This is a genomic window from Sediminitomix flava, assembly GCF_003149185.1.
Classification (GTDB): Bacteria; Bacteroidota; Bacteroidia; order Cytophagales; family Flammeovirgaceae; genus Sediminitomix; species Sediminitomix flava.
This window is the reverse complement of the sequence record NZ_QGDO01000002.1, coordinates 634,387-692,057: the sequence shown is the minus strand read 5'-3', so window position 1 is coordinate 692,057 and position 57,671 is coordinate 634,387. Positions and strand designations below refer to the sequence as shown.

Below are 57,671 nucleotides of genomic sequence, written 5' to 3'. Positions count from 1 at the left end.
GGATACGGGAGAAATCAAATTGATCACATCTTACGACGAAGAAAATGAGCTTGTAAAAATAGGTTTTAGGGATAATGGAGGAGGAATTCCTGAGCCAATCATCAATAAAATATTTGACCCGTTTTTTACCACAAAAGAAATTGGACAAGGAAAAGGTCTAGGACTATCAATTTCTTACGGTATAATTGAACAGCATGGGGGCGAGATTCAAGTAAAAAGTAAGGAAGGAGAAGACTCATTTACTTGTTTTACTGTAGTTCTCCCAATTGTGCAATCCAAATTAGCTGAAAAGGAATAGAAAGATTTGTGTCTTTCTATTCCTTTTCTTTAAGGATGTAAATCGTTTCACCTTCTGCTTGATACAAGTATTTTTCCCTCGCTAATTTTTCAAGGGCTTCTGGATTTTTCTCAAGAGCTTCAATTTCTTTTTCAAGCTCTTTGATTTCATTCTTGTAAAACTCAGCTTCACTTTCTAGTTGTTTAAACTGATTGTTAAGCTTATGTCTATTAAGTAGGCTATTACTATCAAAAAAAAGAACCCAAATGAAGGCTGTGGTAGTCAATAATACATACCTATTTTTCAGAATGGTTTGACCTAGGTTAAATAAAAGTTCTTTTAGTTTATTATACATAAAAATGTGATTTTCTAAGTTCGCAATTTAATGAAATCTCATTTTCGAGACATGAACTTTGGATAAAAAATGAAGCAAGATTTATTCTTGGTCAAGGCTTAAAATTTCACGGTACCTTCTTAATTCTTCCCAACCTTCTTTAAAACTCATGTATTCGACACCGTTCTTATGATTTTCTGCACTTATTTTTCCTAGAATATTCCAATGCTTAAAAAGTGTTTTATAGGCTTTATTTATCGGGAAATTTGGATGGTAAATATGAGCAGGTTCAGCTTTTGCACCATTCAATTCCATAATCTTGATGTTTTTTCCTGCATATAAATCTTCCCAAGAAGTGCATCTCAAGTCAAAACGCCCATAATAAAAACCATCAATTTGCTGTGCTATGTGGTCAATTGAGTTTTCTAATTCAGTTGTGATAAAATCATTCCCATTTATGAATTTTGTTCCTCGACAATGATTCCCAATACTTTCAAGTACTTTCTGTTCGCCCCTTTCTAATACAAGATTTAGCTCCTCAGCATATTTATATTTTAAAGTTTCCCATTGAAGAAATGCTCTAGGAGAATCTAAAATTAATTCTTGTAGTGTACTTTTTCCATCTCCTTGAACTGAAAGCAGCTCTTTTACTACAATTGAACTTACAGAACCTTTAGTTGCTGAAGGAAATCTGTAATAGAAAATACCAACTTCAAGTGGATAGTCGATGTATTCTTGAATTAGAAATGGAATTTGAATCTGTTGAAGATAATCTGAAAGTTCTTTTTCATTTTCAATCTTTTCAACCCACCTTCCTCTTTCACCAACATCGGGTTTTGCAATAAGAGGATAGAATAAGTTTTCTTTCTCCAAAGATTCGGTAATTGTGTGAAGTTGAATCTCTGAAGGAAATAAGAGCGTTTTTGGAATGAAATCTTGTGGAATCAACTTTAGGATAGCTGATTTTGATTCACCTAATAAACCACCATTTTGAATACCTGGATTAGTTGCAGAAAAGAAGAAAGCCGATCTAGCTTTTATGGCGAGCCAAGTTCCATAAATGAAGATAGGTGCATAAACAACTTGCCAAGGCCAGTATTCCCAAGCTTTTATTTTAATAATAAAACTACGCATACTATAAAGTGATGTTTATACTTCTATCAATTGAACACTTTCATGCAGTTTGGCTTCATATTTAGCATTGCTAAGTAAATCTTCATAAAGCATGAAATGTTGATTCTCAGTTTTGAGAATAGAAGTGATACTGACTGTCTTAAGTTGAATTTCGGTTTTTTCCATTTTTAGAACCTCAGAATGATGCCCTTCACCACCAAAATGATGAAAATCTCTGATTTGATCTAATTCATAAAAACCATTTTGTTCTGTATGCCATTCTTGAAACCAAATTTGTCTCTTAAGCCTTATGTCTTCCTTATAAAGTGTAGATGAAGACCAAATATAATGGCTATTAGACTCCAACTGATTAAAGCTTATTTTTTTACTATCCCACACAAAAGAATACAATTCATTCTTGCGTATAGCAACAATAGTAAAGGGTTCAATATCTTGAAAATTATAAGAACTAATAAATTTTTTGATGTGAGGATTACAAAGTAAGTCTAAGACTACAAGCCCTCTACTTTGGCGGTACGGCGGATTGGGAATGTGCCCTTGATGCCCTCCATTTAGTAAAACGACGGCATCCCAATGATCAGAATAGCCAATCCAAGAACCTAAACCTTTAGGGTCTTTAGGGAAAAGAAGCTGTTCTGATTTATATGATTCAATAGCTGGTGTTAGTGCTTTTGGGCGAATGATAGATTCGTCTCTATTACTTGTTAAGATAAAGCCATCTTTATACGGCAAATACGTAACGGTACACATAAGTGTCAGTGCTAATCAATTTCTTAATATAATTCTTCTAACGTTCTACTGTTCGCTTTGTTGAGAATCTTGATAACGAATTGTAGAACTCGCAATTCCAAAACTATCATCTAACTTAAAATTAGGCTTGAGATACCTTAAAGCAATTCTTACGATAGCCATGTGATGAACGGAATGTTCAATGTTTGCGATCAGTTCTCTCTCTAAGCTACTTTTTACTTTAAAACAATTCAAATCGCTAGTATTGCCATACTGCCCTTCAAGTGTAATAGGATTTGAAAATTCTACTTTTTCTAACTTTTCCTTCAATGTCTCAATAAACATATTTGCAACTACAGGGCTGTTTTCAATTTTTAGTAGCCGCTTACGCTGATCGTAGTTTACAAACCCACTGTGTTTAGCATCGATTAAGCATTCATAGAACGATAAAATATGTCGGCAATGCTGTCCAATAGAACTATTTCCTAATATATCAATTTCTTGGCTGTATGTTTGCTCATCTAAGTTTGAAATTGCACTCTGAAGTTGGTTAAGTAAGTTTGTGGTGATTTTTTTCAGCATGGCGAAATTAATTAGAGGTCAAAAAGTGGTTTGTAATTTAAAGAAGAATTTTTCCCATTTAACTTATAGGTACTTGTGCAACTTAAGGTTTTTTCAAAAAAAAAAGGTGTTCAAGTTTAAATATTCTATGTTTTTCTTGAAATCAAACGTATTCTTAAACGTTCTATAATTTTATATCTTTGTAATATCAATATTTCCATTGTAATTAAATCAAACCAAATACTTTTAGTTACTTTTTACAAACTGTACAGCTTTTAAACTTATTTTCCCATGTGTGGTATAACTGGAATTTTTGCATTTAATGAGTTAGGTCGGCTTCATGCTATTCACCTTCCTGAAGCTACAAATAGTCTTCACCATAGAGGCCCAGATATGGGAAGCACTTTTACTGATTATCATGTAGGACTCGGACACAGACGACTTTCTATATTAGATTTATCTGAAGGAGCTTCTCAACCAATGACTGATGAGAGTGGACGATATACGATTGTATTCAATGGTGAAATCTATAATTTTAATGAATTAAAGCAAGAGCTAGCAGGACAGGGAATACAGTTTAAAACTACCTCTGATACCGAAGTCTTACTATACCTATATATCACTGAAAAAGAAAAGTGTGTAGAACGACTTAATGGCTTCTTTGCTTTTGCTGTTTATGATAAGGAAGAAGAATCGTTATTCATAGCAAGGGATCGATTTGGTATAAAGCCATTGCTTTATTTTCTAGATGAAGATAAACTCATTTTTGCTTCAGAAATGGCTACTTTACTCAAGTACCATATTCCTAAAGAGCTAGATGAGGAATCAATGTACCATTATTTCTGCCTTAGCTATATTCCTGCTCCACACACTATTTTTAAGAATATTTTTAAGCTAGAGCCAGGACATTATTTAGAGGTTAAGAAAGGACAGGTTCAGAAAAAGGCATATTATGCAATAGCTGAAAGAGAGGAAAAGAAACGCGCTGAAATGCGTGGAATGAGTTATGAAGATGCTCAAAAAGAATTATTAGAGCGTTTGGAGAAGTCAGTAGCTGATAGATTGATTTCAGATGTTCCGATTGGGGCATTCTTGAGTGGAGGAATAGACTCTTCAGCTATCGTAGCTTTGGCATCGAGGCAAACTGAACATTTGAATACTTTTTCGATTGGTTTCAAAGATCAACCAATGTTTGATGAAACCAAGTATGCTCAAATGGTTGCAGACAAATACAAAACAAATCATACAGCTTTTAGCCTTACTACGGATGATTTGTTTACGCACCTTTTTGAACTTATGGATTTCTTTGGAGAACCATTCGCTGATGCTTCTTCAATTCCTTTTTATATTCTAAGCCAAGAAACACGAAAACATGTTACAGTAGCACTCTCAGGTGATGGTGCCGATGAAATATTTGCAGGTTATAATAAGTACCAAGCTGAGTATAAAATGCGAGAGAATAGCTTAAAAGCTAGACTTTTGATGAATGCTTTGCCTTTGCTCAAGCCACTTCCAAAGAGTAGGCATACTTATCTGACGAATAAGTTTAGACAACTGCATAAGTTTTCTGAAGCAATGCATATGCTTCCTGCAGAGAGGTATTGGTATTTATGTTGTTGGACAAGTGAGAATCAAGTTGATCAGCTATTATCTAAAAGTGTCAGAAGTCGATTAGAACAAAGTATACTAGGACGAAGAAAAAGTGATTTCACATCATTAGTCCAAGGAAATGCTTTTAATGAAGTTCTATTGGCAGATATGAATTTATTATTGCCAAATGATATGCTTCAAAAAGCTGACTCTATGTCTATGGGAAATGCACTTGAGGTTCGTGTGCCATTCTTAGATCATAATGTAGTCGAATTTGCTTTTGGCTTACCTGATCATTACAAGCTTAATGGTAGTCAGAAGAAGAGAGTTTTAAGAGATGCCGTCAAGCCTTTATTACCTCCTGAGTTGTATAATAGACCAAAGCATGGTTTTGAAGTGCCATTAAAAGATGCTTATAAAAAACAACTTAGACACTGGATTGAACACGAAGCCTTAAATGATGGTTTTATAGAAGAACAAGGAATTTTCTCTGTTGAATATATCCGAAATGTAAAAAATCAAATATTCCATCAAAAGTATTTTGACCACAACCAAGTATGGGCTATTCTAGCCTTTCAATATTGGTGGAAAGGTACATTTGGATGATTAAAGGATTTTTGAGCATTCCATGACCAAATTATTTAGTTTAAAGAGTTCTAGTTTAAAAATAAATATTTTTTTTTCTAGAATTAATAACTGAGTTTTTGTTCAAGAGAATGTAAGTTAAATTCGGATTATTTAATGAGTGTTTTGTTGATGAAAATAGAGCTAAGTTGAATAGTTTTAATGACACTTAAGTCATTGAAATAAATGTAAATATACTAGGAGGTTGCTGTATTTACGGTTAAATTAAGTATGGATTAACTTGTATTTTATGAAAACTTACGAGGAAATTCAACAATTTAACTTTTTATAATTGAGATTATGTAGCGATACACAATTTTTAGGTTAAATTTGCAAGACTATTTTCAAGCGCATTTAGCGAGTAAATCAACAAACATACATTAAGAGGAGTACTTCATATAATCAATAAAAACTCTTAATGTAAACGGCGATCTATACAGTGACACGATATAGCTGTGTGGTGGTGCTTAATTATAAATTTCTGAGGTTATTATTATTCACTTACTTAATTTTTTAGGGAGTTGAGGATTAGAGTTATTTTTAGTCTTAAAAACAAGGGAGCTGTTTTGCCATTTCATCACCAAAAACTGATTGGCTCTCTGATCAAGGATGTTCTAGGTAATGAATATCCAGAAGATGAGGTGCTATACAGTTATTCTGGTTTGAAAGGTCAGACAAAAGTGGGTAGAGAAGGATTGCATTACTTCTCTAAACGAGTGACTATTGTATTTACAGCACTAAGCGAAGATTTCCTACAACTATTGATCAAGAAGTTCTTCTCTCAGCCATATTGGACACTAGGTAACTTGATCTTATTGCCAGAGCGTGTTGAGAAGGAAGGAGTTCCTAGTTTTAGTGAAGCCGTTAAATTCCTATGTATTTCTCCATTGGTAATTTTAGATACGCCAAGTAATACTAGAAATAAAGAATTTATTTATCCTACGCTAGATGAATTCTCAGATTATCTATACGAATCAACTATGCATCGTATGGAGAGGTCTGGTAAGTTCACAGCGGAAGAGATTTCATCTTTCTATAGATTCCAAATAGTTCCAGATAAAGGGTATCTTGAGCGTATTGCTCGTCAAGAGAAGAAGTTCGCTCGTATATATACTCTAATTATTGATGGCAGCATCAAGGAAGTAAGAGGATATACATTCCCATTTGAGTTATATGCAGACCCTAGAGTACAAGAATTTATCTTTACTTGTGGATTTGGGGAGTTAACTCACAAAGGTTTTGGAATGCTTGACGTTCCGGAGTCTTTATCTACAGAGCGAGAAGTAATCTATGAAGATAAAAATATTGATAGTTAAGCTTTTACTCTATCAAATAAGAACCGAATTGTAAATCACAATTCGGTTTTTTTATTTCTGAATTTTCTTACCGTTCTTTGAATAGAACTATTGAAACAGGATAAATCACATGAAAGTATATACTAAAACAGGAGATAAAGGACAGACTTCTTTATTTGGAGGGAAAAGAGTTTCTAAGTCACATATAAGAATTGATGCTTATGGGACAGTTGATGAACTTAATTCATACATAGGGTTACTCAGTGACTTTCCGGTTAATACTGACAGAAAGGCTTTTCTTAAAGAAGTTCAGGATAGACTTTTTACTTTGGGAAGTGAATTAGCGGCTGATCCTGATAAACCAAAATTAAAGAAACCAGACTTATTAGTAGAGGATATAGAGCTTTTAGAGACTGAAATAGATAAGATGGATGAAAATCTTGAGCCATTAAAATATTTTGTACTTCCAGGAGGTCATCAACACGTTTCTTTTTGCCATATAGCACGAACGGTTTGTAGAAGAGCAGAAAGACTTTGTATTGGAGTTGAAGAAGTGGAAGGTAATTTAGAGCCTTTAATTTTTCAATATTTAAATAGACTTTCTGATTATCTATTTGTGCTTTCAAGAGCAATGGGGAAAGAATTGAAAGCAGACGAAATTTATTGGGTACCTAGAGGGAATTAATAAAAAAGCTTCAGACTATTTGATAAAGTCTGAAGCTTTTTCTTTTTACTTTTTATTTTTCAATCTGACACTAGGTTCAGATGGAAGCTTAAATAAAGGAATAAAGCGGTCAAATCCTGTAAGTGTGAGTAGAAGTATGCTCATAACAGCTATCATTGCCATGAAGTTATATTTAATGATATCTAAAGCAGTGAATTCGTAGAGTGGATAAACAGCACTTGCAATACCAATATAAAAACCAATGTATACATGCCAAGGTATTAGCTGGGAGCCAAAAACACCCAATGCATCATTGAAAGTGGCATTTCTAAGCCTAAGTTTATAGAGGCTTTGTTCATCTCCTTCTACATTTTTATCCACAATATCTTTAAGAATTGGACCTATAGTTACAATTTGTGCCATTTCATCGGCTAATGCTGCATTACCTAAAATAGAAAGTGTTCCATTGTAAAACATTAGTTGACGTACACTTCTTGATGCTTTAATTACAAGTTTTGCTATTGGCTCAAATGCATTCATTTTTAGCATAATTCCACCAAAAGCACCGATCCACATCATCATTACAATTACCCAAGAACCTGCACTAGAGAAACCATTGTACATCAATTCTAAGAATGAATTTACATCTGAAACAGTGCCTTGTAGTAAGCCAAAACATAAAGAAGATATAATTCCTAAAAATAAGCATAGTAGGGTGGACATTCCTCTGAATGCGGCTACAAGTACAATAATAAGTGGGAGAGACATATAATATGGCATACCTTCTTTTACTTGTTCCAAAAGAGTGACAGCTGATGCTCTTTTTTCTTGTAAACTAACCCAAGCTTCATCAGGTATTGAGCTTATTGCACTGTGAGCATCACCAGGCTGTGATGGTAGATCCATTGTGAAACCTGCGATATAAAATGCAATAACACCAAATAATAATACAAGTGCAGACCATACACCTTGGTGTCTGATTCTATCTATTACTTCTACTTTTTGAATACCAGAGCTAACAACGGTTGTGTCTGAAATTAGTCCAATGTTATCACCAAAGCATGAACCACCTGCAATTGCCGCAATAGTGAGTATCACATCGCCGCCAAGAATATGACTTAGCCACAAGAAGACAGGGGCACAAGCAGCGAATGTTCCCCAACTAGTTCCTGTCGCTATTGAAAGAAGAGAGGTCACGACTAACCCGACTACCGCAACGGATCTTCCTGTGATTCCGAGGTCTAGAGAGATATTTATGATAGAAGCGCCAACGCCAGTTGCCATAAAAGCTTCTGCCATTACATAAGCACACATTAAAATGAAAAACACAATCTGCATTTCTTTGACATTATCAACAGCTGCATTTATAATAGTTTGTGTGTTCAGCTTTTCAGTAAAAGCAGCTACAAATGCTGCATAAATTGTAGCAAGAGGTGCAGCAATTAAAATATCAAATCCAGATAAGATAAATCCCGCTAAAACTAAAATGGGGCTAATCTTTAAAAGAGCTTTCATTAAAGGTGTATTTTCTTTGAAACGTTCAATTTTTTGAATGGAGTGCAAATGAACGCTTTATAAAAGTGGAAGAAAAATAATATGTTGTATCTAACATTAATCTAACCAAATGTTGTTTTTATAACAAAAAACCAATTCAAAAAGACTTAAGTCATGTTTGAATTGGTGAATGTTATATTTTAAAATGTGATGTTATCTAAACTTTAGCTATTGGTTTCCTTTATATTATTCAATTCATTTGAATGGCGTTGAGTGTCTGAATCAGTGTTTCTAGTGAAGGCAATTAACTTTTTAAATACATTCTCAAAAGGAAGAAGCAGGATTGCTAAACTAGCTTCTATTCCGAAATCGAGTAACGGATCAGGTTCTAAGTTAATATAATATTGAGCTACCGTTTCTAAGAAGGCAAAAACCATGATTAGGGTAAGGTAAGTTAGTACTTTACTGATCCATATATTTACCCTTTTTGATTGATTTAATTTAAATGAGAAAACAAGAAGGAAACTAAAGAACAGAAGTTCTAAAGCATAGAACCAAGTTTTTTTCCAGTATGGAAGTGCAATATTGAAATCAAGTGAATATGAAGAATAAATAGAGCCATTTCCATTTCCAGATTCTACTTTTAATGCATATTTACCACTATTCAACAAGTGAAATGGAATATGACTTTCTTTTGTCCATGAAGACCAAGGGTTGTCATTCAGTTTAAATCGATATAAGATTTCTTTATCAATTTCATACTGAGGTTGACTGAAGGAAAAGAGAAAATTATTATTTCGGTAAGAGAAGTCAAGATCATTGATCGGGATTTTTTGACCTTTCATATCTTTCAATGTTGCAAGATTTAGGTCATAGTGCTTGTTGTCTATTTGACTCTCCGTGTATTCGTAACAGAAAAGTTGATTCCCCTTAGTAATCACCCATAGTTTTTCGGGGTCTTCAGAAGGTAAAATAGCTCTGATTTGAGGTATTTGATTTAAGTGATAGAAAGTTGGCTCATCACTCAAATGGCGTCCATTCAAAAGTGGTGTCCAACCTGTTTTAAGGTAGCTCCATACAATCCCATCATGCCCTTGTAAAACTCTGAATTGATCAGAGCTTTTCAGTTTTTGCTTTAGTGATACATTTTCAAGAGTTCCTAAATCTTTGTTGAATGTATAAATTCCGTTGTGTAAAATGAAGTGAGTCTCTGAAGAGTCTTTATCCCAAATACCAATATCATCACCAAATGGATTGTTTACATTGACGCTACTAACCAAGTCACGTTTGTTGTCCGTATGTGTAGAGAAACAATGAATCATTTCGTGATTGACTAACCATAGTAAATCTTGTTGATCAATGTAAATTGTATTTATACTGCTTAGTTGCGCATTATGTACACCATCTATGTTTACCCAGATACCACCTTTTGTTAGCCTTTTTGCCCAGATATCACCATTTTCATCTGCGACAATAAGTTCATTGGTTTTTTCTGAAACATGTAAAGTTTGAACATTGAATTGATTTAGCCATTGCAGATCACCATTAGGGCTGATCAAAGCCGTTCCTTTGTTGGAGCCGACTACTAAAAAAGTATCTATTTTCTGAAGGATTCTACATTTGGCTTCAATCTCTGGTATAACTTTATATTTATATTTAGTAGACTGAAGAATGAGTTCTTTGTCTTTTTTTACTTCGTAATAATATTCATACTTCCTAACAGGCTTTTTGACTACAGCAGTTTTTTTCTTGATGGTAGCAATAGTGGTAGAATTCATTTTCTCTTTTCGAGCTAATGCTTCCTTTTCAAACAACTCCTCTTGTTCTTTTTTCCACTTATCAACATCTAAATCTTTATTCTCTTTTTTAGCTTCTTTTAGCTTTTTTCGTTGCTCCTTACGCCATTTTCTTCTTAGCTTCTTTTCATCTTTTTCAAAGTCTTTAATCGCATCTTCTTCTTCCTCTTCAACTTCTTTGATCTGTTTTTTTAGTTCTTTCTCACTAAGTTTTGCTAATTCTTTCTCTTTTGCCTGATAAGCGATAAAGTCTTTGCTTTTACGTCGCTTTCTTAGTTTTACAACTTTATCTACCTCTTTGAATTTGTCAATTTTCGCAAGTTCATACAGTCCTTCACTAGTTCCTGTGAATAGTCTCCCATCAAATTCAATGGCAGAAAGTATGTTTCCTTCCAATCCCTCGTAAAGTGCATAGTTCCTTAAAGGCGTTAGGTGATTTGTACGACTGAAACCATATTCGTGAGCAAACCAAATTCCCCCATATTTATCTTTTCCAATCCCTTTAATTTCACTGTCGGGAAGACCTGTTGTATAATTTAGGTAGAAATCAATATCACCGCTAAATAAATTATAGATAACCGCTCCACCTTTTTCAGTAGCGATGATATTTAATGAGTCATTAAGAGAAATAATTTGATGAGGAGCACTTTCTTTTAACCATTTTTTATTTTGGTTTTTTAATGTGTCTAGCGCCAAACCATCAAACTGAAACCAAGTACCACTGCTATCTCCAATTACTACTTTATTATTATAATCCGCTACAAATTGTATTGAAGTAGAGTCGGGTAATTTTATATCTGCAACCTCAGCTTCTTGTTCTTTAAGGAGGTAAATATTCTGTTCTTCATCAATGAAATAAGGCTCATTCATTGCTGTGAATAGGTGTTGAGCTATATGTTCATAATATTCACCAATGATTTTCTTTGCATTTAGGTCTATGATGAAAACCTCACCATCAGCTAAAATATAGGCTTTATTTTTTACGATTGATATTTTACTGACTAGTCCTATAATATGATCTTCACTTAACGAAAAGTATTGATCATCCCCATAAATATCTTTTTGAATATAGCCCAAACTATTCCGTCCCCCTACTAATAAATAGTTCTGTTTTTCAGCATATGCAAGGCTAAATACAGAGGAAGGTGTTTCAAGTAAATTCCAGTCTTTACCATTGTATTTTAATACTCCTTTTCGGTTTGAGAAGTACATAACCCCCTCATTATCTTGTACTGTTTGTACACGCTGTTCCTCAAAATCTATGAAAGATGGCGCATAATGAGTAAGGTAATAATGTCCGTTTTGGGCAAACGAAAAATATGACAGAAGATAAAAAAGAATGAGTAAGAAATAAGCTTTCATGCTGGTAGTTGGTATTTAGTCAGATAGTGAGCAATATATCAAAGTACAAAGTGATATTATATAGTGTATTCACTTAAAAGTTATGAAGGTACTAAAGTTTCTTTCAATTATACCAATACAGAGTGCAAGGTATTTAAGTATCAGTCGAATATGATTCCATCAAGTTTTTTTATCAAAAGATGACAGATAAGTAAAGAAACTTTTTGCGATATTCGCTTGTAAACTACTTTAGCGGAATTGTTTTCGGATCAAACAGATTTCTATGAAACTTGAAGAACTCTTTGAAATTGAGAAGTTAGAAAGGGAATATTTAAATGCCACACATGAATCTACAGAGGAATTAATCTTTAGTGATGAAGAATTTTCTTTGTTAGAAGCGGTATATGAAGCCCACTCCAATGAGAATATAAAAATTTCTGGAGTTTATTATGACGATGAGACACTTACAAAGCTCAAAGATACTTTTGAAACGATCGCACTTGGAGAAACTGTAGATGTACCAAGCTTTTTGTCTGAAGAACAAAAAAAGTTGGTTGAACTACTTTTTGAAAAATTGAATGCGGCGGAAGAAGTTTGGGAATATGAAGATGAGAACAATTGGGAGTTTCACCCTGCAATCAATTCTGTAGGTGTACTTTTTATGCTAAATGAGATTGATAGAGATTTTGAAGGTGAAAAAGATCAGGTAGAACATCATGTACTAACTGAGGAAGAATTTAAGTTTTTATCAGCAGTTTTTGATGAAAAGTACTCGGAAGAAGGCTTAGAATTAGGTGACTTTACCTTTAATTTTGAAGAGTTAGATTATATCCGTTCTGTATTTTCTGAAGCAGACCTACTTTCATTTGTAGAATTAGGAGATGAGAAGAAAGCATTTATTATTCAAATTTTGGATAAAGCTTCTGCTCTATCAGACGAGGAACAAGCAGAGTTAAAAACCTTAGAACAATTATTTGAAAGCAGTCTTGATGAAGAAGGCCTATCTAATGTTTTCTCAGAACAAGAGTCTCTTTTATTAAGTGTCGTGTTTAATAAAAAAGAAGGGCAAGATGGTATTCAAATAAATAAAAGCACTTTCACGCCGGCTCAAATAAATTATTTAGAAAGAGTTTTCAAACAGAAAGAAGCTTGGGATCCTGCAGGAACTTCCTTGAACTTTGATGAAGAACAAGAAGAAATGGTGGTTCATATTCTCGATATATTTGATGAATACCTTTATGAACCATTCGATGAATCTCAAATAGAACGAGATCTAGAGATTCTCTTTATCATGGATCAGTTTGAGAGAGATGAAATGCAGGCTAAAGGTGAACAAGATGGAGACCTTCTCTTTAATAATAGTCAATTCGAGTTGCTAAAAGCGATTTATACTGAAAATTCTCCAAGCGAATTAGTTTTAGAACTTGAAAAACTTGTTTTCAATAAAGAAGAGCTTATTTCACTGGAACATATTTTTTCAGAAGAAAACCCTTTGGAGCATCTTTATAACTTGGAAGGAAATAAAAGAATGTTTGTTCAAAGTCTATTAGAAACCGCTATTAGATTTTGGGACGAACAAGAAAGTTAAGCAAGAAATAAAATAAACAAATTTTTTCAAGTGCTAGCTCAAAATAAAGAAGCAGTGTCTTGAAAAAAAATAGTATTTTTGTGGCATGGATAAAATGAAGAACATCAGAAATTTCTGCATCATTGCTCACATTGATCATGGAAAGAGTACTTTGGCTGACCGTCTTCTAGAAAAAACACAAACGGTTACCCAAAGAGAGATGCAGTCGCAGCTGTTGGATAATATGGATTTGGAAAGAGAGCGTGGGATTACGATTAAGTCTCATGCTATCCAAATGAACTATAAATATAATAATGAAGAATTTACGTTGAACCTGATTGACACTCCGGGTCACGTTGACTTTTCTTATGAAGTTTCTCGTTCTATTGCAGCTTGCGAAGGAGCATTATTAGTGGTAGATGCTTCTCAAGGTATTGAGGCACAGACAATCTCAAACTTATACTTGGCTATGGAGCAAGATCTTGAGATCATCCCTGTGATGAACAAGATTGACCTTCCGCATGCAAGACCTGAAGAGGTAGCCGATGAAATCATGGATATGATTGGCTGTGATAGAGAAGATATTATTGAAGCAAGTGCCAAAGCAGGTATTGGTATTGAAAATATTCTTGAGGCAATTGTTGAGCGTATTCCTTCTCCAGAAGGTGATCCTGAAAAACCGCTTCAAGCTTTGATTTTTGACTCTGTATATAATCCATTCCGTGGGGTAGAAGTATACTTCCGTGTAATTAATGGAGAGATCAAAAAAGGCGATCTTGTACAGTTTGTCAATACAGGTAAAACCTATAATGCCGATGAGATTGGGGTGCTGAGATTAACCCAAGAACCTCGAAAATCTATTTCAGCAGGTAATGTGGGCTATCTGATTTCTGGTATTAAAGAAGCAAAAGAAGTTAAGGTTGGTGATACCATTACACATAAAGACAATCCTTGTAAAGATATTATTCAAGGTTTTGAAGATGTGAAACCAATGGTATTCGCGGGTATTTATCCTGTAGACACAACCGAATTTGAAGAGTTGAGAGCTTCAATGGAAAAGCTTCAGTTGAACGATGCTTCATTGGTTTGGGAGCCTGAGACTTCTGCCGCACTTGGTTTTGGTTTCCGTTGTGGATTCTTAGGAATGCTTCACTTGGAAATTGTACAAGAGCGCTTGGAGCGTGAGTTTGATATGACAGTAATTACTACAGCACCTTCGGTAGAGTATCATGCATACTTGAAAAAGGATGAAGAGAAAGTAATTGTAAATGCGCCATCAGACCTTCCAGATCCAAACTTCTTGGATAGAATTGAAGAGCCATATATCAAAGCAAATATCATTACGAAGGCAGATTACGTAGGACCAGTGATTGGACTATGTATGGAGAAGCGCGGTGAGTTGATGAACCAAGTTTATCTGACTACTGATCGTGTAGAATTGATCTTCGAAATTCCTCTTTCTGAAATCGTATTTGACTTCTTTGATAAGCTGAAAACAATCTCTAAAGGATATGCTTCTTTGGATTATGAATTGATTGGTTTCAGAGCATCTAAATTGGTGAAACTTGATATTCTATTGAATAACGAAGCTGTGGATGCATTCTCAGCAGTTGTTCACAGAGATAAAGCTTACGATAGAGGTAAGAAAGTTTGTGAGAAGTTGAGAGCCGTTATTTCAAGACAGCAATTTGAAATTCCAATTCAAGCTGCAATTGGTACAAAAATTATTGCTAGAGAAACAATCAAAGCGCTTCGTAAAAACGTAATCGCGAAATGTTACGGTGGTGATATTTCTCGTAAACGTAAACTTCTTGAAAAACAGAAAAAAGGTAAGAAACGTATGCGTCAAGTAGGTAAAGTGGAAGTAACGCAAGAAGCTTTCATGTCTGTACTGCAAGTTGACTAATACAGCTGATATAACACTATACAACCCCAAGTTCTAAATAGAATTTGGGGTTGTTTTTTATAGTTAAGTATCCATTTTGAAGATTTACAGAACTATTTTATGGATTAACCATCTTCTCCGTGATCTTCAGAAATATTAGATTCAATAGCACTCCAATACTCTTCAAAGTCTTCAGGAATATTGATTGGGGTTTCCTCATTTTTATACTTCCAGAAATTGACATTTGGTAATCGTTTTTTTTGATAATCAGTCAATTTGTTGAATTCTGAAAAGTCTTCCGAACTCCCCTTCATTGCTAATAAGGCTTTATAAATATCTTTACTTTCCATCTTCTGATCAAAGTTATATAAGGGAGGAAACTTAGATTATTTCCTCAATTCTCTGCATTATTTTCAGAAATAAGGCTTGCTTCAAAAGTACAAAATATATATTTTTCTAGAACCGTTGAGAGTGTGCAGAAGTATTTTTTACGCATTTTTTAGGCAAAATCTTTCGTTGAAGAACTCTCACCGAAGAAATGGGTTAATTAAGAGGTGTATAGGTATGGTGTACAGAGGTGAAAAACTAAATAAAAATAAATTGAGACTAGCTTCTATTGATATCGGTTCAAATGCCATTCGTCTTCAAGTCATCAAAGTATTAGGAGAGGGAAAAGATTCAAGTATCAAAAAAGTTGAATTTCTTCGATTTCCGCTACGACTAGGTAATGATGTATTTAGTAGAGGAAGGATAACAAGACCTACTGAAGAGAAATTTGTGAAATTGATGCATACATTTCAAAACTTGATGGACTTGTATGAGGTAACTGATTACAGAGCTTATGCCACATCAGCAATGCGAGAAGCTGAAAATGGAGAAGACATTGTCCAAAGAGTTTATTACCAATTAGGTTTAATGATCAATATCATAGATGGGAAAAAGGAAGCTGAGATCATCAACTTATCTATTGATCCTTACTTAAACGATGAAGACAACTTTATCCATATTGATGTTGGAGGGGGGAGTACTGAGTTGAATCTTTATCGTGGGAAGAAAAAATTGGCTAGTAAATCTTATCGTATGGGTGGTGTTCGTCGTTTGGACAAAGCTGCCGAGACGAAGGTTTATGAAAAAATGGATGAATGGATTAAGGAGTACTTGCCTAAAAATACACCGATTAAAGCTGTAGGTACTGGAGGAAATATCAATAAGCTCTTCAAATTGTCAAAAGACTGTGAAAGAGAAGACAAGGTCACAAGTCTTGATGAACTGATTAGACTCAGAAACTACATTCGTGAGTTCTCGATGGTAGAACGAATTAATACCCTTAGATTGAATAAAGATCGTGCAGATGTCATTATTCCTGCCTCAAGAATCTACACAACGGTTATGGAGTTGAGTGGGGCAGAAGAGATCATTGTTCCAAGTGTAGGTCTGAAAGATGGAATTATTTTAGAAATGTTGGAGGACATGGAAAATGCTCAAAAGTTTGCTGATTCAGAGTAGCAATAAATAACATTTAGAAAGGAGGATATACAGTTTATGTATATCCTTTTTTATTTTCTGAGCTTTATGTGTAATGATCTAATAATATTTTTAGTTAACAGCTTCAGTTCTTTATCAATTTTTATAAATCTAAAGATCATCTTTTCGTAACTTTATGGCACTTTAAAGAGTTTTACCTCTAAAATTTCACGCAATTAGAACTAGCTTTAATATATAGGAACGAGATGATTGATACACTGAGTGGTAATTTAGGTCATTTTTTAATGATCGTAGCTTTTGTCTTTGCCATCGCTTCTGCAGTCTACTACGGATTGGTTGAATTAGGCGTTTTGGATAAAGGGATTGGTAAAAAATATGGACGACTAGCATTTTATGTACATGGTTTATCTGTAATAGGTGTAGTCGCGATTCTTTTTAGCATAATTTATCAACATAAGTACGAGTATTATTATGCTTGGAGTCATTCTTCTAACAATCTGCCTGTACACTTTATGATTTCCTGTTTTTGGGAAGGTCAAGAAGGAAGTTTTCTACTTTGGATATTCTGGCATGTAATCCTCGGATTTTTTGTCATCAGAACAGCTAAAAAGTGGGAAAACAGTGCAATGTTGATTTTTTCACTCGTTCAAGCCTTTTTGGTTTCAATGATTTTGGGTATTGACCTTTGGGGAATGAAATTGGGTAGCTCTCCTTTTATCTTGTTGAGAGATGCGGTAGCAGCACCAATTTTTGAGATGAACCCGAATTATATTCCTACAGATGGAAACGGATTGAACCCACTTCTTCAAAACTATTGGATGGTTATTCACCCTCCAACCCTTTTCTTAGGCTTTGCAGCAACACTTGTTCCATTTGCATTCTTAATGGCTGGTTTGGTTAAAAGAGATTATACAGGCTGGATTAAACCTGCTTTAGGATGGACTGTATTTGGTGTGTTTATCCTTGGTTTAGGGATTATGATGGGGGCTTATTGGGCCTATGAAACATTGAACTTTGGTGGTTATTGGAACTGGGACCCTGTAGAAAATGCAGTGTATATCCCTTGGTTAGTAATGGTAGGAGCATTGCACCTTATGCTAGTGTATCGTAAAAACGGAACAGCATTGGTTTCAGCAATGATCTTAACAATGGCATCTTTCCTACTTGTTCTTTATGCTACATTCCTTACAAGAAGTGGTGTATTGGGAGAAGCTTCGGTACACTCATTTACTGACTTAGGTCTTTCTGGTCAGTTGGTGGTTTACTTATTGTTCTTCGTAGTTATTGCAATTGGTTTGTTAGCTTATCGTTGGAAAGAACTTCCTAAAAAAGACAATGAGGTCACAGCGTATTCAAGAGAATTCTGGATTTTCATGGGAGCAACTATTCTTTGTATTGCTTCATTCCAAGTATTCTTGCCAACGTCAATTCCAGCGTTCAACTCATTCTTAGGCTTCTTTGGGGTAAACTCAAATTGGGCACCACCAGCAGATGCAGTTACGTTCTACACAACATATCAAAAGTGGTTTGCGGTAATTATCGCTATTCTTTCGGGTACAGGGCAGTATTTCTACTGGCAAAAGCTTGACTCGAGAGCGAAGGTTTGGGATAAGATGATGATTCCTGTAATCGTAACAATGGTTGCTACAACAGCGGTATTGTTGGCAGGGAAAGTAGATGATTTATCATATATCATTTTACTTACAGCTTCAATGTACAGTGTGATCTCAAATGCATTTGTATTGATCAAATTGTTTTCTACTAAAAATGCAAACCTTTCGGGAGGAGCTATTTCACACATTGGTATTGCACTGATGCTGATCGGTATTATGTTTTCTTCAGGATATTCAAATACGATTTCTTTGAATATGTCGGGACGTCAGTATAGTTCTCAATTCTCGGAGGAGATGAATAAGGAGAACCTGCTTCTTTTCAGAAATGAATCAAAGCAGATGCGTGACTATATGCTGACTTATAAAGGTCCTCGTATGGAATCTGAAGATATTCCGGGTTACATTGAAAGAGAGAGTTTAATGTTCTTTGAAGACCCTTATAAAGCAATCTTGAAAGAAGATATTGTTCAGAAAGGAGAAACTTACGGACACAAAGGCGATACCATTCAGATTTACAACGAAAATATTTACTACGAAGTAGAATACAGAAGAAAATCTAGTAAGGATGGAAAAGAAGAAGTATTCTCACTTTATCCAAGAGTTCAACATAATGAACAAATGGGAGTAGTTCCTTCTCCTGGTATTGTAAACTATCCAGATAGAGATATTTATACGCACATTACTCAAATGGCTGTAGATGACGAAGAGGTAGAATGGAGTGAGCCAATGCAAAAAGAAGTTGCTGTTGGTGATACAATCATTGTACATGACTTCTTCATGGTATTTGATGGTGTGGTAAGAGAAAGTGTGATGCCAGGTGTAGAACTTGGTGAAGGAGATGTAGCGTTAAGAGCTAATCTTCGTGTATTGGGGAACAGACAAGACCATGATATTCGTCCATTCTTTGTAATCAAAGGAGGACAAGTAGGTTTGGTACCCGATACAAAAAGAGATTTAGGCTTGAAAGTTCAGTTAGATGAAATCAATCCTAAAGACGAGAAGTTCAAGTTTACAATGCAGACAACGCAGCGTGATTGGATTATCTTGAAAGCTGTAGAAAAACCGTTGATTAACCTTCTATGGATTGGTACAATTGTACTTTGTATTGGTACTTGTATTTCTATGTCAAGACGCTTCAAAGACTATGCGAATGACAAGAAAGAAGTAGAAGATAAAGCTGAAGAAAAAGAAGAAATTCTAGCATAAAAGATCTTTCTAATTTCTTATTATAAATAAATAGAAAGAACCTAAATTTTGAAAATCCCCTTTCAGAGAAGAACTTTGTAGTTCAGAATTATCTTTGAAAGGGTTTTTCTTTGAGGTGTTTGAGCCTCCAGAACTTGAGAATATGAGAAAAGAAGACTGTTACGAATTAGGATATATCACAAGACCACACGCCCTAGCTGGCGAAGTGGCAGTAATGCTTGATGTTGATAGCCCAGAAGATTATGCAGAGTTAGATTCTGTATTTTTGGAGGTGAACAGACAACTTGTTCCTTATTTTGTAGAAACACTGACATTTCACCGAAATCGTTTTATCATCAAATTTGAAGATGTAGAAACGATTGAAGATGCAGAAAAATTGAGAGGCTGTAAGCTTTACCTTCCTTTGGATGTATTGCCAGAGTTAGAAGAAGGTCAGTTCTATTATCACGAAATCACAGGTTTCACTTGTATAGATGAAAAAGAAGGCGAAATAGGAACTGTAAAAGCAGTTTACACAGGCGGACCACAAGATATTTTGGCAATAGATCATAATGGAGTAGAGGTTCTTGTACCTATCCATGATGACTTGGTAAAAGGAATTGAGCGTGAAAAGAATGAAATCTATGTCAGTTTACCTGAAGGTTTGATTGATTTGTATAAAGACGCATAGAATTTATAATAGTAGTTTGTTAATAAACACTAAAGCGATGAATCTTTTGAAGAAGATTCATCGCTTTTTTTTTGCTCAATAGTCCTTCTAAGTGTATTCTGGACGGTTTTGCTGATAATCGTGATGTTCGTCACCTTTTTGCTCTATAAAGGTCACTGTTAGAAAGTGTGTCATGAAAGATATTTGCTATACAAACAAACAACGAACAATATCACAAACAAACTTTTATTACAATTATGAATAAGATTATCCACGTAATTTCACTCATGATATTAACAGCGAGCTTAGCAATGGCTCAAGCAACTGTTCAAATTTCCAATGAAAATACAAAAGTAGTAGTAAAAGGAACATCTTCAGTTCATGACTGGGAGTGTGTATCTGAGAAAGCAAACTTCTCTGCAGAAGTAGAAGTTGCAGATAACGCTCTTCAAAACCTTACAGCTCTTTCTTTCAACGTAGAAGCGGAAAGCTTAAAAAGCGGTAAGGGTTCAATGGACAAGAATGTTTACTCTGCTCTTAAAACTAAGAAAAACAAAGAAATCGTATTCCATATGACATCTCTTGAAGGAATTCAAGGAAATGAAGTGACTGTAAATGGTCAGTTGACTATTGCAGGAGCTACTAAGGATGTTGTCTTGAAAGCCACTGCTGACGTATCGGGTGAGGAAGTGACTTTTAAAGGTGAATACACTCTGAATATGACTCAATATGAAGTGGAGCCGCCTACAGCGATGTTCGGTGCAATCACAACAGGAGAGGAAGTAACAATTGTTTACGAATTCACAGCTAAATAATACCAATTAAGCATTTACACTACCACTACAAACAAACAAATAACATGAAAAAATTATTTATCACTGCCTTGGCAGCGGGCTTATCATTATCAGCATTTGCTCAAAATATTTCAGAAGAAGAAAAAGAGCAAATCAAAAAAGAAATTAAAGAGGAAAGAAAAGAAGAAAATAGAAAAGCTTTCTCTGGCTTGAGAGAAAACAATCAAAACGGAATCAACGTTTTTGAAGCACCAAAGTCAGACCTTTCTGAGTTTGATGGAATTAAAGTTCGTGTAGGAGGTAACTTCAACATGATGTTCCAAGGAATGACTCAAGAAAACTACTATAATGGAGTACAAACAGAAACTGGAGCACCAGCTCAGTATTCTTTAACTCCTCTTGGACAAGACTTTAACTTACCTCAAGCTAATTTCAATATTGATGTAGCTTTCGCTCCTGGTGTGACAATGAAATTGGAAACTTACCTTTCTACTCGTCACCATGTTGAGGCAAACGTAAAAGGTGGTTACTTACAATTAGATGCACTTCCATTCTTGAACTCGCCAATGCTTGATAACATTATGAAAAATGTTACAATTAAAGCAGGTTTGATGGAAATCAACTATGGTGATTCTCACTTCAGAAGATCAGATGGTGGTAATGCAATTTACAACCCATTCGTTGGTAACTATTTGATGGATGCCTTCACTACTGAGCTAGGTATGGAGATCCTTTATAGACACGAAACAGGTGCATTAGCAATGATTGGTGTTTCAAATGGTAAATTGAATCAAACAACTATGGAGTTGGAAGGTGCTGCGCCTTCATTGTATGGTAAAGCTGGTTTCGACAAGCAAATCAATGAAGACTTGAGAGTTCGTTTAACAGGATCTGTTTATCACTCATTTGGTGATGCAAGAGCTTACCTTTATTCAGGTGATAGAGCAGGTGGTCGTTACTACAGTGTAATGTCTTATTACAATGAAGATGGTGGAGTTCAAGGCGGTGGAGACTGGTCAGGTCGTATGAACCACTCTTTCTATGAATTGACAGCTGTTACAATTAACCCATTCGTTAAATATAAAGGTCTTGAGTTCTTCGGTACTTACGACAGACAATGGTCTAGAGAAACTGAAGGTAAATTATTAGGTGGACGTCAAGTTGAAAACGGTGGTGCACTAAGCCAATTCGGAGCTGATTTACTTTACCGTTTCGGACAAAATGAGAAGTTCTATGTAGGTGCTCGTTACAACACTGTGACTGGTAACTTGAACGAAGATTCTGCTGACATCAATATCCAAAGAGTGAACGTTGGTGGTGGTTGGTTCATGACTAAAAATATTTTGGTGAAAGCTGAATATGTTAACCAACAGTACAAAGATGAGACTTACAAAGCTTTGGGTGAGCAATTCAATGCTGCGAAGTTCAACGGCGTAAACGTAGAGGCAGTTATCGCATTCTAAGGAATCACAAATCACTTAAATAAAGTGAATAATATATAGAAAAAGGCTAGGGAAGAAACTCTTCTTCTAGCCTTTTCCTTTTATAGCTTGTCAGATCATTAAAAAAGGAATATATGAAAAAGTATCATCTTATTCTTATAACCTTATTATTAAGCTATTCATCATATCTGTTCGCGCAAGCGGATAAAGAAAAAAATGTAAGAGAGTGTACTTTAATTTTAGAAAGTAATTTTGAAGTCACAGGATATTCTACCGTAGCTGGAGGAGATAAGAAAATTCCATTCTTATTTGAATACAAGGGCGACCACGCTGAAAAAATCGAGACGAAAGGGCGCTTACAACATGAAATACTAGATCTAACAAACTCATCGCTTCAATTAAAAGTAAATCACTTCAAGAGTGGAAACTTTATCATGGATAAAGACTTCTACAAAATGTTGAAGTATAAAGATTACCCTCAGATTTCTGTAGACTTTAAGCAAATTGGTTGGCATAGAAATGAGGATCAAAAAGCGGAGATCATTAAACTGAAAATTAGCTTAGACATAGCTGGAGTTAAAAAAGAATATACTTTTGATATAGAACCGGCAGAAGTTCAGAATAGAAGTTTTCATTTTACTTCTACACAACAAATCAATATCCGAGATTTTGGATTAATCCCTCCTAAAAAAATGATGGGAATGGTTGTCGTGCAAGATGAGGTTGATATTATGATAGATTTGAAAGGGAAATTAGAGCTAAATGACTAGCTGAAAAGGGATAATAGAATCGTCTTCAAAAGAGTTAAGGAAAAGTTAAGTACTTTAAAATAGAACAAGGTTTTACCTTGTTTTTTCTATTTTATCGTATCTTATTTATATTTTACAAGTGTCAACATACCCGTTAAATATTACTGTGCTATTATTCAGTGACCCTATAAAATACTGTTGATACTCGTTTTTGAACTATAACCAATTCAATTTTGAAAAGACGAAACTTTATTCAATTAGCGGGTCTTGGATTAGGTGGAACAGCGCTATCGGTGCCGATTATTGGTAATGCTGTCCCAACTGATGTGATCAAAGACCCCGTTGCAGATTCAGTGAAAAAACATTTATCAGATGTTGCCCTTGACACTGCAACTAGTAATGGCGCTTCCTATGCCGATGTACGTATAGGACGTTACCTAAACCAATTTCTATTTACTCGCGAAAAGAAAGTTCAGAACATCGTTAACACAGAATCTTTTGGTATTGGTGTTCGTGTAATTGCCAATGGTACTTGGGGATTTGCTTCTACTAATGATGTAACTGAAAGAGGTATCAGAGAGGCTACAAGACAAGCCGTAGCAATAGCAAAAGCAAACTCTCGTATCCAAAAAGAACCTGTAAATCTTGTTCCACAAGAAGGCTACGGACAAGTAGCTTGGAAAGCACCAATCGAAAAGAATGCTTTCGAAACTCCAATCAAAGACAAAGTAGATTTATTACTGAATGCAAACTCTGCAGCCATGGACAATGGGGCTAAGTTTGTTTCTTCTGCTTTATTTTTTGTAAATGAGCAAAAGTACTTTGCTTCTACAGAAGGTTCTTACATCGATCAAGATGTACACCGTGTTTGGCCAACATTCACAGCAACAGGTGTAGATCAAAATACAGGTAAATTCAAATCTCGTCAAGCACTTTCTGCACCGATGGGAATGGGATTTGAGTATTTGGATGGACTAGATTCTGAAAAGGTAGATGGTCCAGCAGGTCTTCGTCTTTACAGAAATTCGTATGATATGGTGGAAGATGCTGCCATTGCAGGAAAGCAAGTAAAAGAAATGCTATCTGCAAAATCAGTAGAACCAGGAAAGTACGATTTGGTGCTAGAGCCAAATCACTTAGGACTGACTATTCACGAATCAGTTGGTCACCCACTAGAGCTTGACCGTGTATTAGGCTATGAAGCCAACTATGCGGGGACAAGTTTCGCGACACTTGATAAGTGGGAATCAAAGAACTTCAAATACGGATCAGACATCGTAAATCTTGTAGCTGATAAAACTCAAAAAGGATCTTTGGGAGCAGTCGGTTATGATGACGAAGGTGTAAAAACAAAAGAGTGGCACTTGGTGAAAGACGGAACATTGGTGAATTACCAAGCTATCCGTGACCAAGCACATATGCTAGGAGAAGAAGCTTCTCATGGCTGTTGTTATGCCGATGGTTGGGACACAGTTCAGTTCCAACGTATGCCAAACGTTTCTTTACAGCCAGGTAAAGAAAAGTACTCTGTTCAAGACATGATCAAAGATGTAGAAAAAGGAATCTACATTGCAGGTAGAGGATCATTCTCAATTGACCAACAACGCTACAACTTCCAGTTTGGAGGAACAGTGTTTATGGAAATTAAGAATGGTGAAATCACAGGAATGTTGAAGGATGTAGCTTACCAATCAAATACGCAAGAGTTCTGGAACTCATGTGCGAAGATTTGTGACGCTGATGATTACCGTTTATTTGGCTCATTCTTTGACGGAAAAGGACAGCCTTCGCAAGTTTCTGCGGTTTCTCACGGTAGTTCTACTACACGTTTCAACGGTATCAATGTGATTAACACTGGCCGTAAAATCTAATTGATCGATCACTCTTAAAGAACAAAGTAACATGGCATTATTAACCAAAGAGGAAGCAAAAATCATCTTAGACAAGGTATTGAGCTTCTCTACTGCCGATGAGTGTGAAGTGACACTAGGTGGTAGCAACAGTGGAAATATCCGTTATGCTAGAAATACGGTTTCTACTGCAGGTATGAAATCAGATTTAGAACTTGCTGTAAGATCTACTTATGGAAAGAAATCAGGAGTAGCTACAACAAATGAATTGGATAAAGAATCCTTGAAAAGAGTTGTAGAGCGTTCCGAGGAGTTGGCAAAACTTGCTCCAGAGAATCCTGAGTACATGCCTCTAGAAGGACCTCATGAATATAAACCAACGCCAATGTATACAAAGGCTACAGCGGAAATCAACCCAGAATTCCGAGCAAAAGTAGCTGAAACAAGTATCACAATGGCGGAGAAAAATGATTTAGTAGCAGCAGGTTTCTTAGAAGATGAAGCTTCTTTTGAAGCATCAGCAAATTCTAAAGGACTTTTCGCTTACGAAGAATCTACAAGTATGGACTTTACACTAACTGTCCGTTCGAAAGACGGTACAGGTTCGGGTTGGGTTCGTCGTGATTTCAATGATGTATCTAAGTTTGACATTGAAAAAGCTACATCAATTGCGGTACAAAAAGCAACAGATTCTCGTAATGCAAAAGCGATTGAGCCAGGGAAATACACTGTAATTCTTGAACCAGCAGCTTCAGCTGATTTGATCAGAAATATGGGCTTCAATATGAGTGCTCGTTCTGCCGATGAAGGACGTAGTTTTATGTCTAAAAGAGGTGGAGGTACTAAAATCGGAGAGAAGATGTTCGACGAAAGAGTAACGATTTACTCTGACCCTTGGCATCCAGAAGTTCCTGCTTCAGCAATCAGTGGCGATGGTCTTCCTCGTGAAAAAACAATGTGGGTTGAGAATGGAGTAGTGAAAAACTTATTCAGAAGCCGTTATTGGGCTGATAAAAATGGAGAAGTCGCTATGCCAAGACCTTCAAACATGATTATGGTAGGTGGCGATAAGTCTACACAAGAACTGATCGAAAGTACTGAGAAAGGTATCTTAGTCACTCGCTTGTGGTATATCCGTTCGGTAGACCCTCAGACGTTACTTTATACAGGGCTAACTCGTGACGGAACTTTCTACATTGAGAATGGAAAGATCAAATTCCCTATTAAGAATATGCGTTTCAATGAAAGTCCAGTAATCATGTTGAATAACATTGAAGACTTGGGTAAACCTGTTCGTTTTGATGGGAAAATGATTCCTCCAATGAAGATCAGAGACTTTACATTTACAAGTCTTTCAGATGCTATCTAATTAGTGTATGATAAAACCCACTCGTTAATCTCTTTTTCGAAAGGGGATTAAGAGTGGGTTTCAAAATAGCTAAACCATTGAGCAAATTCTTTTTTACACGATTACAATACAATTCTGGAGATTGGAACACAGACCAGCGTATGCCTTCCAATCTTTTAAACTCTTTGGTAGAATACACCAATATTCCAATTGAGGAACAAGAACGTGTAGTCCCTTTATCAAGTCCCAAAATCTTTAGTTCTCCTTTTTGCTATATCAGCGGACATAAACTGGTGCAGTTTGATGCACAAGAGAAACAGAACTTCAAGCAATATGTAGAAAATGGAGGCTTTGTATTCGCAGACGATTGCAATCATGATATAGATGGCTTATTTGCTAAATCTTTTGAAAATCAGATGGCGGATATTTTTGGTGCTGATGCACTCGTAAAAATCCCGAATACACATCCTATTTATACATCCTTTTTTGAATTTGAAGATGGTCCTCCAACTACTTCTCAAGAATTAAATGGATGGGGAGATGATTTAGTCCACGAATACCTAAAAGCGATTATCATTAATGGGCGAATTGGCGTGCTTTACAGCAATAAAGATTATGGCTGCGAATGGGATTATGATTTCAGAAATAAGAGGTGGCTAGCAGTAGATAATACTCGATTTGGTGTGAATATCATTATGTATGCGCTTAATAGTTAAGCCATGATACATTATTGAATACTTGGACAAATATTATCGGTATAAAAACTACTGTTCTTAGAGTTACTCTAAGAACTTAAAAATGAATGAGAGAGGCGGACACAGTTCTTCAGACTCGACATATTTGTAGAATTTTCGAGTCTGAAGACTCTTACCCTCATCTAAAAATCCTTAGATAGCTTCGCAAACTCTAAGGATAGATTTACGTGATCTCAATTAATCTTCTATTACTCTAACTGACAATGGATACAAAACATATACAACAACTAACATCAAAATTACAAGAGCTCAAAGCTGAAGTGGCTAAGGTTATCATCGGTCAGGAAGAAGCTGTTGAGCAAATGCTGATTGCTTTATTAGCAAATGGGCATGCACTTCTGGAAGGTGTTCCGGGAGTAGCAAAAACGCTTATGGTAAATACCCTAGCCAAAGGTGTTGACTTAGGCTTCAATAGAATTCAGTTTACACCAGATTTGATGCCTACGGATATTCTTGGAACTGAAATACTCAGACAAGGTGAAGGTGGTAAACAAAGCCATTTTGAATTTGTACAAGGTCCAATCTTTACGAACGTTTTGCTTGCCGATGAGATAAACCGTACTCCACCCAAAACACAAGCAGCACTTTTGGAAGCAATGCAAGAGAAAAAGGTGACTTATGCAGGAAAAGACTACAAACTAGATGAGCCATTCTTCATTGTCGCTACGCAAAACCCGATTGAACAAGCGGGAACATTCCAATTGCCAGAAGCACAACTCGACCGTTTTTTACTGTATGTAAAGGTGGGTTACCTTTCTGAAGCAGACGAATTGCAAGTATTACTTTCGACAACGACCAATAAAAAAGCAGAAGTCAATGCTGTACTTTCAAAAGAGGAAATCAAAGAGCTGCAATACTTGGTTCGAGAAGTCAGTATAAATGAAGATTTAGTAAGATTCGTAAATCAATTGATCCGCTCTACTCGTCCACAAGATTCTAGTGTAGAAGAGGCAAAACAATCTTTGCGATGGGGTGCTGGACCAAGAGCAGGGCAAGCATTGATTCTTACCGCAAAAGCTAGAGCCTTGATGAATGGAAGATTTGCTGTTATTCCAGAAGATTTGGAGGCTGTAGCCAAACCCGTATTGCGACATAGAATACTCCTCAATTTCCAAGCTATAGCTGATGGTACAACCGCAGATCAAGTGATTGATGTCCTTTTCTCCAAAATTGAACTTAAAGCTGCAGTGCTCTAATGAAGCTTTCCGAAAAAATACTCGCCCGTCATTTGGCTTCGGTAGAACAATTGGAACTCTTAGTCAATCAATTGTTAGATGGAATGCAGTTTGGCTTGCAGTGGAATAATCAGAAGGGAACGGGAATGGAATTTAGCCAATACAGAACGTATATGGCAGGAGATGACCCCCGAAATCTGGATTGGAAAGTACTTGCTCGAACAGGGAATTACCTCATCAAAGAGTCGGAGTTGGAAGCGCGGATTCCTGTACAAGTCATTTTGGATAATAGCCGTTCAATGCTTTATGCAGAAGAAGGAATTTCTAAGTTTGATAAAGCACGATTACTGGCCGCATTGGCAGGGAATATTGTAGCAAAACAAGGTGATGGATTTAAACTTTCTGCTTTTTCTCCAACTTCACAAGTGATATCTCAAACTGTAGAAAAACGAGGAGATATTCCTTTTCTCTATGATTTTCTGACCAAGCTAGCCCCAATTCAATCGTGGTTAAGCTACAAGGAAAGTCTTCATGCCTTTGAGTTTTTACAGAAAAGAAGTCTGATTCTATTTTTTACGGATTTCTACCAAGAAGACGAAAATATGTATGAACTTCTTCGCTATTGGAGAAGTATGGGACATCAAGTGATTTGCTTGCATTTGTTAGGGGAGAAAGAGAAAACGCTCGACTTCAAAACGGGAAATACCTTGGTTGATCTAGAGTCTGGGAAAAAAATATTAATTGGGGGAAAAGAAAATAAAACGCAATACCAAAAAGCCTTTCGTACTTGGCAAGCTCAGTTACAAGAACAATTTCTGCAATCGGGTATTTCATATATGGAAGTATTACTAGATGCAGATGAAGGGAGTGTTCTTCGAAAGTTATTAATGTAAGTACTAGGACAAATGATTACCTGTATTCTATTCGAAGAGTTAGCGAAGCGATCTTCGAATTAAGAAATGGGAATTAGAGTCTTCAGACTCGACATTTTAGCAGATTTTGGAGTCTAAATACTCTTGCTTTCATAGAGAAATCCTTAGATCACTTCGTTAACTCTAAGGATAGATTACTTATTACCTGTATTCCATTTATTTAATTCATGTCTGTACAAGGATTTTCGGGATGGGAAAAGCATGAAACAGTTTTGTGTCAAGGCATAGAATAAAAAGATAAATACTTCAATTTGAAGTTTAATTAAAAACACTAAATCACAAACATCATTTTGTTCCAACATAACACATATCTCTGGGGACTTAGTCTCATTCTTATTCCTTTGTTGATCCATTTATGGTACCGTAAACAAGGGAAGGAGATCCCATTTGGGAGTGTACGACTTCTGATGGAGGATAAGTTTGCGAAGATTAGTCGACTCAAATTCAATGAAAGAAGACTTTTTTTACTTCGTTCTGCGATTGTCATGAGTCTTATTTTTCTGATAGCCATACCCAAATTCCCACCTTTTCAGTGGCAACAAACGAGCAATCGAATAAACCTTTTGGAAGCTCAAGTTTCAGCTGATTTAGCTAAAGAATTTGATGAAAATCAGACTATCATTCTTTGGCAAAAGGACGAAATATTCCAACGCTCGGAAGCGGAAGTAAAGACGCATACGATTTGGCAAGCATTAAAAATGCTAGACCGCGAGTATCCACAGCTTGATACTGTAGCGGTTTATGTGAGGGCTCGTAAGCAATTTTTTGAAGGGAATACACCTAAGCTTAGCTTTCATACCCAATGGCATTGGATAGGCGAAAAGGAGTCTGTGAGATCATTAGTTGGTGTATTTCAAGAAAAAGAACAAGTCAGAGTTTGGTGGTCGGAAGGTGATGAAAATGTACAAAATCTTAGTTCAGAGGGTTTCACTTTTGAAAAACCTTATCTATGGTCTGTAGGAGGTGACACCTTAAAGGCAGTATTGGATGCTCAAGGAAATTGGCAATTGATGTTCAAAGATGATAAAGTCGCTTTAGAGCAGAAGCCTAAACTTAAGCTTAAAGTCCATGCTGCAAAATCTTATTCTTTTGAAAAAAGGCGAGTTGAAGCGGCGCTCAAGGCGATTGAAGCACAAAAACTAATAACGATTCAACAGACAGATAGCGTAGCCGATTGGCATATCTATTTAGGGCGAAAAGCAACTAACTCTCATCAAAACTCCTTTTCCATTTTGCATCATAAAAGCGGATTGAAACATATACAATTCGAAGGAGAAGGAGGTGAATGGACATTGTCTTATGATGCACGAGAAGCAAAAGCCGTTATCGATTTTGAGGAACAGCTTCCGAGTATTTTACTAAAACTCTTGATGGCTGATTACCTAAATGAAGAAGCCATTTCAAAAGCAGATGTAAGGCATTTATCTGAGAAGGAAAAAGAAAAGATTGAGCAGTTGATTCCAATTGAAAAGCAGCGATCGGTGAATAAGAATATGCAGATTTGGTTATGGTGGCTTGTATTTATCCTAATTGGTGTAGAACGTTATTTGGCAATTCGAAAAGGCTAGAACGATGGAGGAAATAGTATTACAACATTTACATAAGCTAAAGCGAAATTGGCGATTAGGAATAGCATTCCGTTCAGTCCTATTGAGTATAACGCTGTATTTTTTCGTTCAAACATTGAATGAATTGTTTTGGGTTGATCAATTATGGATTCAACTGGCAGGAGGAATAAGTGCTTTGGCTTTATTGATTGGAAGATTCATTCAGAAAGACTTTTTTGGAAAGGGCTATGCAGAAATTTTCCGCTATTTAAATCAGCAATATCCTTCATTTGAACATAGTGCCGAGCTACTTATTTCTGATACTGATTCGGTATTGGAAAGACTGCAAAAAGACAAAGTTGAAGCTTATTTTATGGAGAATAAGGCTTTCATTCGTCTGCCGTTCCGATTCAGAATTTCAATGCTGAGTTTAGGACTTTTTGTAATGGTTATGGGGGCTTCTTTTACCCTAAAGCCTTTAGCTGAAGTGCCATCTTTTGAAAAAGAGACATGGATTAATTCGAGTGTGACAGCTAAAGATTTTCCACAGTTAGAAGGGATAGAAATCAATGTTCTTCCGCCTAGTTATACAAAGCTTTCTACAACGAAAGACACAAATGGGAATCTGAATATCTTGGAAGGAAGTCAAGTGACTTGGAATGCGAAGTTTTCAAGTTTACCTCAGAAGGTTCAGCTTGTTTTTGACCAGAAAGAACAATTGCCTTTTAGGCAGAATGGTGATTTTTTTCAAGGAGAAAAGAGAATGTATGCTCCTTCAGTTTATCAGTTGAAATATGAAAATGATTCCATAGTTCAGACTTCTCGTAACTTTTTGATTCAAGTGAAAGCGGATGAAAAGCCTAAAGTCACTTTGCTGGGTTTAGAAGCCTTTACACAAGTCGATTATCAATCAAACTTTGAACTAGAACTACAAGCAAAAGCCTCAGATGACTTCGGTATTGTAGAAGCAAAATTAATGCTTACACTTTCGAGAGGAGAAGGGGAGTCTGTTAAGTTTAGAGAAGTGCCTTTACCTTTGGAGGGATTCCGAAAAGGGGATAAGGATCAAAAGCTATCTTCCATCTTGAATTTTGATGCTCTAAAGGCTGAAACAGGGGATGAATTGTATCTGCAATTTTGGGCAAAAGACAATAAGCCCAAAGGACAGTGGGCAAAAACGGATGTCTATATCATTTCTATCAAAGACCCGAACAAAGAACAGCTGACTTTTCAAGGTGGATTGGCAGTAGATGTGATGCCCGAATATTTCAGATCTCAACGTCAGATTATTATTGATACAAAGAAGCTAATTGCTGAAAAAGCCTCATTATCTGATCAAGAATTTAAAGAGCGTAGCAATAGTATTGCGGCAGATCAGAAGATTTTACGACTGCGTTATGGAAAGTTTTTGGGGGAAGAAGCCGTAACGGTAATCGGACCTATGGATGAGGGAGATGGTCATGATAAACATGAGGGAAAGGTAACAGAAAAAGGTCACGAACATGAAACACCTGAAGAGCATGCCGCACATTTTGGGCGTAAATACCATGATCATTCGGCTCATGCAACTGATGATAAAGAAAAAGTGACAGAAAAGGGACATGAGCATGAAACACCTGAGGAACATGCTGCACATGCTGGTCATGATCATCCTGGTCATCCTGGTCATGAAGAAGAAATAGGTGCAGATGAGAAGGAATTCGGGGAAGTTGGGGCAGAAATAGAACCTTATTTTCATAATCATGATCATTCAGATGTCTCTACATTCTTTGACAATGCACTGAAGTCTTTGTTGAAAGCCGCGCTCGCTCAGATGTGGGATGCTGAGCTTCAACTTCGATTAGCGACTCCAAAGAAAGCCATTCCATTTGAAGAAAAAGCACTCGAATACATCAAGGAAATTCAGAAACGCTCCCGTATTTATGTGGAACGAGTTGGTTTTTCTCCGCCTCCACTTAAGGTTGCAGAAAAGCGATTAAGTGGCGAATTATATGAATTGAAATCAAGGTCTAGCACTCAGAAAGCTGTCTCCAAGCAAGCGAAGTCTGTTTTAGCAGACGGGGTTTTGCTTTTGCAAAGTGAGCATTGGAAGAATGTCGGTTTTTCAGCTGATGAAATCATTCTATTAAGACAAGTCGGGAATGAATTATCTGAAAAGCTATTGACAGAAAGTCCTTCAAAATTGACAAGCCTTGATCCGCTCCTAAGTCTGATTGAGGAAAACGGACTTTCAAAGCATCAGAAGTTGGACACTGAAAAAGTCTTAGAGACTATTATACAAACGATGGAATCAGCTACAAAAGCTCCAACAAAGCTAAGAGGGAAGGAATCTAAACTTTTGGAAGCTTATTACAAACAGCTTTAGTCCTTAGTCATCAATGTTAAATCTATTTTTTGAAGATCGTGAACAAACTACATATTGATATACATTGGGTGAATCATCTGCCACTTATTTTAGGCGTGTTTTTACTGCTAGCATTGGGGATTATTTTTCATATTCGTCAACGAAAACCTTTTGTTGCAACGAGTATTTTAGCGTATCTGTTAATCGGAACGGGATTGTTAGGTTTAGGCTTGAAGCCTTCAATTTTAAAGGAAGTATCAGCAGATTCTTTTTTGGTGATAGGACAAGATACTCCGAAAGATAGTGTTGCAGTTTTCCAAAAACGATATGATGAAACTTCTGTAGTCACACTCAGAGCAGAAGAGAAGTCAATAGAAGGTTTAGATTATCTGTTCGCTGAAAATCCAAATGTGTCAAGTTTGAGAATCGCAACGTTAGAACTAAATGATGCAGATGTTGAAGTCCTTTCTAAAATTCCTTTTGAATTATCTCTTCCTTATGCGATTTCTGGAATTATTGATTTTGAACAAGATAATCAGATCGAACTAGGTGAAAAGGCTACGATTTCGGGAAATATAATTGGTGATCGTGAAGATAAAAAGATGCTTTACCTTAAAGGTGCTGAAGGAATACTAGATTCTACACAAATCGCATTGAAAGAAGGGAAAGTGTCTACGTTTAAATTTGAAATCTATCCTAAACAAGCTGGGCTATGGAAGTATGAGCTAGATTTAGAAGGAACAGCAAATATTTTAGATTTTGGGATTGAGGTTTTCGCTCCTCAAGCGTTAAAGATTTTGTTGGTCAATAATTCACCCGATTTTGAATTTAAGTTTTTGAAAAATTGGCTGACAGAAAAAGAACATGATTGGGCATATCATACCGCGGTCTCAAAAGAGATTTATAACCAAGAAAAGACGAAAGGAATTAATGGGAGTTTTTCGGCTAAAAATCAAAAGTACTTAGAACAGTTCGACCTGATTATTACCACTCAAGAATATTTTGAAAAGCTTACATCTAGTTCTCAAAAGAAATGGGATAAATTAGTGAAGAATGGTATCGGATTGATCGTAAGAGGAAGTAGTGAGAAGGCTTCCGTGAGTCCTATTTTAAAGAATATTAAACTTCAAAAAGATTCAAAAGAATATGAAACGGATTACGATCTAGCAATTAGTCCTTGGACGTTGAAAACAAGTGAGATGAAGTTTGAAGTATCAACAAGTGATGATCTAATAGGAAGTGAAGTTGTCTTTCGTCAGAAAGGAAAAGTAGCAATCAATCGTGTGTTGAATACGTATGTTTGGAAACTGTATAGTCAGAAGGAGCAATATGAAACGTATTGGTCAGAATTGATTCAGCTGACCGCAAGAAAGAATAAGGTGAAGTCTTTTCAATTTCCAAATCTAGTCTTTAACAATCAGAAGACAGAAGTAAACGCAGATGGTCTGAAGTCTTTTAAGATTGTTTCGCCTTCTTCTAAAGAGGAGACTTACTACTTGAATGTAAGAGAAGATTTGGCAAAGCATACTAACAACAGTCCTGTCTTCGAGGAACAAGGTTGGCATGCTGTGGATGATGGTCATGGTATACAAAATATCTATGTTTCTTCTTCTGAGAATTGGAAAACTTATCAGAAGTATGCCCTTTATCAACAGTTGTTGGATCTAAGTCAGCTAGAGAAGCAAAGTCCGAAAATTAAGGAGATTCAAGAGGAGGTTTCTCAATGGTGGTTTGTCGCTATTTTGATGGTGGGTTTAAGTATTTTGTGGGTGATTCAGAAGTTGTAAATTGATATATTCGCAGTCGAATTTAATAACGGAATTATGAAGGTTTTTGATGAGGAAACATTTAAGGGGAAAAAGTTTAGTTCTGAAGAATTAAGAGGAGCTGAATTTGAGTATTGTACATTTATCAATTGTGATTTTTCAGATCAGTTTGCTACTTCTGCTAAGTTTGTAGAATGTACTTTTGAACAGTGCAATTTGTCGAACTTAAATGTCTCTGAAGCTACATTAAATGATGTTTCTTTCTTGGAAAGTAAATTGGTAGGCGTGAAATTTTCGGAATGTAATTCGCTATTCTTATCACTTTCTTTTACTAGTTCAAACCTTGATTACTGTGTATTCAGTCACTTGAAATTACAAAAGACCTATTTCCAAAATTGCCATATTCATCAAGCCTCTTTTATGGATTGCGAGTTGATGGAGTCTGATTTTTCAAAAACAGAACTTGATGGGACGTTATTTGAAAACTGCAATTTGAGTAAAGCGAATTTTAGAACGGCTTCTAATTTTACCATTGATCCAGATATCAATAACCTGAAAAAAACGAAATTTAGCTCGGCAGGGCTTGTTGGCTTATTGAGTAAGTATGATTTGGATATCCGATAATTGACTAATGTCGTGAAGATTTCTAAAGTTAATCTATCAGTACGCTAAGCTATTGTATCTTTGCATTTCAAGAATAACCAAGAAGAGGAGAGCGTTATGGAACATGTTAAGTTCAATAAAACAATCTGTGGAGTAGATTTCTTATTGAATATTCTAGATGTAAATGCAGAGCTGAAATTACCTGACTCCGTACAAACTGCTGATTTTTTCCAAATCATTATTGTTAAGAAAGGGAATGGCGAACTGATTTTGAATGGGAAGAAAATATCTTTAGAGGATAATCTTATTGTTTTTATTTCTGCAAATCAGCGTTATCAATGGAATGTAGATTTATCAACATTTGAAGCTTCTTTCATTGTCTTTCAAGAAGATTTTTTGAATGATTTCTTTTCCGATAATTACTTTACTTATCGCTTACTCTACTTTTATCAAACTGAGCTTCCACTGGTTTTAAAGGTAGCAAATTCCTCAATGGAAGAGTATCTGATGAAGCTTGACGAGATAAAAGCTGAATTGCCTAAACCTAAAAGCGATAGCGCTCACCTAATCCGTTCGATTCTGTATTACTTACTGATTATTCTTAATCGAAGATATGCAGAAACCTATACTGTAACCACAACAATTTCTAATGATAATGCAGCATATCAGTTCAGAAAGTTAGTAGAAAAACATATTCGAGTAAGTCAGCGAGTAGAAGAATATGCCCGACAGATGGAGGTTAGTCGGATTACGCTGAATAAACTGATCAAAGAACAATTTAATGTAACACCTACAGCTTTTATTAAGTCAAGACTCTTGTTCGAACTGAAGCAAGATTTACTGTATTCAAGTAAAACAGTAGATGAATTAGCAGAGGATTTTTCATTTTCAGAAGCCAATCATCTTTCCCGATTTTTTAAGAATATGACAGGGCAAAGCCCTACTGCTTTTCGTTTAGCTTATCAAAATGGTAGAAATTGAGGTGCGTATGGTAGTGTGAGGAATTGATGCTTTTTTGACCTTTGTACTCAAGAATATTAGCTAGCTTTTGAGTGAATAAGCTGCTATTCAGTTGTGTTACATAATTCATGAAAGTCATGTCAAAAACAGATATTCAATTAATTAGAAATGCTTCACTAAAAATCTCATACGCTGGAAAAACCTTTTTGGTAGACCCTATGCTTGGAGCGAAAAATAGCATGATGTCTTTTGTCGATCCCTCACAAAATTTGAACCCGACAGTTGATCTAACACTGGATGTTAAAGACATTTTGGAAGGAGTAGATGCAATTTTATTAACGCATGCTCATCCAGATCATCTAGACCCAACAGCAATAGAACTTCTTGATAAAAATCTTCCGATTTACATTCAGAGCTTTGATACAGAAGGGGTAACAAATGCAGGTTTCCAAAATATTGTAACTGTTACTGACTCGGCAGAATTTGAAGGTGTGGATATCGCACGAACAGTAGGGAAGCATGGACCTAGCCATGTTTTAGAGATGTTGGGAGAGGTTTCTGGTTTTGTACTAACTGCAACAGGTGCACCGTCTATTTATATAGTTGGAGATTGTTTGTGGGATAGTGGTATCGAAGCGCAGTTAGAAAAGCATAATCCAGATATTGTGATTACAAATTCTGGTGGAGCTATTTTCATGGGGAAAGACAGAATCTTGATGGATGAAGAAGAGACTGTAAAAGTGGCTAGAAAGTTACCGAATGCAAAAGTAATTGCAACGCACATTGAATCTTTAGATCATTGCCAAGTGACAAGAGAAAGCCTAGCTAAAAAAGCGAAGGAAGAGGGAGTAGAGGTTTTAATTCCAAAAGATGGGGAAGTAATCACCCTTTAAGAAAGATACTCCCCAATAGACTTTATAAAAAGCTATTGGGGAGTAGTATTTTAGTCGATAGGATTATTCTCAATTAACTTTAATAACTCGGCTATTTTATTCACTCCCAGCTTTCGATAAATGTTTTTAATGTGAGTTCCAACTGTGTGAGAGGATACAAACTGAAGTTCTGCGATTTCCTTTCTAGACCGTCCTTCTTTTAAAAGTTTAATAATCTCTTTCTCAGTTTTTGTGAGGGGTAGAGTATTATATCCAATTTTTTTGTCAAAGATAACTTCTTGTTTTTTCTCTAGTTTAATTCTTACAATTCCGCTAACTCCTTCAAATTCTGTATTAGATTCTAAACAAACACCCGAAGAAAGTATAGGACGACCTTGTTCGTCTAGTTTAGCATATGAACTATATTCTGTGATAGGGACAAGTTCTCCTGTTTTTTTATTCTTAAAGTGATAGCCTAGTTCAAAAATTGCTTCTTTCATCAATTCTGGAGGCAATTCTGTCACCACTTTATTCATTTTGGGAAAAAGCTCTTCGGTTAGTAGTTTAAAGGATTTTTCATAAAGTAACTCCTGTAATATTGCTGTTCCTTTTTCTAAAAAATCCTCTGCTGTAAACCCAGATACAGACTCTGCATATTCACTTACGAATTCATATTGTTGAGTTTGTAAATTGAGAATATAAAAAAGCATATTTGAAACAATTCCCATTTGTGCAGCTGGGTGGAATTGTTGTAAAATATCCTTAAGCTCTTCTTCACTGATCCCCGATTCGCTTTTTAGCTCCTTAAGGTACTTTTCGTAGACTTCTTGCATGATTAACTAAAAAAATATGAGTCGATGCTAATTTTGAATTGGAATCCAAATTAGTAAAAAAGTCTATTGATGCATAGTTATCATCTAATGTTGATTGATAATGGATGAATAAAATCTACTAACAATGCATAAACTATCAATAGTATTATTTAGTTAATAGGTTTGAGGTTAAATTTTATTCGATTGTTTGTTTAACTTCTACTTCTGAAGACCAAATTGAAAATGTTGCAAAGATTCCTTGTCCATTCTCAATATTTGAAGCTGCTGGTGTGAGATTCATTTCATTCTCTCTTTGACTTTGAATAAAATCAATGTACTCATCAGTGACTGTAAGTAAACTAATTTGATATGTTGAAAAATAAGGGAAATCCTCAGGACGGATATTTATTGAGGTGCCGTCTGTGAGTATGGTAGGGAAGTCTTCTTGGATAAAGGAAGAACTTTCATCTACGAGTGGAGTGAGTTTCGTTGTATCTGGCTCCAAGTTTAAAATTTGATATGAATGCGTAATAACATCTTCATTTTCCCATGTCAATTCTATAGCGTCGAGTGCATTCCAATAACTTGTCTCATCGGTTCCATAAATCTTCGGACCTTGAATATATTGCGTTGAAATATTCGGAGTGCTAGGTGTGTTAGGTACAATTGAAGTTGCACTAACAATTTTGCCTTCATATTCGAAGTAGAGTTTTAATTTATCTCCTGCATTAACTTCAATAGCAGAATTGGAATAAGAATACTTGTCTCCTTTCGGTTTTTCTAGTAAGAATACATTTTCGTTTTGTTCGATATAGATATCTAAATCATTGAGATATTGAGTACCGATAGTTGAGTCAGTATACGAATAAGGTAAACTGACTTTGACATCTTCTACAGGTAAGCCTGTATAAACAAAAGCTTCAACGACAGGAATCTGAGGTAATGGTTCTACTCCTTCGTCAATATTACAGGCGAAAAGTAAGAGTAAAAGGATATGGTTTAAGTATCTCATTGCTTGTTCAGTTTAGAAATAGAGTGTTAGGAAAACGTTTGGAGTGAAGCCTAGCATGTTTACATCAGTTTCTACAATCTCTTCATCAACGATTTGGAATTCTTTATACCAAATATTGTCATTATCATAGACATTGAAGATTGACATTCCAATGTCCCCTTTGGTCTTATTCCCTAGTTTGAAATGATAGGTTGCTGAAAGATCCATTCTATGATAATTTGGTAGGCGGTTTATGTTTTTCTGCCCAGCTACAAAATAAGTATTGGTATTTCCATCGGGAAGAGTTATATCGTATGCTCCTTCTGGGGCTGTATAAGGTTTTCCGGTCGCAAAAATCCAAGTAGCTCCAAAGTCCCATTTTCTCCATTTATAACTTGTGACGAGTTTTACTTCATGTGTTTGATCATGTGAAGCGTAGAACGCTCTGTCTGCTAATTCGTCAAAATCATAGATTACTTGTCCAAGGGTATAGGTTAACCAACCTGTGAAATTTCCTTCTTTTTTTTGAATCAAAAAGTCAAGACCTCTAGCCACGCCATTTCCTTGATAGAAGAATTCATCGTAATCTTCTGAGCTAGTTTCAGGACCTCTTTGTACGTAAAGGTTATATTCTGTAAGCCCATTTAGTTTTTTGTAATAGCCTTCTATATCAAAAAGGTATTTTGGAGTTTCATAGCTGATACCACCAATGAAATGTTGAGCTTTTGTCACAGATACATTTTCATCATCAGCTAAAAGCCAGAATTCAGAGTCACCGGTAAATACATCACTACGTACAACTTGATTCATGTATTGATTGTAAATACCCCAAGAACCTTTAATTTTCCAACGGTCTGTGATTTTGTAAGTACTCGATAAACGTGGTTCTATATACCATTGATCCGTACCATTATAGTAAGTCGTTCTGATTCCTGGCTTTAAATTCCATTTATCATTGATTTTCATATCATCTTCAAGATAAATAGCAGTTGTCATTCCTTGTTTATCTTCATTGACCACATCTAATGAATCATTAAGCTGATATAAATAATTGACATCATTTAGGGTTACTTGTGCTCCAAATTTCAAGGTGTTGGATGCATTTAACTGGTATTCGTTGTCCTGCCTGAGTGTCAGATCTTGGAGTACATTATACTCTACAAAACCTCTAGTGGTTTCTTCATCATCATCAGGACGACGCATTGTGCGTAGGTTATTAATGTCTTTGAAGTATTGTGAGTAAGAAAGTGAGGAATTACTAAACCATTTTTCATTCCATTGACGCCCCCATTTCATACTTGCACCATAATTACCCCATTCTTGGCTGTTTTCATTTTGAGAACTAAATGAAAATCCTCCTCCATCAAAATTATTTTGTAATTCATCTTTACCATGGTAAAAAGACATGGTGATCACATCTTTTTCTGTAGGGTGTAAATATAGTTTTGTATTTAGGTCGTAGAATGAAAATGTAGGCTCTACGGATTGCCTAGATCTATTGAAACCACCGCCATCTGGTCCTCCGCTTGGAGCCCCAGGAGGTGGTGTTATTTCATCGGGTGTAGATGTGTTCAGATCAAAGATATCTTGGTATAAGCCAGATTGTAGAATCTCAGCGTATGACTTTCTTCCTGCAACAATTAAAGAAGCTTTATTACCTAAAGGAATTTCCATAGTTGCATTGGCTGATAGTAAGCTTAACCCGGTAGTGAGTGAAAAGTCTTCAGTATTACCATTTTTTCCTGTTATGTCTACCACGCTTGAAACTCTACCTCCATACTCTGCTCCAAAACCACCTTTATAGAGCTGAACATCTTTAATGGTATTGGGATTAAAGGCACTAAAAAAACCGTAAAAATGACCGACATGATAGATGTTCATCCCATCATAAAGAATTAAGTTTTGATCGGGAGTTCCTCCTCTAACATATAATCCTGCTGAGGTTTCGTTACTGCCACTTACTCCAGGTAAGAGTTGCATTGAACGGAAAATATCCCTTTCTCCTAAGCTTGGTAGGCTCGCCATTTTTTGTGGAGAGACTGAGATTTGACCAACATTTTGTGCGAGCTTCATCGCTTGCTGAATACCTTCATCTTCTACCACTACTTCTTGGAGAACTGTTTCATCAGGTTCTAAGTAGATTTCAATCTGATTTTTCTTGTTAAATAAAAATGGACGGAGTTGAATCCTTTTTGGCAGATAACCAAGGTAATAGACAATGATTTGAGATGTGTCTGAAGGGACATTCATGACTGAAAAGTGTCCATCAATATTCGTGACAGCTCCTTTTTGAGTACTCTCAATCATTACAGTAGCATTTGGGAGCAATTCGTTGGTTCCTTCTTCTTTTATGGTTCCTCGAAGTGTAAAATTGAATCGTGATGGTTGTATTTTTTTATTGATATCTTCTCCTTTTGGATAAATCAAGATTTTATTCCCATCAGAGACTTGATAGTTTAGTGTAGTATTTTCTAGTAGTTTCTGTATCACCTGCTCAAGATTCATGTTTTTAAAAAACTTGGGCGATAGCATCTCTTTACTTAAATTCTCTTTTTCATAGATAAAATCTAAGTTGTACTTTTCTTCAAGATCATTGAAAATCCGTTGAAGTGAGTACCCCATATACGTTTCTGTAATACTTAAATTATTTCGTTTCTGAGTAAAACCAGTTTGTGAAAGGAATATTAATCCTAAAGTAAAGATGGTAATGAGGTAGGTGTTTGTCTGTTCTTTTCGCTCGATCATCCTCTGTCAGTTTACTTTCAATTTTATTTGAAAACAAACCTAGTTATTAGAGAAAGTTTGTAAAAAACTAATCAACGAACGTATCGATTTTATCAATTAAAAATCTTCGATATTACAAAAGAGGCAATCTAAGTAGATTGCCTCTTTTGTGGTAATTAGGATAAGATAGGGTTGCCTATTGGCAAGTGTGCTTCATTGAGCAAGTCTGAAATACATTTTACTGGAGAAAAAGTCTGTTTTGGAACCTCTACAAAGATGGTGTTCCATCCTTCCATGCTTCCATTCCAAAGTCCGGGATGTTCTAATGCTTTTAGTGTTTTTCCTTTTTGTGATTTGATACTAATAAAACCCGTTTCAGGATTTCTGAATTCTTCCAAGTTAAATTTTTGACCTTTATGGTCTTTAATGGAGCAGACAATATCGACGGGATTGAAGTGCGTAGCTTCTGCGATTAAAGATTTATTAGTTGGGTTGCTTTCATCAATTTGAGCCATTTCGACAATTTGTAGTGAGCTAGAACCGTCTTTATGTTTAACCCAAAATGGACCACCTCCGGGTTGACCTTCGTTTTTAACCATACCACAAACTCTAATAGGTCTGTTTAGAATCTTATAAAGATACTTTTTCTTTTCTTCAAATGAGGTTGAATGATAAGAAGTCGGGAGGTTATAGAACTGATTTATTTTTTGCTCTACGTCCTTTAATTTTTCTTCAGTCAACTGATGTTGTTCAATCTTTTGAAGGGTCTCAAAAATTAAATTCTGATAGTGTACTAGAACTCCTGCTAATGTTTTCTTAGAGTTCGATACCGATTTACGCCATTCTTGATGCTGAACATTGTCAATATTCTTAATGAAAATAAGGTCGGCATTCAGTTTGTTGAGGTTGGACAGTAATGCACCATGACCTCCAGGCCTAAAGGTAATTTGCCCTATATGATTTCTGAATGGTTTATTATCTTCATCTACGGCTATTGTATCAGTGCCTGGTTGTTGAACAGAATAAGATAAGACTAATTTTTTTCCAAGCTCTTCAGCATATTTCGCTCTTAACTTCTTAATGGCATCCTTAAAGGTTAAGATGTGTTGAGAGGCTATTGTAAAATGGATTCTGATGTAGTCATCTTTATCTAGCATATAGCTAACACTCTCAAGCAATTGTTCTTCAATAGCTAAACGAGTTTCTTCTTCTTCATAATTATGGAAGCTCAACAAACCCTTAGGTAAGTTTCCATAATTCATGTCTTCAAGAAGTGTAGTGAAAATTGGGGCGTAATCTTGAGTCTCTAATAGCTCATCAAGTTGTAATCCTTTGTTGTCGAGTACTTTCTTTAATTGAGGGTAAAAGGCGAATTTTTTTAAGTTAGTGATGATTCTGTCTATTGTGTCTTGGTGATCTCTACAATCTAGCCAAGCAAATACTTGTTTAAACATCCGGCTTGCAGCACCTGAAGCTGGTACAAATTTCTCAACTTTGCCAAAGAAGTCATTTTCATAGGTTGAAATAAAATCTTCGGCTTCTTCTTCAGTGAGCGAAAGAATACCATTTTTAATGGTTGCTGCTTTTTGGAGTTGTAAGTGAGGAAAGCCTTTTTCAAACAGCAGTAGTTGCTGCCTTATTTGGTTTTGGCTTAATCCTTTTGATGTTAATTGTTGTAAATCTTTGTTTAGTAGCATACATCTACAAGTAAGGGTTTTAAAATTGAAGCAGGCGTATTCGCAATGTTAGCTTTAAGCAAATGTGAAAATTCTTTGACGAAGAAAAAAATGAATATTTGCTACTTTCTAACAATGCTAACGAAGTGGTAATTTTTTGTGAGGAGTAAATTAGATAATACAGATTATAAATATTCCTTAGGTGTTTTCTATTTAAAAAACATCTAAGGAATATTATATCAGTAAATAAAAAAGTACTAAGGGCTAATTTTCGCTTAGCTTAATAAAAAATAGGTTAAGATCGATTTGATTAATATCTACCTGGTATTCTAGGCTTTTTCAAATCATCTTCTGAAATATCATCAAGAAGAGCTTGGGCATATGGTTTTAAATCACTTTCAGGAAACTCGGTAATGAAACCGTTTAATGCTTCCATATATGGTTCGAAGTAGATAGATGTTTTACCAACAATAACTACTTGAAGAAGTCTAATTTTATCAATGATAGAAGATTCTTGACCAATTGTGACTAATTCTTCAATCTTTTCATTGGCAAGTTTATAATCTTTCGCTTTATAAGTCTTGAAAGCATCTTCATAACGCTGAATGATCTCTCTTTCAGCTATGTTTTTATTCTTCACATAGTCAGGATCTTCAACTATCTTGGCATAGAAAGACGAAGGGTAAAGGTCCGCTAAAATACTTTCATAGTAACTAGGGTCACAGCTAAGCTCTTTTTGACAACTTAGGTAAAGAATGTAAGCTGCTTCAGCTCCAAATTCACTTTCAGGATATCTGTCAAAAATATTTTGAGCCGTACTCTGTGCTTCTGTAATTGACTTAAAACGATAGAGGTAAACTTTCTCTAAATTGAAGAAAGCCTCTTGTAATTTCACTTCAATTTCAGTTAAAGATTCTTCTGTCTGAGGAATTTCAGCTAATCTATCTTCAAGTGATTTTACGTTAGCAAAAAGATCAGCTTCTGCTTTTTGTTCTTTTTTTGATTTCTTTTCCTCAGTTTTTACGATTGTATTTTGTGAACTTGATCTTTGAATCACACTAGATCTTCTCCAGTTATCTCCTAAAGCTCTATTTCCCCAAGTACGTAAGAATTGTGTTTTACCTGATACAACAGATTTTGAATTATAGAAGTACCAAGCAGTAGATTCGTCCTTAGATACTATAAGTTCATTTGTCGTTTCAGGCTTTTTATTTTTGGTCTCACGGATGATATCATACTCTATTTTTTTCAGAATATCATCTTTTTCGAGTTTGATTTCTTTCTTTAGATAAACTTCACGTTGAGCATCAGACATCGCATACAAATTTAGCAATCGTTCTTGTTGCTCAATTTCAGATGTATATTTTGCTAATTCCGTAAGATTTGATGAAAGAACAGAATCTTCTTGATACTGATAGTATGTTTTTGGCAAAACATTAATCGCACTATCATAATATAAAGCTGCCTTTGGGTAGTCGCTCAAGGTATAATAATAGGATTTACCCATCTCCAAATACGCATATCCTTTTAAATTAGGATTGCTTGTATTTGTCTGAACAGACTCATTGTAAAGATTTAAAGCTTTCTCAAGTTCTCCTTGATTTAGCTCGAAGGCAGCCATCTCAAAATAAATTCGATCCCTCAATTCAAAGTTCTTTTCTTCTTTCAACTGGCGATCAAAATACTTGTCTGCTTTTTCTACAAGTGCAGGGTCAGCAGAAGTTGTTAATTTCATTCGGCTAATTCTAGCCGAGAACTCCTGTAGATAATTTGCTTTCCCTTTTATGACTTTAAAGTAAGTTTTATAAGCTAATTCGTTATTTCCAGACTCTTCATAGAGTTGAGCTAGAATGTAATTATATCGGGTTCTTTTTAATTTATTTTTTTCAAGTGGAGTTGCAATAGCCATATGCTCCACTGCAAAATTGTATTTTCTCTTTTTGATGTAATGGTTAGCCATTACCAAGTGATACATTTTAGTGTTTTCACTATTGAATGGTTCAGGGACTTGGTTGATATGTTGTTTGATGAGGTCAAAGTTCCTCTTTTCATCTTTCTCATCATACATCCAAAGAAGCATGATTAAAGCTCCGTGTCTAGAGTTGGGGTCTTCGGTTTTTGCATTGATGAATTTGAATGTATTTAATGCATTTCCATAATCTTCTTCATAAAGTCGAGCTTTCCCGATCAGCAAGTAGCATTCGTCTACCCATTGACTTGTTTCATGAAATTTGATAGGACGTGAAGCTTTTTCAATGATATAATCAAATCCAGAAGCATAAGATTTGTTGATCGTACTATCAATAGAAGGTAGGACTTGAAGTACCTCGATGTAATCATCATTGATGTTCATCATCATGGAGTCTTCAATAGCTGTCATCCGTTGCTCAGCCAAAAAATGTGCATTGTAATGTGCAGCTGTATCATGATAGAATTTACAGCCTGTCATTAGAATGGCGATGAAAGAAATTATAATTAGATGAAATGGGACTCTATTCATAGTACACTTCATTAGATTTAACATCATGAAGATAAGGATTTTGTTTGATAGTCGAATTGAGTTAAAATACAAAAAGACTGTCAAACGGTGACAGTCTTTTTGCAAAGCCCAAGAGACTTAGTTTGTGCGCATCACTTCTTCTAGTTGAAGACCTGTACATTCTTTGATACTTTTGATCAAGTACCAAAGTGCAATCCCCATTACTATTGTAGAGGGAACCGCAATTACAGGGAAACTAAGCGCTGTCATTTGCCCTAGTTCCTCGTTGAATGCAACCGTTCCTGCAGGGCTTTTTACTAAATATCTTGCTAAGCCATAGTTTAAGGCTGCTGAAAGAAAGAATGAGCCAGCCAACATAACTGTAGCTGAGTCCAATTTTTTCTGAAAGTTTTCTATTTGGTTATTTTCACGAAGGTGAGTATCCACTTTATCAATATCCATGATTTGATCGTTGTAGATAAACTTTTTAACCAATGGATAAGATGTTTTCATCGAGATTAAAATTGCAATACCGAAAACAAGAGGAACAGCTGCTTCTTTGATTGCAATCCAGAATGGATCAAGTTCTAAAAGTCCGACAACTCCCGTTAGGAGAATACTGACAAAACCTAAAATAGAAAAGCCATTTACTTTTTTCTCCTTTGCAAAATCCCAAATACCATAACCAACAGGGAAAATTAGGGCTGCAATTAGTCCCATTTGAGGTCCTAAATATTGCTCATCACTTAGTTTTGACAATACCACTGTAGGTATAATGATATTGACTGCAATATTTATTAATGGGTTCTCTTTCTTTTGTTGTTCTTTGCTCATTGTATCTTTTTAAAAAAGTAGAAGCTGTTAAACAGCCTCTACTTCGTCTTTTTCAACTCTTAGGTTTTCTATAATAAACTTCTGTCTGTCTTGAGTATTTTTACCCATGTAGTAAGACAATAAGTTTTTGATAGAAACATCTTTATTTAAGATGATTGGCTCAAGACGGATGTTTTCACCGATAAAGTCTCCAAATTCGTCTGGAGAAATCTCACCCAATCCCTTAAATCGTGTAATTTCTGGCTTTGCTCCAAGTTTACCGACCGCAGCCATTTTTTCTTCTTCCGAATAACAATAAATTGTTTGTTTCTTGTTTCTGACACGGAATAATGGTGTTTCCAAAATGTAAACGTGTCCGTTTCGAACAAGGTCAGGGAAGAATTGAAGGAAGAACGTTAGCATCAACAAGCGGATGTGCATACCGTCGACATCGGCATCGGTAGCGATTACCACTTTGTTGTAACGTAAGCCTTCTAAACCGTCTTCAATATTCAAAGCGTGCTGAAGGAGGTTAAATTCCTCATTTTCATATACGACTTTTTTAGTCAGACTAAATGTGTTCAAAGGTTTACCTCTGAGTGAGAATACCGCTTGTGTTTTTGTATTTCTAGATTTAGTAATACTACCACTAGCAGAGTCTCCCTCGGTAATGAAGATCATCGTATTGTTTTTTTCTTCATCAGTCCCTTTTTTATCATTGTAGTGCGAACGGCAATCTCTCAATTTTTTATTGTGAAGATTAGCCTTTTTCGCTCTTTCATTGGCAATTTTCTTTACACCTGCAATTTCTTTACGCTCTCTTTCAGACTGAAGGATACGTTTAAGCATTGCTTGAGCAGTGTCAGGATTTTTGTGTAAGAAATCATCTAATTCTTTTTTGATGAAATCAACCACAAAAGAACGTACTGTCGGTGCATCAGGACCAATGTGCGTAGAACCTAACTTTGTTTTTGTTTGCGACTCAAAAACAGGTTCTTGAACTCTAATTGCAATGGCACCAGCTATTGATGCTCTGATATCTGTAGCATCAAAGTTTTTATTGAAGAATTCTCTTACGGCACGAACTACACCTTCACGAAGTGCTGCTTGGTGCGTACCACCTTGAGTAGTGTACTGTCCGTTTACGAAAGAATAATAGTCTTCACCGTATTGGTTGGTGTGCGTTAAAGCAACCTCAATATCATCTCCTTTAAGGTGAATAATTGGATAGCGAAGTGCATCTTCATCCAATTTTCTCATTAGAAGATCATAAAGACCATTTTTTGAATGGTATTTAACTCCGTTGAAATTAATTGTCAATCCAGCATTTAGGAAAGCATAATTCCAAACTTGGTCATCCAAAAACTCAGGGATGTAGCGGTAGTTCTTGAAAATAGTCTCATCGGGTTTGAATAAAACTCGTGTTCCATTTTTCTCAGAACTATCTACAATCTTATGATCTTTTGTCAGTTTACCTTGCTCGAATTCGGCTTCTTTCTTTTGCCCTTCACGAACAGAAATAACTTTAAAGTGATTGGAAAGTGCATTTACTGCTTTTGTACCGACACCATTCAGACCTACTGATTTCTGGAATGCAGAAGAATCATATTTTGCTCCAGTGTTGATTTTCGATACACAGTCGATGACCTTTCCTAATGGAATTCCTCTACCGTAATCGCGTATTTCAACCATCTCTTCTGTGATACGCATATCGATTTGCTTACCAAAGCCCATCATATGCTCATCAATAGAGTTGTCGATTACTTCTTTTACTAAGACATAAATTCCATCATCTGGTGATGTACCATCACCCAATTTTCCAATATACATCCCCGGACGCAAGCGAATATGTTCCCTTGGTTCCAGTGACTTAATACTATCTTCGGTATAATTATGATTTTCTGCCATACCCTAGTCTATCCTTCATCAATAGGTTGCCAATCATTTAAAGAGTGCTGATGTAAAAAAAGTTGATTTCATTAAAGGAATTTAGAAACTTTCTTTCCTTTTAGCTTAAAAGCGAATCATTGTCATCAGGCAAGTATCAAAACTAAGAAAAGAATCCAATTTCAGCAACCTTCAAAAAGTTGTTATAGTACTCTTCTTGCTTTGACAAATACTTTTTTGAAATAGCTGCTGTATAAATTATCTCTTGTAACTCCTCTGCTTGAAGACGCATGTATAAAAATTACCTCATTAGGCCCTTTTACTTCTTCAACTACGCCTACATGGGTTATTTTAGACCCACCAGGATAGGTAAAGAAAAGTAAATCACCTTCTTTGAGATCATTCATAGCCACAGCTGTCCCTTGTCTTGCTTGATCAGAGGAAACTCTTGGAAGTGCAATGCCGCCTTGTTTAAATGATACACACATCAAACCAGAGCAGTCAATTCCTGAGCGTGTATTCCCTCCATATTTATATTTAGTACCTAAAAAAGATTCAGCTTTTTTAAGAACAGGAGCAGCTTTTCCTGTCTTAGTTTTAGTCACTGTATTCTCTTTCAGAGTGCTATTGTCAAGTTTTGGTGCAGATACAGTTGTTAGATTTGTACCTTGTTTTTTGGCTTCCCTACGAGCTTGTTGAGCTTGGTAGGTGTAATGAGGAGAAGCGCAACTCGCAAAAATTGCAATGATAGTAATCACAGCCAATGAGTTGCTCCATTTTAAATGAATCTGGGGTAAATAAAATGTTTTCTTCATATCGCTGATTATCGTTTTTGTATTCTCCTTAAATCAAATTTTTAGCCAAGAAAAATTTGAGCAGCTTGAAGTTAATTAAATTATGACAATTCTTTCATGAGATTTCAATAAACAAAGATACATTAACGTGAAAAGGTTAATCATTTAATTGGAATGATTAACCTTTTTTAGAATTCTAGTATGCTTTCGATCGTTTTTTATTCAAAGAGAAAAGAAAAGGATAAAGAAAAAACAACTAAAAATGATGAAGTATCTATTTGTTTGAATATTCCGATTGTGTTTAGTTATAATGAAAATTATGGCTATAAATACATGAATAATGATGAAGAAGATTGATTGATATCCGAGGAAGGATAATAATGGTATAAGTGGAAAGTATGCTATTAAAATCAATTGTAGCATTCTTTCTGAGTTAAAGATCTTGTTCAGTTGTGTTTTCATCAAAGAGGAGAGAATTATCTGTTAGTATCTAATTGAGTCCTTAAATAAGGATTCTCGGCTAGTATTTTTTCAGCATTTCTAACTCTAAAATAGGCATAGAACAGAACCATTAGTATTAGTGCTTTCCATAATATTCCATTGAATAAGGCTATTGGTGAAATGAATAATACTAAGAGATATGATATGATCAGAATACTCAAAGGGATAATCAATGCTATTTTAGGCTTTTTTGTAGCAAGGAAAGAAGACGCAATAAAAATGAGACCTAGTACTACACTAATGCCGATCTCTGCATTGGACTGAATTCCAAAAGATGGAATGAAGGCTGCAAGAATGTAGAAAACTCCCCAAATAATAAGAATAATACGAGCTGCGATCAGGTTTTTGAGCGACTGTTTCACTTTGGACTTCTGGATGATTTGTTTAGCTCGGAATGCAGCTTGTTCTTGTTTACTCCCTCCTAAAGGGAATCCACAAGTATTACATATTTGAAGGTCTTCAGCTATCTGTGCTGTACAATTCTGACAATTATTCATGCTTAAGTGTGCTTTGGTTTAGTTTTCTCATGACAATTTAAATACTTGAAATGAAAAAGATCATATTTTAACGAAGGTTTGAATGTCCGAGAAGCCAAAAGCTAATGTTTCAAAAAGTTATCTTGGATTCAAACTAATTATTTGAATTTAATGGGATTTGAAGAAGGGTAATAGTTTTGGCGTATACTTTTTTATCTTTACAGATTTGTAAATTTAACTGATAACTAATTATCATTTTTTTATGTCAATTATAATGAAATCAAGGTCAGCTTTTTTCATCTTATTTTTTTCACTTTAACTAGATTCTCTTTCGCTCAAGAAGTCATGCAGAATGATGAACCCTCAAAATTTGGTATCGGGTTAGGGGCAGGGTGGAATGCTCCTTATGGAACAGGAGTACAACTAAATTTATCTGTCAGTCCTAATCTTGATCTGAACGCTGGAATAGGATTGAGTATGGCCGGAGCAAAAAGAGGTATTGGTACAAGATACTATTTTACGCCAAATGCGAATTCTGTTTTCTTAGGTGCTTCTATGTCTTGGAGTACAGGACTTGATAATTTAGAGGTAAATGTCAATGAAGAATATGGCTATTATATCCTTGAGGAAGGAAGTACTTTTCAATTTAGTGGTGGTTACAAATTTGATTTTGGGAAGCGTTTCATGATACTCAGTATGGGGTATGGTGTTCTGACGAGTGGGGGAGAAGCCGTATTCCAAGAGGGAGTCCAAGACATTACTCAAGATTTTGCAAATCTGATGTCTCCACGAGGGCTCGAAGTTTCTTGTACAATCGTTTTCAGAATTAATTGATTTGAGCCTTATTCTTTTCCTTAATTTCGAACTTGACCTTATTCGCTAGTGCTTAATACAAACTTTATTTTAGTTTTGCAGTAAAATTAATTAAACCATAGTTAATAAAGGTATGCAAGTAGGAATCATCATGGGGAGTCAATCAGACTTGAAAGTAATGTCTGATGCAGCTGCAGTTTTAGAAGAATTAGGCGTTGAGTTTGAATTGACAATTGTTTCAGCTCACCGTACACCAGAACGTTTGGTAGAATATGCTACGCAAGCAAGAGATAGAGGAATTAAAGCAATAATTGCAGGAGCAGGCGGAGCAGCTCACTTGCCAGGTATGGTCGCTTCTATGACTACACTTCCAGTTATTGGAGTTCCAGTGAAATCTAGTAATTCTATTGATGGTTGGGATTCTGTATTATCTATTCTACAAATGCCAGGTGGTGTTCCTGTAGCTACAGTAGCCTTAGATGGCGCCAAAAATGCCGGTATTCTGGCTGCCCAGATTGTTGGGGCTTTCGATGAAACTATTGCGGTGAATTTATTTAATTATAAAGAGCAGATGCGAGAAAAAGTCTTAGAGTCTGCTAAGGATATTGAAGAAAATGGCTGGAAACCAAAAACAATTGGTTTCAAGAAATAAAGTCTTTAGATAAATATAAAGCCTGACTTACAGATTGTAAGTCAGGCTTTTTTATGTTTTAGAATTATGATTTCTTCTTTTTCTTCTTCTTATGCTTTCCTAGTTTTTCAGGATATACCTTTTTGTAATCTACTAGGTTTATTTCTACATCACCTATAATTAGTGCTGCATTCACTTTGATTGGTACTTTATATTGATCGTCAGTCATCCAAAACTTGATAGGATGAACTCCTCTAAATAATGCATTCTCTGGCATGATAGGAGAGAAAATGTGAGATTCTATTCGACCAAAGTTTGAGAAAACTTTCTCCTTTCCTAAATATAAAATCTTGAATTCGTAAGCTTCATCTTCAAAAAAAGCATCCATCACAATAGTATCGCCTTTTGAGAAGTTTTCATATTCAAGAGTCCTGAGGTAGTAATAACCACTAATAAGGTCTTGAGAGCTTTTAGCAATATCGTACTCACCACTGTATGGTTTTCCTTTTTTATTCCCTTCAACTGTAGCTTTCTTCCTCTCGTGGTCAAAGATTGTAGTCTCTTTAAGGGTATAACTATTTTCCTTAATATCTCTATAAAACTTAAGCGGATGTATTTCGGCTGTATCTATAAATGTCTGCCATTTATCTTTGACTATTGTAGTCATACCAAAAATCCCAGTCGTTATTCCATCAACAGTAACATTATAACAAGGTCTGTCATTGACCATTGCTAGTTCTTTATCGAGTTGTATTGTGGCTTCTCCAGCATCCCAAAAAGCATAACTGATCACATATTTATATTTCTCACCATTTTTGAATTCTATGGTTTCATCTACTGGATATCTCCCCGCCTCTGATCCTATAAAATTGAAGCCTAATGAAATAAAGACTATAAAAGTAAAAAGACTGTATTTTTTCATGATTCATCGTTTGATGGTGTGCCTTCCTCTCGTTGAAAAAAGCATGCCCACATCCTTCCATTTAAGATTACTTTACAATTTAAGACAAATTTTATCTTTTCTCGAAAATGGATTAAGTGTTCATATGGATATTAAATTTTTGTAACGTTTCTACAAATTTCTTATACAAATTTCAATATAATGGATAATCTCATTTCATTAAAAAAAAGGATTTTTTTCATAATTATTCATTCCTTTTATTTGTCGAAATAGTTTAGGTCAAAAATACAATGATAGATACGCACGCACATATTTATTCAAGCAAGTTTGAAGACGACAGAGAACAAATGCTTGAGTTAGCTTTTTCGGAAGGAGTAAAAAAAATCTTCATGCCAAACATTGATCATGAGTCGATTGATGGGATGATGGAGTTGGAAGAAAAATATAAAGGAATCTGTTACTCAATGATGGGGCTTCACCCTTGTTCGGTGGGTAAGGATTTTGAAAAAGAACTTTATATCGTTGAAGATTGGCTTTCAAAACGAGAGTTTATTGCTGTTGGTGAAATGGGCTTAGACTTTTATTGGGATAAGACTTATATAGAACAGCAAAAAGAAGCTTTCCGAATTCAGGCTGAATGGGCCAAAAAATATGGGATTCCTTTAGTGATTCACAGTCGTGATGCAATGGCAGAAACTATAGAGTTGTTGGAAGAACTGAAAGATGATAAGCTTTTTGGTGTTCTTCATTGCTTTGCAGGAACAGCGGAAGAAGCCCAAAGACTTAAAGAATTAGACTTTAAAATAGGCTTGGGCGGTGTGATCACTTATAAAAATGGGGGTATGAATACAGTCGTTCCAGAAATAGATTTGAATGAAATCGTTTTGGAAACAGATTGTCCTTACTTGCCACCTGTACCTAAAAGAGGAAAACGTAATGAACCATCTTTTATCAAATATATAGCAGACAAGGTGAGTGATTACAAAGAAGTGTCAGTAGAAGAAGTAGAACGAATTACTACTGAAAACGCTTTAGCCTTATTTAGTAAGGCACAATAAAGGTAATACGATTAGATATCTTGATTCTTACTATCGAAAAATGACAAAGAGCATGTCTGTAGAATACTACAAAACCGTAAACATCAACACAACCAAACCAAACAGTTCTGGAACTTCAATTCTGATCATTTATACCGGAGGAACAATCGGGATGGATCACGATGCCGAAACAGGTAGTCTTGTCCCCTTTGATTTTGAGAAAATTATTGACAAAGTACCTGAGTTGAAAAGATTTGATTTGGGACTTACCGTAATTTCTTTTGACCCACTCCTAGATTCATCAGACGTAGGGGTGAATCATTGGGCTATTCTCTCTAGGCTGATTGAAGATTTTTATGATGATTATAGTGGTTTTGTAATATTACATGGAACAGACACCATGGCCTATACGGCTTCAGCTCTTTCTTTTATGCTAGAAAACTTGTCTAAACCTGTTATTCTTACAGGAGGGCAGTTACCAATCGGTTCTCCCCGTACCGATGCACGTGAGAATTTGATCTCTGCTTTAGAGATTGCTTCAACAACAGATGAGAAAGGAGATGCACTAGTTCAAGAGGTCTGTATTTGCTTTGACAACAAGCTTTTGAGAGGTAATAGAGCAAAAAAAGTACAGAATTTTAATTTTACTGCGTTCAAATCTTACAACTACCCAGCCCTAGCTGAAGCGGGTATTCATATAGAATATCAGCGAAATTTGCTGTTTAAACAAAAAGGAATCTTTAAAATATGCACTCAGATGGACGAAAACGTCATTATCCTGAAGTTATTTCCAGGAATGACCAAGTCTTATTTTGATGCATTGTTGAACACGCCGAATCTAAAAGGGGTTATTTTGGAAACGTTTGGTGCTGGAAATGCGCCTACCTTGCCTTGGGTAACTGAAGCCCTGAAAGCTGCAGTAGATAATGACATCGTAGTTGTCAATATCTCGCAATGTACAGGTGGAATGGTACAGCAAGGTTTGTATGCGGCAGGTTCACACTTGGAAGCTATCGGTGTAGTAGGAGGAGGCGATATGACTACAGAGGCTGCAATAACTAAACTGATGTATTTATTTGCGGTGTCAAAAAGTACAGAAGAAGTAAAAAAATGGATGCAGCTTTCTTTGAGAGGGGAACTGTCAGATAGTGAGAGATTTGTTGGATAATTAAGTGCTAAAATAGTTCCATTTAGTAATCTTATAAAGTATTAAAAATACCCTTGTAAATATTTTAATGCTTGCATGGATAAATTTTTATTGATTTATTTGTATGTTCATTTAAGTTAAAAAATATCAATGAATAGTACAAGGCTATCAAAATGTCTATAAATTGCACGAGGTAATCGTGATTTTAACGTTTCTAGATCGCCTTTACTAATTATATCAGAGAGAGGTGGCCGAGTGGTTTATGGCACACGTCTTGAACGCGTGTTGGCGCTTACGTCTCAAGGGTTCGAATCCCTTCCTCTTTGCTATAATTGTTGAGATTCTTTTTTAGTTAAAAATTTGTACTAAAACACAAAATTGTTCTCTTAATCACATTTTGTTATGAAAAGAGTATTTGCATTATTGATGCTGGTTTGTGCCTTGTCTTTCGGACTTGTTCCAAATACTTACGCACAAGAAGGAGCAGACGTGGAAGAAGTAGCGTCTGAGCAAGTAGATAGCACTGCAGTAGCAGGTGATAGCACTGAAGTTGCAGCTGTAGAAGAGGTAGTTGAAGAGGAAGCTCCAGCTCCTGTAGTAGAAAAAACTTTCCACCAAGAGGTTAAACAAAAGTTTATTGAAGGTGGATGGGACTTTATGTCAGCTGTATTGGCATGTTTGATCTTCGGTTTGGCTGTAGCTATCGAGCGTATCATTACTTTGAACCTTGCTACTACAAACACTAAGAAACTTTTGGAAAATGTAGAAACTGCATTGAACGAAGGTGGTGTTGACCAAGCAATCGAAGTAACTAAAGCAACAAGAGGTCCAGTTGCATCAATCTTCACACAAGGTTTGATGAGAGCTTCTGAAGGCGTAGAAATGGTTGAAAAATCAGTAGTTGCTTACGGTTCAGTAGAAATGGGTCGTTTGGAAAAAGGTCTAGTTTGGATCTCTCTATGTATCGCTCTTGCTCCAATGTTAGGTTTCATGGGTACAGTAATCGGTATGATTGGTGCATTCGATGCTATTGAAGCAGCAGGTGATATCTCTCCAGCCCTAGTAGCCGGTGGTATTAAAGTAGCACTTTTGACTACAGTAGGTGGTTTGATCGTAGGTGCGATCCTTCAAGTATTCTACAACTACTGTGTATCTAAGATTGATTCTATCGTTAACCAAATGGAAGATGCTTCAATCTCTTTGATCGACGTACTTATCAAGTACGAACTTTCTAAGAAGTAATAGCATTAGTTTTCACCAAAAAAACTTATCATTATGGAAGAAGTTTCAAGTATCGGTGGAGATGTAGCAGAATACGGTTTACAAATCACTTATATCCTATTTGGTTTAGCCGTACTGGGTGCCTTCATTATCGGACCGATTTTAAATGCCATTAATAATCCTAAAGCCTTGGTTAAAGGGCTAGCTTCAGCTGTCTTCATTGGCGTTCTTTTTGCGATCGCTTATTCATTGGCAGATGGTAGCATGATTTTACCTAAATACAAAGTGTATACTGAGTCTACTTCAAGACTTATCGGTGCTGGTTTGATTACTACGTACTTGATGTTCGGTATTGCATTCTTGGGTATTATTATTACGCTTCTAAGAAGCACCTTTAGAAAGCTGGGAATCGGTTAATATTTCTCACCTTTAAAATCTGATCAAAATGATTAAAAAGAAAAAGTCAAGACCTGCAGCAGATGTCGATTCGTCGTCGATGGCAGATATTGCTTTCCTTTTGTTGATCTTCTTTCTTGTAACATCTACTATCGCTTCAGATAAAGGTTTGGCAGTAATGCTACCTCCTAAAGTGGAAACAACAGATGTTAAAATTAAAGAAAGAAACATCTTCAACATTCTCGTGAACTCTGAGGATATGATCCTTGCCGAGAATAATCCAGCAGAAGTAGGTGAGATCAGAGAGCAAGTAAAAGCTTTTATTACTAACAATGGTAAGGATCCAAAGTCTTCTGAGGAGCCAAATAAAGCTATTATTTCTCTAAAAACTGACCGTGGTACTAGCTACGAGATTTATATTGCGTTAAGAAATGAGTTGTCTCGTGCTTATACTGAGCTTAGAGCAGCACATTTGAAAATGTCTGTAGAGTCATACAAAGCTCTTGATCCGAATAATCCGGCTCATAAAGCGATGATTAAAGACGCTAAAGACGCTTATAAAAACCTCGTTTCTGATGCCGAGCCTTCAGAAGCTGGAAAATAAAAAAAATTCTAACAGGTCCTTCTTCTACGGGGGAAGGACTTTTATGAAGATAGATAGCTATGTCTAAATTCTCGAAGAAATCAAAAGATGAGCCTAAAATTTCGACGGCTGCTCTTCCTGATATCGTATTTATGCTTCTTTTCTTCTTCATGGTATCTACAGTATTCAAAAGTGGTGACCTTCTAGTTAAGAACTCACTACCTGCGGCTTCTGAGATTACAAAACTTGAGAAGAAATCATTGGTTACTGAAATTTATGTAGGTGCACCAATTGACCAAGCTAAGTATGGTAAAGAGCCAGTTATTCAGTTGAATGGGGCGGTATCAAGTCCTGATAACATTCCTTTGTTTGTTGCTCAGGAAAAAGATAAGCTTGACGAGGCAGTTA

The 57,671-nt window shown here is 35.8% G+C and carries 48 protein-coding genes and 1 tRNA gene (2 of these 49 only partly in view); 32 read left to right on the top strand and 17 right to left on the bottom strand.

What is annotated here, in order from left to right:
• On the top strand, positions 1–298 hold the 3' end of the coding sequence (locus BC781_RS09940) for a sensor histidine kinase (RefSeq protein ID WP_109617119.1). Its footprint begins 1,973 nt before the window's first position; 298 of the gene's 2,271 nt are visible here — the last part of the coding sequence; the start codon falls outside the window, past its left edge; it ends in the stop codon at positions 296–298.
• Between the two features lie 16 nt (positions 299–314).
• Here BC781_RS09940 and BC781_RS09935 read toward each other — a convergent pair whose 3' ends face one another.
• The 4 genes from BC781_RS09935 to BC781_RS09920 form a co-directional block, all read right to left on the bottom strand.
• The gene (locus tag BC781_RS09935; protein WP_109617117.1) at positions 315–632 is read right to left on the bottom strand and encodes an FtsB family cell division protein; all 318 of its coding nucleotides are present in this window, start codon (positions 630–632) and stop codon (positions 315–317) included.
• An 81-nt stretch (positions 633–713) separates the two neighbouring features.
• Positions 714–1,745: an ATP-grasp domain-containing protein gene (locus tag BC781_RS09930; RefSeq protein ID WP_109617114.1), complete on the bottom strand. Its 1,032-nt coding sequence runs from the start codon at positions 1,743–1,745 to the stop codon at positions 714–716.
• Positions 1,746–1,760: 15 nt separating this feature from the next.
• Entirely contained in the window at positions 1,761–2,495 is a 735-nt protein-coding gene (locus BC781_RS09925; protein ID WP_109617112.1) for an NRDE family protein, read from the bottom strand.
• 45 nt (positions 2,496–2,540) lie between these two features.
• Complete coding sequence (locus tag BC781_RS09920; RefSeq protein WP_109617110.1) at positions 2,541–3,056, bottom strand: hypothetical protein; 516 nt, start codon at positions 3,054–3,056, stop codon at positions 2,541–2,543.
• Between the two features lie 270 nt (positions 3,057–3,326).
• On the opposite strand from BC781_RS09920, the gene asnB reads away from it, so the two are divergent.
• The 3 genes from asnB to BC781_RS09905 all read left to right on the top strand — a co-directional run bounded on the left by asnB (position 3,327) and on the right by BC781_RS09905 (position 7,229).
• Positions 3,327–5,231 carry an asparagine synthase (glutamine-hydrolyzing) gene (gene asnB / locus BC781_RS09915; RefSeq protein ID WP_109617108.1) on the top strand — a complete coding sequence of 635 codons (1,905 nt, stop codon included), beginning with the start codon at positions 3,327–3,329 and terminating at the stop codon, positions 5,229–5,231.
• Between the two features lie 539 nt (positions 5,232–5,770).
• On the top strand, positions 5,771–6,565 hold the full coding sequence (gene cas6 / locus BC781_RS09910; protein ID WP_109617106.1) for a CRISPR-associated endoribonuclease Cas6: 795 nt from the start codon (positions 5,771–5,773) through the stop codon (positions 6,563–6,565).
• 109 nt (positions 6,566–6,674) lie between these two features.
• The gene (locus BC781_RS09905; RefSeq protein WP_109617104.1) at positions 6,675–7,229 is read left to right on the top strand and encodes a cob(I)yrinic acid a,c-diamide adenosyltransferase; all 555 of its coding nucleotides are present in this window, start codon (positions 6,675–6,677) and stop codon (positions 7,227–7,229) included.
• Positions 7,230–7,274: 45 nt separating this feature from the next.
• Here the strand turns inward: BC781_RS09905 and BC781_RS09900 are convergent, their stop codons facing one another.
• Positions 7,275–8,723 carry a Na+/H+ antiporter NhaC family protein gene (locus BC781_RS09900; protein ID WP_109617102.1) on the bottom strand — a complete coding sequence of 483 codons (1,449 nt, stop codon included), beginning with the start codon at positions 8,721–8,723 and terminating at the stop codon, positions 7,275–7,277.
• Between the two features lie 203 nt (positions 8,724–8,926).
• On the bottom strand, positions 8,927–11,860 hold the full coding sequence (locus BC781_RS09895) for a hypothetical protein (protein ID WP_109617100.1): 2,934 nt from the start codon (positions 11,858–11,860) through the stop codon (positions 8,927–8,929).
• Between the two features lie 262 nt (positions 11,861–12,122).
• Between BC781_RS09895 and BC781_RS09890 the strand changes: the two genes are divergently transcribed.
• A complete protein-coding gene (locus BC781_RS09890) occupies positions 12,123–13,427 on the top strand; it encodes a hypothetical protein (protein WP_109617098.1) in 1,305 nt (434 codons plus the stop codon).
• Between the two features lie 94 nt (positions 13,428–13,521).
• The gene (gene lepA / locus BC781_RS09885; protein WP_109617993.1) at positions 13,522–15,312 is read left to right on the top strand and encodes a translation elongation factor 4; all 1,791 of its coding nucleotides are present in this window, start codon (positions 13,522–13,524) and stop codon (positions 15,310–15,312) included.
• Between the two features lie 104 nt (positions 15,313–15,416).
• On the opposite strand, the gene BC781_RS09880 is transcribed toward lepA, so the two are convergent.
• On the bottom strand, positions 15,417–15,641 hold the full coding sequence (locus tag BC781_RS09880) for a hypothetical protein (protein ID WP_109617096.1): 225 nt from the start codon (positions 15,639–15,641) through the stop codon (positions 15,417–15,419).
• A gap of 214 nt (positions 15,642–15,855) precedes the next feature.
• On the opposite strand from BC781_RS09880, the gene BC781_RS09875 reads away from it, so the two are divergent.
• The 17 genes from BC781_RS09875 to BC781_RS09795 all read left to right on the top strand — a co-directional run bounded on the left by BC781_RS09875 (position 15,856) and on the right by BC781_RS09795 (position 37,402).
• Positions 15,856–16,797 (top strand): Ppx/GppA phosphatase family protein, encoded by a 942-nt coding sequence (locus BC781_RS09875; protein WP_317047231.1) that lies wholly within the window; start codon positions 15,856–15,858, stop codon positions 16,795–16,797.
• Positions 16,798–17,021: 224 nt separating this feature from the next.
• Complete coding sequence (ccsA, locus tag BC781_RS09870) at positions 17,022–19,595, top strand: cytochrome c biogenesis protein CcsA (protein WP_109617094.1); 2,574 nt, start codon at positions 17,022–17,024, stop codon at positions 19,593–19,595.
• A gap of 142 nt (positions 19,596–19,737) precedes the next feature.
• Positions 19,738–20,265 (top strand): ribosome maturation factor RimM, encoded by a 528-nt coding sequence (gene rimM / locus BC781_RS09865; protein ID WP_109617988.1) that lies wholly within the window; start codon positions 19,738–19,740, stop codon positions 20,263–20,265.
• A gap of 236 nt (positions 20,266–20,501) precedes the next feature.
• Positions 20,502–21,059 (top strand): YceI family protein, encoded by a 558-nt coding sequence (locus BC781_RS09860; RefSeq protein ID WP_109617092.1) that lies wholly within the window; start codon positions 20,502–20,504, stop codon positions 21,057–21,059.
• A gap of 44 nt (positions 21,060–21,103) precedes the next feature.
• Entirely contained in the window at positions 21,104–22,501 is a 1,398-nt protein-coding gene (locus BC781_RS09855; protein WP_109617090.1) for a hypothetical protein, read from the top strand.
• Between the two features lie 113 nt (positions 22,502–22,614).
• Positions 22,615–23,250 carry a YceI family protein gene (locus tag BC781_RS09850; RefSeq protein ID WP_109617089.1) on the top strand — a complete coding sequence of 212 codons (636 nt, stop codon included), beginning with the start codon at positions 22,615–22,617 and terminating at the stop codon, positions 23,248–23,250.
• Between the two features lie 212 nt (positions 23,251–23,462).
• Positions 23,463–25,100 (top strand): TldD/PmbA family protein, encoded by a 1,638-nt coding sequence (locus BC781_RS09845; RefSeq protein WP_109617087.1) that lies wholly within the window; start codon positions 23,463–23,465, stop codon positions 25,098–25,100.
• A gap of 31 nt (positions 25,101–25,131) precedes the next feature.
• Positions 25,132–26,448, top strand: a complete 1,317-nt coding sequence (locus BC781_RS09840; protein ID WP_109617085.1) for a TldD/PmbA family protein — start codon at positions 25,132–25,134, stop codon at positions 26,446–26,448.
• A gap of 77 nt (positions 26,449–26,525) precedes the next feature.
• Complete coding sequence (locus BC781_RS09835) at positions 26,526–27,143, top strand: DUF4159 domain-containing protein (protein ID WP_109617986.1); 618 nt, start codon at positions 26,526–26,528, stop codon at positions 27,141–27,143.
• A 242-nt stretch (positions 27,144–27,385) separates the two neighbouring features.
• Positions 27,386–28,378 carry an AAA family ATPase gene (locus BC781_RS09830; RefSeq protein ID WP_109617083.1) on the top strand — a complete coding sequence of 331 codons (993 nt, stop codon included), beginning with the start codon at positions 27,386–27,388 and terminating at the stop codon, positions 28,376–28,378.
• Positions 28,378–29,250, top strand: a complete 873-nt coding sequence (locus BC781_RS09825; RefSeq protein WP_109617081.1) for a DUF58 domain-containing protein — start codon at positions 28,378–28,380, stop codon at positions 29,248–29,250. Before BC781_RS09830 ends, BC781_RS09825 begins: the two co-directional genes overlap by 1 nt.
• Positions 29,251–29,579: 329 nt before the next feature.
• Positions 29,580–30,857 (top strand): BatA domain-containing protein, encoded by a 1,278-nt coding sequence (locus BC781_RS09820; RefSeq protein WP_158281437.1) that lies wholly within the window; start codon positions 29,580–29,582, stop codon positions 30,855–30,857.
• Positions 30,858–30,861: 4 nt separating this feature from the next.
• Positions 30,862–33,201 carry a DUF4175 family protein gene (locus BC781_RS09815; protein ID WP_146201667.1) on the top strand — a complete coding sequence of 780 codons (2,340 nt, stop codon included), beginning with the start codon at positions 30,862–30,864 and terminating at the stop codon, positions 33,199–33,201.
• Positions 33,202–33,239: 38 nt separating this feature from the next.
• Positions 33,240–34,967: a hypothetical protein gene (locus tag BC781_RS09810; RefSeq protein ID WP_146201666.1), complete on the top strand. Its 1,728-nt coding sequence runs from the start codon at positions 33,240–33,242 to the stop codon at positions 34,965–34,967.
• A 36-nt stretch (positions 34,968–35,003) separates the two neighbouring features.
• Positions 35,004–35,570, top strand: a complete 567-nt coding sequence (locus BC781_RS09805) for a pentapeptide repeat-containing protein (protein ID WP_109617073.1) — start codon at positions 35,004–35,006, stop codon at positions 35,568–35,570.
• Between the two features lie 96 nt (positions 35,571–35,666).
• The gene (locus tag BC781_RS09800; RefSeq protein ID WP_109617071.1) at positions 35,667–36,530 is read left to right on the top strand and encodes an AraC family transcriptional regulator; all 864 of its coding nucleotides are present in this window, start codon (positions 35,667–35,669) and stop codon (positions 36,528–36,530) included.
• Between the two features lie 116 nt (positions 36,531–36,646).
• Entirely contained in the window at positions 36,647–37,402 is a 756-nt protein-coding gene (locus tag BC781_RS09795; RefSeq protein WP_158281436.1) for an MBL fold metallo-hydrolase, read from the top strand.
• A gap of 50 nt (positions 37,403–37,452) precedes the next feature.
• Here BC781_RS09795 and BC781_RS09790 read toward each other — a convergent pair whose 3' ends face one another.
• The 9 genes from BC781_RS09790 to BC781_RS09750 form a co-directional block, all read right to left on the bottom strand.
• Positions 37,453–38,214 carry a helix-turn-helix transcriptional regulator gene (locus BC781_RS09790; protein WP_109617067.1) on the bottom strand — a complete coding sequence of 254 codons (762 nt, stop codon included), beginning with the start codon at positions 38,212–38,214 and terminating at the stop codon, positions 37,453–37,455.
• A 175-nt stretch (positions 38,215–38,389) separates the two neighbouring features.
• On the bottom strand, positions 38,390–39,205 hold the full coding sequence (locus tag BC781_RS09785; protein WP_109617065.1) for a DUF4249 family protein: 816 nt from the start codon (positions 39,203–39,205) through the stop codon (positions 38,390–38,392).
• A gap of 12 nt (positions 39,206–39,217) precedes the next feature.
• Positions 39,218–41,929: a TonB-dependent receptor domain-containing protein gene (locus BC781_RS09780; protein ID WP_109617064.1), complete on the bottom strand. Its 2,712-nt coding sequence runs from the start codon at positions 41,927–41,929 to the stop codon at positions 39,218–39,220.
• Positions 41,930–42,084: 155 nt separating this feature from the next.
• Entirely contained in the window at positions 42,085–43,605 is a 1,521-nt protein-coding gene (locus tag BC781_RS09775) for a DUF4301 family protein (protein ID WP_109617061.1), read from the bottom strand.
• 289 nt (positions 43,606–43,894) lie between these two features.
• Positions 43,895–46,084, bottom strand: a complete 2,190-nt coding sequence (gene porW / locus BC781_RS09770) for a type IX secretion system periplasmic lipoprotein PorW/SprE (protein ID WP_146201665.1) — start codon at positions 46,082–46,084, stop codon at positions 43,895–43,897.
• A gap of 117 nt (positions 46,085–46,201) precedes the next feature.
• Complete coding sequence (locus tag BC781_RS09765; protein ID WP_109617058.1) at positions 46,202–46,897, bottom strand: VC0807 family protein; 696 nt, start codon at positions 46,895–46,897, stop codon at positions 46,202–46,204.
• Positions 46,898–46,924: 27 nt separating this feature from the next.
• Positions 46,925–48,784 carry a DNA topoisomerase IV subunit B gene (locus BC781_RS09760; RefSeq protein WP_109617056.1) on the bottom strand — a complete coding sequence of 620 codons (1,860 nt, stop codon included), beginning with the start codon at positions 48,782–48,784 and terminating at the stop codon, positions 46,925–46,927.
• Between the two features lie 182 nt (positions 48,785–48,966).
• On the bottom strand, positions 48,967–49,578 hold the full coding sequence (locus BC781_RS09755) for a C40 family peptidase (RefSeq protein ID WP_109617054.1): 612 nt from the start codon (positions 49,576–49,578) through the stop codon (positions 48,967–48,969).
• 455 nt (positions 49,579–50,033) lie between these two features.
• Positions 50,034–50,555, bottom strand: coding sequence for a hypothetical protein (locus BC781_RS09750; protein ID WP_109617053.1), 522 nt, complete (start codon positions 50,553–50,555; stop codon positions 50,034–50,036).
• A 324-nt stretch (positions 50,556–50,879) separates the two neighbouring features.
• Between BC781_RS09750 and BC781_RS09745 the strand changes: the two genes are divergently transcribed.
• Together BC781_RS09745 and purE are read left to right on the top strand one after the other, a co-directional pair.
• A complete protein-coding gene (locus BC781_RS09745) occupies positions 50,880–51,368 on the top strand; it encodes a hypothetical protein (RefSeq protein WP_109617052.1) in 489 nt (162 codons plus the stop codon).
• A 112-nt stretch (positions 51,369–51,480) separates the two neighbouring features.
• Positions 51,481–51,999 (top strand): 5-(carboxyamino)imidazole ribonucleotide mutase, encoded by a 519-nt coding sequence (gene purE, locus BC781_RS09740; protein WP_109617051.1) that lies wholly within the window; start codon positions 51,481–51,483, stop codon positions 51,997–51,999.
• 64 nt (positions 52,000–52,063) lie between these two features.
• Here purE and BC781_RS09735 read toward each other — a convergent pair whose 3' ends face one another.
• On the bottom strand, positions 52,064–52,900 hold the full coding sequence (locus tag BC781_RS09735) for a DUF3108 domain-containing protein (RefSeq protein ID WP_109617050.1): 837 nt from the start codon (positions 52,898–52,900) through the stop codon (positions 52,064–52,066).
• 269 nt (positions 52,901–53,169) lie between these two features.
• Between BC781_RS09735 and BC781_RS09730 the strand changes: the two genes are divergently transcribed.
• From BC781_RS09730 to BC781_RS09700, 7 genes are all read left to right on the top strand, one after another.
• On the top strand, positions 53,170–53,937 hold the full coding sequence (locus tag BC781_RS09730) for a TatD family hydrolase (protein ID WP_109617049.1): 768 nt from the start codon (positions 53,170–53,172) through the stop codon (positions 53,935–53,937).
• A 40-nt stretch (positions 53,938–53,977) separates the two neighbouring features.
• Positions 53,978–55,084, top strand: a complete 1,107-nt coding sequence (locus BC781_RS09725; RefSeq protein WP_245935603.1) for an asparaginase — start codon at positions 53,978–53,980, stop codon at positions 55,082–55,084.
• A 220-nt stretch (positions 55,085–55,304) separates the two neighbouring features.
• Positions 55,305–55,389 (top strand) — tRNA-Ser (locus BC781_RS09720).
• A 76-nt stretch (positions 55,390–55,465) separates the two neighbouring features.
• Complete coding sequence (locus tag BC781_RS09715) at positions 55,466–56,305, top strand: MotA/TolQ/ExbB proton channel family protein (RefSeq protein ID WP_109617047.1); 840 nt, start codon at positions 55,466–55,468, stop codon at positions 56,303–56,305.
• A gap of 33 nt (positions 56,306–56,338) precedes the next feature.
• Entirely contained in the window at positions 56,339–56,701 is a 363-nt protein-coding gene (locus BC781_RS09710) for a hypothetical protein (protein WP_109617046.1), read from the top strand.
• Positions 56,702–56,729: 28 nt separating this feature from the next.
• On the top strand, positions 56,730–57,284 hold the full coding sequence (locus BC781_RS09705; protein WP_109617045.1) for an ExbD/TolR family protein: 555 nt from the start codon (positions 56,730–56,732) through the stop codon (positions 57,282–57,284).
• Between the two features lie 59 nt (positions 57,285–57,343).
• Positions 57,344–57,671, top strand: the 5' portion of a protein-coding gene (locus BC781_RS09700; protein ID WP_109617044.1) for an ExbD/TolR family protein. 134 nt of this gene lie beyond the right edge of the window; only the first 328 of its 462 coding nucleotides appear in the window; its start codon is at positions 57,344–57,346; its stop codon lies off the right edge, out of view.

What these genes read in the sequence shown, in the direction of transcription:
- BC781_RS09935 (WP_109617117.1), bottom strand. Translation starts at nt 632, where the DNA reads ATGTATAATAAACTAAAAGAACTTTTATTTAACCTAGGTCAAACCATT.
- BC781_RS09930 (WP_109617114.1), bottom strand. Translation starts at nt 1,745, where the DNA reads ATGCGTAGTTTTATTATTAAAATAAAAGCTTGGGAATACTGGCCTTGG.
- BC781_RS09925 (WP_109617112.1), bottom strand. Translation starts at nt 2,495, where the DNA reads ATGTGTACCGTTACGTATTTGCCGTATAAAGATGGCTTTATCTTAACA.
- BC781_RS09920 (WP_109617110.1), bottom strand. Translation starts at nt 3,056, where the DNA reads ATGCTGAAAAAAATCACCACAAACTTACTTAACCAACTTCAGAGTGCA.
- asnB (WP_109617108.1), top strand. Translation starts at nt 3,327, where the DNA reads ATGTGTGGTATAACTGGAATTTTTGCATTTAATGAGTTAGGTCGGCTT.
- BC781_RS09905 (WP_109617104.1), top strand. Translation starts at nt 6,675, where the DNA reads ATGAAAGTATATACTAAAACAGGAGATAAAGGACAGACTTCTTTATTT.
- BC781_RS09900 (WP_109617102.1), bottom strand. Translation starts at nt 8,723, where the DNA reads ATGAAAGCTCTTTTAAAGATTAGCCCCATTTTAGTTTTAGCGGGATTT.
- BC781_RS09895 (WP_109617100.1), bottom strand. Translation starts at nt 11,860, where the DNA reads ATGAAAGCTTATTTCTTACTCATTCTTTTTTATCTTCTGTCATATTTT.
- BC781_RS09890 (WP_109617098.1), top strand. Translation starts at nt 12,123, where the DNA reads ATGAAACTTGAAGAACTCTTTGAAATTGAGAAGTTAGAAAGGGAATAT.
- lepA (WP_109617993.1), top strand. Translation starts at nt 13,522, where the DNA reads ATGAAGAACATCAGAAATTTCTGCATCATTGCTCACATTGATCATGGA.
- BC781_RS09880 (WP_109617096.1), bottom strand. Translation starts at nt 15,641, where the DNA reads ATGGAAAGTAAAGATATTTATAAAGCCTTATTAGCAATGAAGGGGAGT.
- BC781_RS09875 (WP_317047231.1), top strand. Translation starts at nt 15,856, where the DNA reads ATGGTGTACAGAGGTGAAAAACTAAATAAAAATAAATTGAGACTAGCT.
- ccsA (WP_109617094.1), top strand. Translation starts at nt 17,022, where the DNA reads ATGATTGATACACTGAGTGGTAATTTAGGTCATTTTTTAATGATCGTA.
- rimM (WP_109617988.1), top strand. Translation starts at nt 19,738, where the DNA reads ATGAGAAAAGAAGACTGTTACGAATTAGGATATATCACAAGACCACAC.
- BC781_RS09860 (WP_109617092.1), top strand. Translation starts at nt 20,502, where the DNA reads ATGAATAAGATTATCCACGTAATTTCACTCATGATATTAACAGCGAGC.
- BC781_RS09855 (WP_109617090.1), top strand. Translation starts at nt 21,104, where the DNA reads ATGAAAAAATTATTTATCACTGCCTTGGCAGCGGGCTTATCATTATCA.
- BC781_RS09850 (WP_109617089.1), top strand. Translation starts at nt 22,615, where the DNA reads ATGAAAAAGTATCATCTTATTCTTATAACCTTATTATTAAGCTATTCA.
- BC781_RS09840 (WP_109617085.1), top strand. Translation starts at nt 25,132, where the DNA reads ATGGCATTATTAACCAAAGAGGAAGCAAAAATCATCTTAGACAAGGTA.
- BC781_RS09830 (WP_109617083.1), top strand. Translation starts at nt 27,386, where the DNA reads ATGGATACAAAACATATACAACAACTAACATCAAAATTACAAGAGCTC.
- BC781_RS09825 (WP_109617081.1), top strand. Translation starts at nt 28,378, where the DNA reads ATGAAGCTTTCCGAAAAAATACTCGCCCGTCATTTGGCTTCGGTAGAA.
- BC781_RS09815 (WP_146201667.1), top strand. Translation starts at nt 30,862, where the DNA reads ATGGAGGAAATAGTATTACAACATTTACATAAGCTAAAGCGAAATTGG.
- BC781_RS09805 (WP_109617073.1), top strand. Translation starts at nt 35,004, where the DNA reads ATGAAGGTTTTTGATGAGGAAACATTTAAGGGGAAAAAGTTTAGTTCT.
- BC781_RS09800 (WP_109617071.1), top strand. Translation starts at nt 35,667, where the DNA reads ATGGAACATGTTAAGTTCAATAAAACAATCTGTGGAGTAGATTTCTTA.
- BC781_RS09795 (WP_158281436.1), top strand. Translation starts at nt 36,647, where the DNA reads ATGTCAAAAACAGATATTCAATTAATTAGAAATGCTTCACTAAAAATC.
- BC781_RS09790 (WP_109617067.1), bottom strand. Translation starts at nt 38,214, where the DNA reads ATGCAAGAAGTCTACGAAAAGTACCTTAAGGAGCTAAAAAGCGAATCG.
- BC781_RS09785 (WP_109617065.1), bottom strand. Translation starts at nt 39,205, where the DNA reads ATGAGATACTTAAACCATATCCTTTTACTCTTACTTTTCGCCTGTAAT.
- BC781_RS09780 (WP_109617064.1), bottom strand. Translation starts at nt 41,929, where the DNA reads ATGATCGAGCGAAAAGAACAGACAAACACCTACCTCATTACCATCTTT.
- BC781_RS09775 (WP_109617061.1), bottom strand. Translation starts at nt 43,605, where the DNA reads ATGCTACTAAACAAAGATTTACAACAATTAACATCAAAAGGATTAAGC.
- porW (WP_146201665.1), bottom strand. Translation starts at nt 46,084, where the DNA reads ATGAATAGAGTCCCATTTCATCTAATTATAATTTCTTTCATCGCCATT.
- BC781_RS09765 (WP_109617058.1), bottom strand. Translation starts at nt 46,897, where the DNA reads ATGAGCAAAGAACAACAAAAGAAAGAGAACCCATTAATAAATATTGCA.
- BC781_RS09760 (WP_109617056.1), bottom strand. Translation starts at nt 48,784, where the DNA reads ATGGCAGAAAATCATAATTATACCGAAGATAGTATTAAGTCACTGGAA.
- BC781_RS09755 (WP_109617054.1), bottom strand. Translation starts at nt 49,578, where the DNA reads ATGAAGAAAACATTTTATTTACCCCAGATTCATTTAAAATGGAGCAAC.
- BC781_RS09750 (WP_109617053.1), bottom strand. Translation starts at nt 50,555, where the DNA reads ATGAATAATTGTCAGAATTGTACAGCACAGATAGCTGAAGACCTTCAA.
- BC781_RS09745 (WP_109617052.1), top strand. Translation starts at nt 50,880, where the DNA reads ATGCAGAATGATGAACCCTCAAAATTTGGTATCGGGTTAGGGGCAGGG.
- purE (WP_109617051.1), top strand. Translation starts at nt 51,481, where the DNA reads ATGCAAGTAGGAATCATCATGGGGAGTCAATCAGACTTGAAAGTAATG.
- BC781_RS09735 (WP_109617050.1), bottom strand. Translation starts at nt 52,900, where the DNA reads ATGAAAAAATACAGTCTTTTTACTTTTATAGTCTTTATTTCATTAGGC.
- BC781_RS09730 (WP_109617049.1), top strand. Translation starts at nt 53,170, where the DNA reads ATGATAGATACGCACGCACATATTTATTCAAGCAAGTTTGAAGACGAC.
- BC781_RS09725 (WP_245935603.1), top strand. Translation starts at nt 53,978, where the DNA reads ATGACAAAGAGCATGTCTGTAGAATACTACAAAACCGTAAACATCAAC.
- BC781_RS09715 (WP_109617047.1), top strand. Translation starts at nt 55,466, where the DNA reads ATGAAAAGAGTATTTGCATTATTGATGCTGGTTTGTGCCTTGTCTTTC.
- BC781_RS09710 (WP_109617046.1), top strand. Translation starts at nt 56,339, where the DNA reads ATGGAAGAAGTTTCAAGTATCGGTGGAGATGTAGCAGAATACGGTTTA.
- BC781_RS09705 (WP_109617045.1), top strand. Translation starts at nt 56,730, where the DNA reads ATGATTAAAAAGAAAAAGTCAAGACCTGCAGCAGATGTCGATTCGTCG.